Source organism: Rhodococcus sp. 852002-51564_SCH6189132-a, from assembly GCF_001665495.1.
GTDB lineage: Bacteria > Actinomycetota > Actinomycetes > Mycobacteriales > Mycobacteriaceae > Rhodococcus > Rhodococcus pyridinivorans.
This window is the reverse complement of sequence record NZ_LZMJ01000022.1, coordinates 57466-99347: the sequence shown is the minus strand read 5'-3', so window position 1 is coordinate 99347 and position 41882 is coordinate 57466. Positions and strand designations below refer to the sequence as shown.

Annotated in this window: 39 protein-coding genes and 1 pseudogene (1 of these 40 running past the window's edge); 19 read left to right on the top strand and 21 right to left on the bottom strand. The window is 65.8% G+C overall.

Annotated elements, in window-relative coordinates:
- Positions 1–91 precede the first annotated feature (91 nt).
- From A5767_RS04595 to A5767_RS04580, 5 genes are all read right to left on the bottom strand, one after another.
- Positions 92–1012 (bottom strand): SDR family oxidoreductase, encoded by a 921-nt coding sequence (locus tag A5767_RS04595; protein ID WP_064851770.1) that lies wholly within the window; start codon positions 1010–1012, stop codon positions 92–94.
- A gap of 107 nt (positions 1013–1119) precedes the next feature.
- Positions 1120–1272, bottom strand: coding sequence for a hypothetical protein (locus tag A5767_RS23275; RefSeq protein WP_162836411.1), 153 nt, complete (start codon positions 1270–1272; stop codon positions 1120–1122).
- A 244-nt stretch (positions 1273–1516) separates the two neighbouring features.
- A complete protein-coding gene (locus A5767_RS04590; protein WP_064851769.1) occupies positions 1517–2956 on the bottom strand; it encodes a sugar transferase in 1440 nt (479 codons plus the stop codon).
- Between the two features lie 280 nt (positions 2957–3236).
- Positions 3237–5291: a heavy metal translocating P-type ATPase gene (locus tag A5767_RS04585; RefSeq protein WP_064851768.1), complete on the bottom strand. Its 2055-nt coding sequence runs from the start codon at positions 5289–5291 to the stop codon at positions 3237–3239.
- Positions 5292–5339: 48 nt separating this feature from the next.
- Positions 5340–5999 (bottom strand): DUF305 domain-containing protein, encoded by a 660-nt coding sequence (locus A5767_RS04580; RefSeq protein WP_082937600.1) that lies wholly within the window; start codon positions 5997–5999, stop codon positions 5340–5342.
- A 190-nt stretch (positions 6000–6189) separates the two neighbouring features.
- Between A5767_RS04580 and A5767_RS04575 the strand changes: the two genes are divergently transcribed.
- Together A5767_RS04575 and A5767_RS04570 are read left to right on the top strand one after the other, a co-directional pair.
- Positions 6190–6876 carry a response regulator transcription factor gene (locus A5767_RS04575; protein ID WP_064851767.1) on the top strand — a complete coding sequence of 229 codons (687 nt, stop codon included), beginning with the start codon at positions 6190–6192 and terminating at the stop codon, positions 6874–6876.
- Positions 6873–7991 (top strand): sensor histidine kinase, encoded by a 1119-nt coding sequence (locus A5767_RS04570; protein ID WP_064851766.1) that lies wholly within the window; start codon positions 6873–6875, stop codon positions 7989–7991. The genes A5767_RS04575 and A5767_RS04570 overlap by 4 nt, the downstream gene beginning before the upstream one ends.
- On the opposite strand, the gene A5767_RS04565 is transcribed toward A5767_RS04570, so the two are convergent.
- The 3 genes from A5767_RS04565 to A5767_RS04555 form a co-directional block, all read right to left on the bottom strand.
- Complete coding sequence (locus tag A5767_RS04565) at positions 7982–8419, bottom strand: SRPBCC family protein (protein WP_064851765.1); 438 nt, start codon at positions 8417–8419, stop codon at positions 7982–7984. The genes A5767_RS04570 and A5767_RS04565 overlap by 10 nt on opposite strands.
- Positions 8420–8525: 106 nt before the next feature.
- Positions 8526–9584 carry an MBL fold metallo-hydrolase gene (locus A5767_RS04560; protein ID WP_231913118.1) on the bottom strand — a complete coding sequence of 353 codons (1059 nt, stop codon included), beginning with the start codon at positions 9582–9584 and terminating at the stop codon, positions 8526–8528.
- A 170-nt stretch (positions 9585–9754) separates the two neighbouring features.
- Complete coding sequence (locus tag A5767_RS04555) at positions 9755–11284, bottom strand: sugar transferase (protein WP_064851763.1); 1530 nt, start codon at positions 11282–11284, stop codon at positions 9755–9757.
- Between the two features lie 514 nt (positions 11285–11798).
- Between A5767_RS04555 and A5767_RS04550 the strand changes: the two genes are divergently transcribed.
- The 3 genes from A5767_RS04550 to A5767_RS04540 all read left to right on the top strand — a co-directional run bounded on the left by A5767_RS04550 (position 11799) and on the right by A5767_RS04540 (position 16417).
- Positions 11799–12479 (top strand): IclR family transcriptional regulator, encoded by a 681-nt coding sequence (locus A5767_RS04550; RefSeq protein WP_006553075.1) that lies wholly within the window; start codon positions 11799–11801, stop codon positions 12477–12479.
- A gap of 174 nt (positions 12480–12653) precedes the next feature.
- The gene (locus A5767_RS04545) at positions 12654–15014 is read left to right on the top strand and encodes a cytochrome P450/oxidoreductase (RefSeq protein WP_064851779.1); all 2361 of its coding nucleotides are present in this window, start codon (positions 12654–12656) and stop codon (positions 15012–15014) included.
- A 38-nt stretch (positions 15015–15052) separates the two neighbouring features.
- The gene (locus A5767_RS04540) at positions 15053–16417 is read left to right on the top strand and encodes an MFS transporter (RefSeq protein WP_197483197.1); all 1365 of its coding nucleotides are present in this window, start codon (positions 15053–15055) and stop codon (positions 16415–16417) included.
- A 144-nt stretch (positions 16418–16561) separates the two neighbouring features.
- Here A5767_RS04540 and A5767_RS04535 read toward each other — a convergent pair whose 3' ends face one another.
- From A5767_RS04535 to A5767_RS23900, 4 genes are read right to left on the bottom strand one after another with little or no spacing between them, the layout of a single operon-like run.
- The gene (locus A5767_RS04535) at positions 16562–17467 is read right to left on the bottom strand and encodes a dioxygenase family protein (protein WP_006553078.1); all 906 of its coding nucleotides are present in this window, start codon (positions 17465–17467) and stop codon (positions 16562–16564) included.
- 14 nt (positions 17468–17481) lie between these two features.
- Entirely contained in the window at positions 17482–18546 is a 1065-nt protein-coding gene (locus A5767_RS04530) for a maleylacetate reductase (protein ID WP_064851762.1), read from the bottom strand.
- A gap of 14 nt (positions 18547–18560) precedes the next feature.
- Positions 18561–19874, bottom strand: coding sequence for a bifunctional 3-(3-hydroxy-phenyl)propionate/3-hydroxycinnamic acid hydroxylase MhpA (gene mhpA / locus A5767_RS04525; RefSeq protein WP_269454682.1), 1314 nt, complete (start codon positions 19872–19874; stop codon positions 18561–18563).
- Positions 19772–20179, bottom strand: coding sequence for an FAD-dependent monooxygenase (locus tag A5767_RS23900; RefSeq protein ID WP_269454681.1), 408 nt, complete (start codon positions 20177–20179; stop codon positions 19772–19774). Before A5767_RS23900 ends, mhpA begins: the two co-directional genes overlap by 103 nt.
- Positions 20180–20308: 129 nt before the next feature.
- Here A5767_RS23900 and A5767_RS04520 point away from each other — a divergent pair, with 129 nt between their 5' ends.
- The gene (locus A5767_RS04520; RefSeq protein WP_006553081.1) at positions 20309–20953 is read left to right on the top strand and encodes a TetR/AcrR family transcriptional regulator; all 645 of its coding nucleotides are present in this window, start codon (positions 20309–20311) and stop codon (positions 20951–20953) included.
- 10 nt (positions 20954–20963) lie between these two features.
- Here A5767_RS04520 and A5767_RS04515 read toward each other — a convergent pair whose 3' ends face one another.
- Positions 20964–21494: a nuclear transport factor 2 family protein gene (locus A5767_RS04515; protein WP_064851761.1), complete on the bottom strand. Its 531-nt coding sequence runs from the start codon at positions 21492–21494 to the stop codon at positions 20964–20966.
- 345 nt (positions 21495–21839) lie between these two features.
- Between A5767_RS04515 and A5767_RS04510 the strand changes: the two genes are divergently transcribed.
- The 4 genes from A5767_RS04510 (at position 21840) to A5767_RS04495 (ending at position 25629) form a co-directional block, all read left to right on the top strand.
- Complete coding sequence (locus A5767_RS04510; RefSeq protein ID WP_064851760.1) at positions 21840–23012, top strand: acyl-CoA dehydrogenase family protein; 1173 nt, start codon at positions 21840–21842, stop codon at positions 23010–23012.
- 27 nt (positions 23013–23039) lie between these two features.
- Complete coding sequence (gene bphC, locus A5767_RS04505) at positions 23040–23951, top strand: biphenyl-2,3-diol 1,2-dioxygenase (RefSeq protein ID WP_006553084.1); 912 nt, start codon at positions 23040–23042, stop codon at positions 23949–23951.
- Positions 23952–24110: 159 nt separating this feature from the next.
- On the top strand, positions 24111–24776 hold the full coding sequence (locus tag A5767_RS04500) for an IclR family transcriptional regulator (protein ID WP_231913117.1): 666 nt from the start codon (positions 24111–24113) through the stop codon (positions 24774–24776).
- Between the two features lie 70 nt (positions 24777–24846).
- Positions 24847–25629, top strand: coding sequence for an IclR family transcriptional regulator (locus tag A5767_RS04495; protein ID WP_064851759.1), 783 nt, complete (start codon positions 24847–24849; stop codon positions 25627–25629).
- Here A5767_RS04495 and A5767_RS04490 read toward each other — a convergent pair.
- Positions 25611–26399, bottom strand: coding sequence for an SDR family NAD(P)-dependent oxidoreductase (locus A5767_RS04490; protein ID WP_006553087.1), 789 nt, complete (start codon positions 26397–26399; stop codon positions 25611–25613). The two genes, A5767_RS04495 and A5767_RS04490, sit on opposite strands and share 19 nt — an antisense overlap.
- Before the next feature lie 108 nt (positions 26400–26507).
- Here A5767_RS04490 and A5767_RS04485 point away from each other — a divergent pair, with 108 nt between their 5' ends.
- Positions 26508–27095 carry a TetR/AcrR family transcriptional regulator gene (locus A5767_RS04485; RefSeq protein ID WP_019290968.1) on the top strand — a complete coding sequence of 196 codons (588 nt, stop codon included), beginning with the start codon at positions 26508–26510 and terminating at the stop codon, positions 27093–27095.
- A gap of 36 nt (positions 27096–27131) precedes the next feature.
- Here the strand turns inward: A5767_RS04485 and A5767_RS04480 are convergent, their stop codons facing one another.
- The 3 genes from A5767_RS04480 to A5767_RS04465 form a co-directional block, all read right to left on the bottom strand.
- On the bottom strand, positions 27132–28268 hold the full coding sequence (locus tag A5767_RS04480) for a Rieske 2Fe-2S domain-containing protein (protein WP_064851758.1): 1137 nt from the start codon (positions 28266–28268) through the stop codon (positions 27132–27134).
- A 505-nt stretch (positions 28269–28773) separates the two neighbouring features.
- On the bottom strand, positions 28774–30180 hold the full coding sequence (locus A5767_RS04470; protein WP_039958259.1) for a sensor histidine kinase: 1407 nt from the start codon (positions 30178–30180) through the stop codon (positions 28774–28776).
- Positions 30177–30884, bottom strand: coding sequence for a response regulator transcription factor (locus tag A5767_RS04465; RefSeq protein ID WP_006553092.1), 708 nt, complete (start codon positions 30882–30884; stop codon positions 30177–30179). The genes A5767_RS04470 and A5767_RS04465 overlap by 4 nt, the downstream gene beginning before the upstream one ends.
- 133 nt (positions 30885–31017) lie before the next feature.
- Here A5767_RS04465 and A5767_RS04460 point away from each other — a divergent pair, with 133 nt between their 5' ends.
- The 4 genes from A5767_RS04460 to A5767_RS04445 are packed head-to-tail and all read left to right on the top strand — an operon-like array spanning position 31018 to position 34874.
- On the top strand, positions 31018–31860 hold the full coding sequence (locus tag A5767_RS04460) for a polyphosphate polymerase domain-containing protein (RefSeq protein WP_019290963.1): 843 nt from the start codon (positions 31018–31020) through the stop codon (positions 31858–31860).
- Between the two features lie 28 nt (positions 31861–31888).
- Entirely contained in the window at positions 31889–32566 is a 678-nt protein-coding gene (locus A5767_RS04455; RefSeq protein ID WP_064851757.1) for a DUF4956 domain-containing protein, read from the top strand.
- Positions 32566–34035 (top strand): CotH kinase family protein, encoded by a 1470-nt coding sequence (locus A5767_RS04450; protein WP_082937598.1) that lies wholly within the window; start codon positions 32566–32568, stop codon positions 34033–34035. Before A5767_RS04455 ends, A5767_RS04450 begins: the two co-directional genes overlap by 1 nt.
- A 41-nt stretch (positions 34036–34076) precedes the next feature.
- Positions 34077–34874, top strand: coding sequence for an enoyl-CoA hydratase (locus A5767_RS04445; protein ID WP_033096272.1), 798 nt, complete (start codon positions 34077–34079; stop codon positions 34872–34874).
- A 249-nt stretch (positions 34875–35123) separates the two neighbouring features.
- Here the strand turns inward: A5767_RS04445 and A5767_RS04440 are convergent, their stop codons facing one another.
- Entirely contained in the window at positions 35124–35411 is a 288-nt protein-coding gene (locus tag A5767_RS04440) for a hypothetical protein (protein ID WP_064851756.1), read from the bottom strand.
- 44 nt (positions 35412–35455) lie between these two features.
- Positions 35456–35617 (bottom strand): annotated as a pseudogene (locus tag A5767_RS23270) (PaaI family thioesterase); the annotation flags it as partial.
- Positions 35618–36200: 583 nt separating this feature from the next.
- Between A5767_RS23270 and A5767_RS04430 the strand changes: the two are divergent.
- Complete coding sequence (locus A5767_RS04430) at positions 36201–37073, top strand: alpha/beta fold hydrolase (protein ID WP_064851755.1); 873 nt, start codon at positions 36201–36203, stop codon at positions 37071–37073.
- 56 nt (positions 37074–37129) lie between these two features.
- Here A5767_RS04430 and A5767_RS04425 read toward each other — a convergent pair whose 3' ends face one another.
- Positions 37130–37606, bottom strand: a complete 477-nt coding sequence (locus A5767_RS04425; RefSeq protein WP_064851754.1) for a DUF6194 family protein — start codon at positions 37604–37606, stop codon at positions 37130–37132.
- 54 nt (positions 37607–37660) lie between these two features.
- On the opposite strand from A5767_RS04425, the gene A5767_RS04420 reads away from it, so the two are divergent.
- The gene (locus A5767_RS04420) at positions 37661–38446 is read left to right on the top strand and encodes a MerR family transcriptional regulator (RefSeq protein ID WP_064851775.1); all 786 of its coding nucleotides are present in this window, start codon (positions 37661–37663) and stop codon (positions 38444–38446) included.
- On the opposite strand, the gene A5767_RS04415 is transcribed toward A5767_RS04420, so the two are convergent.
- Complete coding sequence (locus A5767_RS04415) at positions 38367–40319, bottom strand: APC family permease (protein WP_064851753.1); 1953 nt, start codon at positions 40317–40319, stop codon at positions 38367–38369. The two genes, A5767_RS04420 and A5767_RS04415, sit on opposite strands and share 80 nt — an antisense overlap.
- Positions 40320–40733: 414 nt before the next feature.
- On the opposite strand from A5767_RS04415, the gene A5767_RS04410 reads away from it, so the two are divergent.
- Positions 40734–41408, top strand: a complete 675-nt coding sequence (locus A5767_RS04410; RefSeq protein ID WP_064851752.1) for a PaaI family thioesterase — start codon at positions 40734–40736, stop codon at positions 41406–41408.
- A 223-nt stretch (positions 41409–41631) separates the two neighbouring features.
- Positions 41632–41882, top strand: the 5' portion of a protein-coding gene (locus A5767_RS04405) for a hypothetical protein (protein ID WP_019290954.1). Its footprint extends 139 nt past the window's final position; only the first 251 of its 390 coding nucleotides appear in the window; it begins with the start codon at positions 41632–41634; its stop codon lies beyond the right edge, outside the window.

Below are 41882 nucleotides of genomic sequence, written 5' to 3'. Positions count from 1 at the left end.
CCCCCCCCCCCCCCCCCCCCCCCCCCCCCCCCCCCCCCCCCCCCCCCCCCCCCCCCCCCCCCCCCCCACGACTCGTTGATTACGGCTCGTTCTACGGCGAGGGCATCCCGCCGTTGACGTGGATCGTCGCACCCACCACGTAGCTCGATTCCGGCGATGCCAGGAACACGTAGGCCGGCGCCAGTTCGGTCGGCTGCCCCGCACGTCCGAGTGGGGTGTTCTGCCCGAACTCGGGCAGCTCTTCCTTCGGTTGGCCGTCCGAAGGCTGCAATGGAGTCCAGATCGGTCCGGGCGCAACCGCGTTCACACGGATGCCCTTCTCCGCCAGCTGGGTCGCCATGTTCTTCGTGAAGTTGTTGATCGCGGCCTTGGTCGACGAGTAGTCGATCAACGCCGGCGACGGCTGGTAAGCCACGATCGACGTGGTGTTGATGATCGTCGAACCCGGCTGCAGGTGCTTCAACGCTGCGCGCGTGGTGCGGAACATCGCGAGGATGTTCACCTGGAAGGTCTGCTCGAGCTGATCGTCGGGAAGATCGTCCAACCCCGCGACCGCAATCTGCTTGCCGGCGTTGTTGACGAGGATGTCCAATCCGCCGAGCTGTTCGACCGCCTGGTCGACGACGTCGGAGCAGAACGAGGCATCCGTCAGATCACCGGGAAGCGTGATCGCCTTACGGCCGCTCTCGCTAATGATGCGAGCGACGTTCTTTGCGTCGGGTTCCTCATCCGGCAGGTACGAGATCGCGACGTCGGCACCCTCCCGCGCGAAGGCGATGGCAGTAGCAGCGCCGATGCCCGAGTCCCCACCGGTGATCAGTGCCTTGCGTCCTTCGAGCCTGCCCGTGCCTCGGTACGAGAACTCGCCGATGTCTGCCTTGGGCACCATGTCGGCGTCGAGACCAGGCTCGGGCTGGTCCTGCTTCGGCGGCGAGATGGACGGATAGCGAGTAGTCGGATCCTGGAACTTCAGTTGATCGGTCTTATTGGTGTGCACGTCTTGCTCAGCCATGAGTACCGTCCTGCGAATCGATGGTTTCCGAGTTGCGTGAAAGCTCGTCGCAAATCGGCTTCCCGTCACGGACCCGTCGCAAACTCGGTCATCTGCGAGGTGAGCGGCTATCCGACGTCACGGATATCGTCCTCACCGTCCTCGTCGAGCGGCGGCGGGAGCTCACGTTCGTCGCGGGCACGAACGACCAGACCGAAGACCACAGCGACGGCGACGGATAGCACCAGCCACGAGACGAGCAGCACAAAAACCCAGTTCACATGTCGAACAACGGTTCGCCGGACCAAAAATGTTACCCGCGAGTAAGAACTCACCCGTAAATTCACCCCGCCTCGGCAATCAAGATGCGCCCCGCCCACTGGGAAAATCCGGAGACGCAGAGACCCCGCCGGAAGGCATGCGAGTAACCTTCCGGCGGGGCTCGACGTCACCGTGCAGGGGACGGCGACAGCCTGAGACACTACCGTGAAGTTGATCTTGGGGCGAGAATCGCTCGATCGAAGGTCAGTACGCGCCTTCGCTGGCGACGACCGCCTTCACGGTCTTCATGATGATCAGAACGTCGGAGACCATGGACCAGTTCTCCACATACGACAGGTCCAGACGCACCGACTCGTCCCACGACAGATCCGACCGGCCACTGACCTGCCAGAGGCCCGTCACACCGGGACGCACCAGCAGACGACGCTTGACCCGCCCGTCATAACTCTCGACCTCGCGACGCAGCGGCGGACGCGGACCCACCACGCTCATCTCGCCGCGCACGACGTTGATGAACTGCGGCAACTCGTCGAGGCTGAACCGGCGCAGGACCCGGCCCACACGGGTGACGCGCGGGTCCTCCTTCATCTTGAAGAGCAGGCCGGCGCCCTCGTTCTGATCGAGCAATTGGTCGACCAGCTTGTCGGCGTTCTGCACCATCGAGCGGAACTTGATCATTCCGAACGGAGTTCCGTCGAGTCCGATGCGCTCGGCCCTGTAGAAGATCGGGCCGCCGTCCTCGAGCTTGATCAGCAGCGCTACGACAGCGAAGACCGGAGCCAGACACAGCAGCGCGGCGAGCGAGAAGGCGAGGTCGAACAGACGTTTCCCACTGCGCTTCGCACCGTGATAGCTCGGCTTCTCCACATGGATCAGTGGCAACCCGGCAACCGGGCGCATCTCGATGCGCGGGCCGGCGACATCGACGACGCCCGTCGCCACCACCAGATCGGCGCGCTCGGGTTCGAGCTGCCACAGCAGGTCGCGGATGCCTTCGTGGCCGAGGGTCTCGGTGGCGGTCACCGCGACGGTGTCGGCACCCGAAGCACGCAACGCTTCGACGACGGTGCTCTCGTCGCCGTGGATCGGGATCTTCCGTCCGTCCACATCGATGCTCTCGCCCGGCACACCGGAATACCGCGGCACGCACACGCCCACCACGCGATAACCCTCACCGCTACGGCGCTGGAATGTGCCGGCCATATGGCGAACTGCGCGGGCGCCACCCACCACCAGCACCGACGTCGTGAACTCGCCCTTCCGGCGCCGACGTGCGACAGCTCGTCGCCAGACCCACCGGAAGAACAGCAGTCCCGCGAGACCCACGGGCAGAGCGATGGCGAGATAGCCGCGCGCAAGCTCCATCCGGAAGATGAGCGCCACGATGGCAACGAGACCGAAAAGATTGAGCGTCGCCGAAACGACGCGCTGATATTCCTCGAAGCCGGCGCCGATCACCCGCCTGGAGCGGGTACGGAACAGGGAAAGGAATGCGATCCACGCCGCGCCGAACGCAACGGAGATCAGCGTGTAACTCAGCGTTCCGACGCCGTCCATGGTGACGAGCGAATCCTGCCCGAACCGCATCACATGCGCGAGCGCAATGGCCAGCACGACGACCAGAGCGTCGGTGACGAACAGAGTGTTGACGTAGGACTTCTGCCATCCCCATCTGGTGGACATCCGAGCACCGGCCGGAGCGCCGGTACTGGTGTCGATAAGCGAAAGGTCATGTGCAGCATCGTCGTTCGTGTGACGAACTGTGGTCATGACGGAAGAACCCTCATAGTGTGTCTCCTCCCCGAGACGCTTCGACGCTCGAGCACCTCCCTGCACTCGGACGTCGACAACCCCGTATATCGATGCCGCGTCCTCCGTAGCGGCTCCGATACGTTATGCGATTGAGATCATCTCACAGAACTGTTGCGTGCGCGCGACAACAAAAGGGAAGTTATCGAGAAACTTATCCGTGAGTAGCGTGCTCGGGGTCGAGGTCGAGGCGCCGGAGCGTCTGGGCGTTGAGCGCAACGACGATCGTCGACGCCGACATGAGCACCGCAGCCACGGCCGGCGAGATCGCGATACCGGCGAAAGCGAGCACCCCGGCGGCCAACGGAACGGCGACGACGTTGTATCCAGTTGCCCAGAGCAGGTTCTGCCACATCTTGCGGTAACTCGCGTGCGAGAGCTTGATGATCGACAGCACCGCTCGCGGATCGTTCGCGGCGAGGACGACACCGGCCGACTCGATCGCGACGTCCGTGCCCGCTCCGATCGCGATACCGACGTCGGCGCGCGCGAGGGCAGGCGCGTCGTTGACCCCGTCGCCGACCATTGCGACGGTGTGCCCGCGCTTCTGCAATTCGGCGACCTTCGCGTCCTTGTGTTCCGGGAGCACTTCCGCGAACACTTCGTCGATGCCGAGATCGGCGGCCACGGCGTCGGCCACCTGCTGGGCATCACCGGTGATCATCGCGACCTTCACGCCCCGCGCGTGCAGGGCGTCGACGGCCTGCCGCGATTCGTCGCGCACGGTGTCCTCGAGCGCCACGGCTCCGAGCACCCGACCGTCGGAGGCAACGTGCAGCACCGATGCACCGCGTCGCACCCACCCGTCGGTGACTGCGGCGACGTCGTCGGGCACCGACAACTGCAGGGACGACAGCATGGACGGTCCGCCGATCGTCACCTCCACACCGTCGACCAGTCCGCGCACGCCGCGGCCGGGCAACGAGCGGAAGTCCGTCACCGCCATCCGCTCGGCCGACGGAACGCGGGCATCGGCGGCAGCCACGATGGCTCGCGCGACCGGGTGCTCACTGTCGGCTTCGACCGCAGCTGCCAGGGCGAGTAGGTGTTCCTCGTCGATTCCCGCCGTCGCGACGACACCGGTGACCTGATGCTTGCCCTGCGTGAGGGTGCCGGTCTTGTCGAACAGCACTGCGTCGACGGTGCGCATGCGTTCGAGTGCCAGACGATCCTTGACGAGCACACCCGCGCGAGCCGCGCGTTCGGTCGAGATTGCGATCACCAGCGGAATCGCCAGACCCAGCGCATGGGGACAGGCGATGACCAGGACGGTCACAGTGCGCACCACGGCTTCGTCGAGATTGCCGAGCAACGTCCACACGACAAAGGTGAGAGCACCCGCGATTGCGGCGAAATAGAAGAGGAACGCCGCGGCGCGATCCGCCAGCGCTTGCGCGCGGGACGAGGACGCCTGGGCATCGGCGACCATGCGCTGGATGCCGGCCAACGCGGTGTCCTCTCCCACCGCCGTGATCCGCACCCGGAGCGCGCTGTCGGTGGCGACGGTGCCCGCGACCACCGTGTCGCCGACGTCGCGGGTGACGGTCTTGGATTCACCGGTGACCATCGACTCGTCGACCTCGGCGGTCCCGTCGATGACGGTGCCGTCGGCGGGCACGCGAGCTCCGGCACGCACGAGCACCACATCGTCGAGGGACACTTCGTGCAACGGCACCTCGACGACACCATCGTCGGTGACCTTCTCTGCGGTGTCCGGCAACATCGCGGCCAGTGCTTCGAGTGCACCGGACGCCGAACCCAGCGCCCGCATCTCGAGCCAGTGACCGAGCAGCATGATGACGATCAGCAGCGCCAATTCCCACCAGAAGTCCAGGTCGAAACCGCCGACCTCGAGAGTCGTGGCCCACGACGCGACGAAGGCCACCGTGATGGCCATCGCGATCAGCAGCATCATCCCCGGTCGGCGGGAACGCAGTTCGGCCCAGCCTCCGGTCAGGAACGGCACGCCGCCATAGAAGAAGATGACGGTGCCCAGCACCGGTGGGATCCACTCGGTACCCGGAACATCCGGGAGGTGGTAGCCGAAGAGCTCGGCGACCATGTGGCTGAAGACCACGACCGGCACCGACAGGATCAGACTGACCCAGAACCGTCGCCGGAACATCTCGCCGTGGGCGCCGTGTCCCGCGTGACGATCGTGACCGGCGTGCTCGTGCTCGTGCGTGTGTTCGTGCACCTGCTGGGACATCGACAGCTCCTGACTCGGCCGACGGGACGAACCTACGACGCGGATCGGCTACAGAGTGGTCAACAACTGACGCATCGTGTCGATTTCCTTCTGCTGCGTGTCGGCGATGGTGCGGGCCAGCTCGACGGTCTCGGGATACTGCCCGTCCTCGATCTCGTCCTGCGCCATCTCGATCGCTCCCTCATGGTGGACGATCATCTGCTCCAGGAACAGGCGGGCAGCGTCGACGCCCTGCGCGTCGGACAGTGCCTGCATGTCCTGCTCGCTCATCATCCCGTCCATGTGCGGCATGTCGTCCATACCCGGCATGTCCGAGACAGGTGGCATGCCGGACATGTGGCCGTTCATTCCAGGAGCGTCGTCCCCGTGCATGGGCATGCCCCATTCCTCGAGCCATGCTTGGAATTGCTCGATTTCGGGTTGTTGCTCTGCCTTGATCTGCTCGGCCAGCGCCCTCACCGGCTCCGGGATGCCGTCCTTTGCCAGCAGCATGTCGCTCATCTCGATGGCCTGCGCATGGTGCGGGATCATCATGCGCGAGAACATCACATCGTCCTGGTCGAACCGCGCGGAGTTCGTCTCGGCGGATGTCGGGGCCGAAGTGGCGGTCGCCGTGGTTGCTTCGTCGCCACCGGAATCACTGCACGCCGACGCTGCAAACGTCACCGCCAGCGCAATCGCACCGGCAGCCAGAGTCTTCTTGTTCATGATGTCCACCCTCGCGGGTGTACTCCCGGGATCCGATGGAGATCGCATGAAGATTTGCTCAAGATCTGCGGGCGCATCGTCAGCACCTCTGCGGGTGACGATGATGGGTCCCATGCCTTCTTCTGCCCGTGTGACGGGACCTTCCGGCGGATCCGCACCCGTCCCGAGCTCGACCGCCCGGATGCGAGCCATGGTCGTCGAGGACGAGGGGTCGTTGGCGAAGCTCGTGGGTTCGTATCTCGAACGCGACGGCTTCGACGTGACGATCACCGGCGACGGATCCGAGGCCGTGACCCTCGCGCGGCAGGTCGACCCCGACATCCTGGTGCTCGACCTCGGCCTACCCGGACTCGACGGTGTCGAGGTGTGCCGGCAGCTGCGAACCTTCTCCGACGCGTACGTCGTGATGCTCACCGCGCGCACCGAGGAAGTCGACACCCTGATCGGTCTGTCCGTCGGGGCAGACGACTACCTGACGAAGCCGTTCAGCCCGCGCGAACTCATGGCCCGCATCCAAGCGATGCTGCGTCGTCCCCGGACCACCGCGCGGGTCGTAGCGTCCGCGAGGCGGGAGGCGCGGACGTTCGGGGAGCTGTCCCTCGACGTCGACGGACGGGAGGTCGCCGTGCGCGGCACGCCGGTCGCACTCACCCGCACCGAGTTCGACGTCCTCGCTGCCCTGGCGCAGGACCCGGGAGTCGTGTTCACCCGTGCTCAGCTCATCGCGGCCGTCTGGGGGCAGAATTGGGTCGGTGACGACCACCTCGTGGATGTGCACATCGGGCATCTGCGCCGCAAACTCGGCGACGACGCGAACCAGGGACGTTTCGTGCGCACCGTCCGCGGCGTCGGCTACCGGATGGGTACAGGACAATGAAGTCCCGCTCCCCCACCGCGACGAGTTTCGGCACCCGCCTGTTCCTCGCGCTCGTGGCCGTCGTCGTCGGATGTGCCGTCAGCGCATGGCTCGTCGCGTCCGCTCTCGCTCCCGGGATCTTCCACGACCATCTCGGACAAGCGGGGATCGATCACGATTCGAGCCAGGCCGCCCACGTCGAAGAAGCCTTCACCTGGGCCATCGTCCTCGCGTGGGGTCTGGCGGTCGCGATCGCAGTGCTGTTGGCCTCGGCGGTCAGTTGGTACATCGCGCGACGGATCCAGCGTTCGCTCGACACGGTGACCACCTCCACCGCGCAGATCGCCGGAGGTCGCTACGACACCCGCGTCCCCAGCCCCGACCTCGGCCACGAATTCGACGAACTGGCAACCAGTTTCAACGAGCTGGCACGACGCCTCGAAGCCACCGAAATCACAAGGCGCAGAATGCTCGCCGACCTCGGACACGAAATGCGCACACCCATCGCCACACTCGATTCCTATCTGGAAGCACTCGAGGACGGCGTCCGCACTCTCGACGACGACACCCGGCAGATTCTGCGAGCCGCCACCCACCGGCTGAACCGCCTGGCACAGGACATCACCGCGGTCTCCCGGGCGGAGGAGCACCTCACCCGCATCCATCGGGTGCCCACTACCACCGGCACCCTCGTCGCCACGGCGGTCGACGCGGTGCGCGAGCAGTACGACGGCAAGGGCGTGACGTTGCAGGCCGAGGTCGTCGAATCTGCGCCGGTGACGGTCGATCCCGACCGGCTCGGACAGGTGCTGGCGAACCTGCTGGACAACGCCCTACGGCACACACCGGCAGGAGGAAACGTCACCGTCGCCACTCGCATCCTGGGCCGCGGCCGAACGGAGATCACCGTGACCGACACGGGCGCCGGCATCGCGCCCGATCACCTCGACCACCTCTTCGACCGGTTCTACCGCGCGGACACCGCCCGCGACCGGAATCACGGCGGCAGCGGCATCGGCCTGACGATCGCGCGGGCACTCGTCGAAGCCCACGATGGTCGCATCCACGCGCACAGTGACGGACCGGGCTGCGGGGCCCGGTTCACTCTGGAACTGCCGACGGCGAGTCAGGCGTAATTGGACAGGACGAACTCGGTCAGCCCCTTCCGGACCGCTTCGACCGCATGCTTCTGGCCGCGCTTGAGCACGAAGCCGGGAACCGGGACCTTCGGTTCGAGCGACATGGTGACGTGCACTCGCGTGCCGCGCTCGGTCGGTTCGAGTGCGTACTCGCCGTCCTGGCTGCGCTGCATGGAGCTCTCGACGAGAGTCCACGACGTCGAACTCTCTGTCCACGAATGCTCGATCGTCTGGGTGTCGGAGAAGCCGAGCAGCGACAGGGTCATGCGGATCCGGAGCGGCCGGCCGTCGTCGTCCCGGGTGAGCACCTCGACGCTCTGGTGCGCCGACGACCACTCGGGAATGCGCTCGACATCCTTCAGGGCGCGCATCACCTGCTCGGGTGTGGCGTCGATGTCGAAACGATCGGAGACGGTGGCCGCCATGTCTGGTCCTCCTCGTCGAAAACGCGGTACATCCACCAGATGACCCCGGATGCCCCACGACGAAACCCCGCCGACAGTATCGGCGGGGTTCGGTCCGTGCTGTCGATCAGTTGTCGACCTGCACCTCGTCGCCGGTGATGAGGAAGGTCATCAGGTCGCTGCCGACGGTCAGCGGACCGTCGTAGTTCTCGCGGGTGCGTTCGACGAGCATCTCATCCGAGATGCCGGGGACGCGGCCCGGGATGCCGTTGACGATGTGGCTGTAGACCGCCATCTTCGGCTGGGTCTGCTCGAAGATGTCGCCGGCCTGCTGCGGGTTCGTGTGGTGCGCGTACACGCTGGGCAGCGCAGACGGATCCTCGAAGTCGGCCACCTCGTGCACCAGCACGTCGACGCTTTCGCCGAACTTCAGAACGTTCTCGGTGGGCACGGTGTCGCCGCTGATGAGTACCGACTTGCCCGCATAGTCGACGCGATAGCCGACCGCCGGCTGGATCGCACCGACCGGATCGTGCTCCACGGTGAACATCGTGACGGTGACGCCGTCCTGGTCGAAGACGACGCCGTCTTCTGCGAACTCGTGCGATTCGATCGGCGTGGTCGCGGGATCGACTTCCTTGTCCGCGACGCGCACGTCGATGTCGTTGCGGTAGGTGCTCTGCATTCCGTCGCCGATGTTCCGGACGCCGACGGGTCCGTAGAGCTGGAAGGCGCCCTCGCGCCCACCGAGTGCCGGGACGTAGCTGCTCATCCAGAGGTCGGACAGACCGTTGATGTGGTCGGAATGGAAGTGGGTGAGGAAGACGGCGTCGACCTGACCGACCGGAACGCCGGCCTGCGTCAGGCGGACTGTGGCTCCGCGCCCCGCATCGAAGACGAGGTTCAGACCGTTGGCCTGGACCAGCGTGGACATGCCGTAGCGCTCGGTACTCGGCACCGGGCTGCCCGTGCCGAGCAGCGTCACGCGCATCTCTCCCTCGGCGGGAGCGTCGGCCGCGGGGTGGGCAGAGTCCGAGGCAGAGCCGTCCGAGACCGTCGTTTCCTGGACCGTGTCCTGAGCAGCGGATTCTCCGGTGCTGCAGCCTGCGAGGACGAGCGCAAGCACACCCGACCCCACTATTGCCGCAGTGCGGAGTCGGCCGAATTCGAATGAGCGTCGTGACACCGGAGGTTCCTTCCGAGGGAATCAGAACTGTACGCACTGCGTACGTCACGAACGCTGTGCGTACATACTGTGCGGGTCATCACAGCGGAAAGTCAAATCACGGTTGGGTGTCGGAGATCGAGAACGGCCCCGGAGTCGAAACCCCGAGGCCGTTCTTTTTCGAGCTTGTGTCAGTAGGCGCCGTCGCTGGCGAGCACGGCTTTGACGGTCTTGCCGATGATCAGCACATCGCTCACCATCGACCAGTTCTCCACATACGACAGATCCAGCCGTACCGACTCGTCCCAGGACAGATCCGAGCGGCCCGAGACCTGCCACAGCCCGGTCACCCCTGGGCGCACCAGCAACCGGCGCTTGACCCGACCGTCATAGGCCTCCACCTCACGCCGCAACGGCGGACGCGGACCCACCACACTCATCTCCCCGCGAATGACATTGAGGAACTGCGGCAACTCGTCGATGCTGAACCGCCGCATCACCTTCCCGATAGGGGTGACCCGCGGGTCGTCCTTCATCTTGAACAACGGGCCGGCGCCCTCGTTCTGCGCCAGCAAGGTGTCGACCATCGTGTCGGCATTGGTCACCATCGACCGGAACTTGATCATCCCGAACGGCGTACCGTCGAGACCGATCCGCTCGGCCTTGTAGAAGACCGGACCCCGATCCTCCAACTTGATGAGCAGCGCGACCACCGCGAACACCGGCGCCAACGCCAGCAACGCCAGGCCCGCAAACGCCAGATCGAAGATCCGCTTCCCCGACCGCTTCGCCCCGTGATAGCTCGGCTTCTCGACATGGATCAGCGGCAGGCCGGCCACCGGACGCATCTCGATACGCGGACCGGCCACATCGACCACACCCGTCGCCACGACCAGGTCGGTGTCGAGCGGCTCGAGCTGCCAGACCAGATCGTGCAAACCGTCGCTGCCCAGGGTTTCGGTGGCGGTGACCACCACTGTGTCCGCCCCCGACAGCTCGAGCGCTTCGACGACGGAGTGCTCGTCGCCGTAGACGGTGATCTCCCGGCCGTCGACATCGATCACATCACCGGGCGCACCCGAATAGCGCGGCACGCAGACACCGACAACGCAATAGCCTTCCCCGTCCTGACGGGAGAAGGTGCGGGCCATGTGCCGCACCGCCCGGGCACCGCCCACAACGAGTACCGACGTCTGGAACTCACCCCGAGCACGCTTGCGCGCGATCACCTTCCGCCACACCCACCGCGACAACAGCAAACCGGCAAGACCCACCGGCAACGCGATAGCAAGAAAGCCACGCGCGATCTGCTGGTTGGTGATGAGCGCGATGATGGCGATGGCGCCGAACACGGCGAGCGTCGCCGAAATGACCCGCTGATACTCGTCGTAACCGGCACCGATCACGCGACGCGACCGCGTACGGAAGACGCTCAGCGCGCCCAGCCAGGCCACGATGAGGACGGCAGATACCACCGTGTAATCGAGCTGACCGCCACCTCCGGCGCGGAGTAGATCCTCGTAGCCGAAGCGGACGGTCTGCGCCAGGATCACGGAGAGGACCACGATGATCGCGTCCGTGAGGCACAGCCTCTTCACGTACACGTTCTGCCACTTCCACCGGTTGACACCGGTGCCGGGCGACGCGTCCGCGGGCGCACGGTCAGGTGCGCGCCGCGGAGCGTCGGACGGGTCGAGCCCTCGATCATCGACCGTCGTCATCCCGCAGTCCTCCCCATGAATGTGTCTCCTCCCCGAGACAAAACTATTTCCCGACGAATCCGGCCCCGGCGCTGGAACCGGACTCGAGCGAGCGTTACCCGAACTATCCCTGAGAAATAACTGAGCGTTACGTGTGAATCGAAGTCTTGTCGCAGATCAGCCGGGAAATCCAGACCCTGTTCGGTAGCCGGTCATGGGATCGTGTCGTGTGTTCGGTTGAATCCCTTGGTCTTCGAGTGCATCTACCTGGTCGTAGTCCGAACGATGGGAATACGGGACGTGATGATAATCACGTTTATGTAACGTTCTTTCCAACCCGGGACCCGATCGATTTCGCGAGATCAACGAGAGCCGGGCGCCGAATAGTGTTACTTCGAGTTTCCGAAACATCAAGCGCCCCCTGCCAGGTGGTGAGGACACCACGCGGCCCGCGCAACCCGACCGCCATGCCGATAGCCGGAGATGTGGCCGGGATAGGCTTCGGTATCGCTAGCGAGAGCCCCGAGGAGAACTGTTGAGCACCCTCCAGACCCTTGATCGCGGTCTACGCGCGCTGGACATCGTGTCGCAGCGACCAGGGGGAATCTCGATCGCGGAACTCTCGGCCGAACTGGAGGTCGCTCGGGCCATCGGCTATCGAATCGTCGCGACTCTCGAAGCACACTCGCTCGTAGCCCGAATGCACGACGGCCGGATCAGATTGGCAGTGGGAGCCGCACTACTCGGTTCGCGCTTCCGTCCCCGCTTGCGCGAGGTGACGCAACCGCTCCTGCGAGACCTGGCTCAGCAGACATCGGCCACTGCTTTCCTGTCGACCCTCGAGGGCGACGAGTGCGTAGTGATCGCGGTGGCCGAACCCGATTCGGGCATCCTCCGAGTGGGCTACCGAGTCGGCACCAGACATCCCGTGTCCAAGGGCGCGGCCGGTATCGCCATCCTTGCCGGTCGCCCCGCATCGGAGTCCGACACCGACGCGATCCGACGCGCACGCGAGGACGGCTTCAGCATCACCGCCGGCGAACTCGAACACGGCGCTGTCGGCGTGGCAGCCGGCGTGCGCTCTCCCGTCGACCATGAGGGCATGGGATTCGAGGCGAGCGTCGGCGTCGTCGCGATCGAAGGTCTCGATACCGACACTGCGGCAACCGCCGTTGTGGCGACCGCCGCACGGATCAACAGCCTGCTCGATACCTGACCAGTACAGCCGCGCTCGAGGACGCCCGCTGAGGGCGTCCTTTTCTTGCCCTCAGCACAGAGATCCAACCCCGGCATTGACGCCGAGTGTGACCACCGTTACCGTCTGAATGTGCGTTCAACGAACACATATGTTCGATAAAAGTAAATTCGCAGTTCGCAGATGGAGAGCATCATGACGAGTCAGTCGATCGGCACCGTCCTCGACACCCCGCAACCCGCCGCGGAGAGCCGCTGCCCCATCGACCACACCGCCTTCACCTCCCCTACCGGCTGCCCCGTCTCCCCGCGCGCCGCATCGTTCGATCCCTTCACCGGGCCGTACCAGGTGGACCCCGCCGCATCTCTGCGTTGGTCCCGGGACGAAGAACCGGTCTTCTACAGTCCCGAACTCGGCTACTGGGTCGTCACGCGCTACGAAGACGTCAAAGCCGTCTTCCGCGACAACGAACGGTTCTCCCCCTCCGTCGCCCTCGAAAAGATCACCCCGACCTCCGACGAAGCGAACGCTGTTCTGGCCCGATACGGCTATGCCATGAACCGCACCCTCGTCAACGAGGACGAACCGGCGCACATGCCGCGACGCCGCGCGCTGATGGAACCCTTCACCCCCGCCGCGCTCGCCCACCACGAACCGATGGTGCGCCGCTTGACCCGCGAATACGTCGATCGTTTCATCGATACCGGCCACGTCGACCTCGTCGACGAGATGCTGTGGGAGGTCCCGCTCACCGTCGCCCTGCACTTCCTCGGCGTGCCCGAGGAAGACATGGACACCCTGCGCGAGTACTCGATCGCGCACACCGTCAACACGTGGGGACGACCTGCTCCCGAGCAACAGGTCGCCGTCGCCGACGCGGTCGGCAAGTTCTGGCAGTTCGCCGGCACCGTCCTCGACAAGATGCGCAAGGATCCCGACGGGCACGGCTGGATGCCTTTCGGCATCCGCGTTCAGCAGGAACAACCGGATGTCGTCACCGACTCCTACCTGCACTCGATGATGATGGCCGGCATCGTCGCCGCGCACGAGACGACGGCCAACGCCTCCGCGAATGCCTTACGGCTACTGCTCGAGCACCGCGACGTATGGGAGGAGATCTGCGCCGACCCGAGCCTGATCCCCAACGCAGTCGAGGAATGCCTGCGTCACTCCGGATCGGTCGCCGCGTGGCGCCGCCTCGTCACTGCCGACACCACGATCAACGGGGTCGAGGTTCCGGCCGGGGCGAAGTTGCTGATCGTCAACTCGTCCGCCAATCACGACGAACGTCACTTCGATCAGGCCGATGACTTCGACATCCGGCGCGACAACGCCAGCGACCATCTCACCTTCGGTTACGGCAGCCATCAGTGCATGGGAAAGAACCTCGCACGCATGGAGATCCAGATCTTCCTCGAAGAGCTGACCCGGCGCCTGCCCCACATGGAACTGGTACCCGATCAGGAATTCACCTACCTGCCCAACACCTCCTTCCGCGGACCCGATCACGTGTGGGTTCGTTGGGATCCGGCGCGCAACCCCGAACGAGCCGATCCGGAACTGCTGTCCCGGCGACAGCCGGTGAAGATCGGCGAACCGTCGAAGAACACGATCGCACGCACGATGGCGGTGTCCGGGCTGGAGAGCATCGCCGACGACATCCTGCTGATCACCCTGCGCGACACCTCCGGGCGGCCGCTCCCGAAATGGTCCGCCGGGTCGCATATCGACGTCGACTGCGGTGCAGTGTCGCGGCAGTACTCACTGTGCGGTGATCCGCACGACCGCACCACTTTCCAGGTGGCCGTCCTCCACGATCGGGAGAGTCGGGGCGGGTCGCGCTGGATCCACACGGAACTTGCCGTCGGCGCCACGCTGCGTGTACGCGGTCCCCGCAACCACTTCAAACTCGACCCCGACGCGAAGCGGTACGTCTTCATCGCCGGCGGCATCGGCATCACCCCGGTGATCGCGATGGCCGACCAGGTCAAGGCCGCCGGCGGCGACTACGAGATCCACTACGCCGGACGCTCGCGTACCTCGATGGCGTTCCTCGACCGGCTCGCCCGCGACCACGGCGAGAGTGTCCGGGTCTATCCCGGCGACGAAGGCGTCCGAATGGATCTTCCTTCGCTCTTCGCCGACCCGGAAGACGGCACACAGGTGTACTCGTGCGGTCCCGAACGTCTGCTCTCCGCACTGAGCGAGGCCACCGCCCATTGGCCCGACGACACCCTGCACGTCGAGCACTTCTCCTCCACGCTCGAAGAACTCGACCCGTCCAAGGAACACGGCTTCGACGTAGTGCTGAAGGATTCCGGCATCACCGTCCCGGTCGCCGCCGATCAGACAGTGCTCCAGGCACTTCGAGCCGCCAACATCGACGCGCAGAGCGATTGCGAGGAAGGCATCTGCGGTGCGTGCGAGGTACCTGTCCTCGACGGCGAGGTCGACCATCGCGACCTGGTCCTCACCAAGGCCGAGCGCGCAGCCGGGAAAACCATGATGACCTGCTGCTCCCGCGCATGCGGCGACAAGCTGACCCTCCAGCTGTGACACACAGCAGCCCCCGAAACTGATCCGAAAGGCACGACATGACCACCATCGAGCAGTCGGGTACGCCGTCGGTTCCACCGGACTCCGGCACACCGACCACCAGAACCCCCTTCAAGCGGGTTCTGGCCGGCAGCATGGCCGGCGCCGTCCTCGAGTGGTACGACTTCGCGATCTACGGCATCCTTGCCGCGACCGTCCTCGGCCCTCTGTTCTTCCCCAGCGGCAACGCCGTAGCGTCCTTGCTGATGGCACTCGCCACACAAGGACTCGGGTTCGTCGCCCGGCCCCTCGGCGGCATCGTCTTCGGTCATCTCGGTGACAAGTTCGGGCGCAAACCCATCCTGGTGGCGACGTTCCTCATGCTCGGCGGTGCCACCGCTGCGATCGGCTTGCTGCCGACCTACGGCCAGATCGGTATCTGGGCCACCGTCGCCCTCGTGGTCCTGCGCATGATCCAGGGCTTTGCCCTCGGTGGCGAGTTCGGTGCCGCAGTCATCCTGGTCAGCGAATACGGCGAACCCAAGCGCCGTGGATTCTGGGCGGCGTGGCCGCAGTCCGGAGCGCCGGCCGGTACCGTCCTGGCCACCGTCACGGTCGGCATCCTTGCGGTCGTCTTCCCCGGGGACGCCTTCGACAACTGGGGCTGGCGCGTCGCCTTCCTCCTCGCCGTGCCCCTGCTGATCATCGGCTTCCTGATCCGACGGGGTGTCGAGGAATCTCCGGTCTACCAGGCCGCACAGGCGAAGGCCGAGTCCGCCGAGGACAAGGCCGTACGCAAGGAATCGTCCAGCATCATCGCGGCCCTGCGTAAGCCGCGCCCGCTGCTCCACGGCCTCGGCATGCGCCTCGGCGAGAACATCGCGTTCTACGTCTACACCATCTTCGTCATCGCCTACGCCACGACCTATTTCGACTACACGCGCGGTGCCATCGTCACCACCGTCGCCTTCGCGTCGGTCTGCCAGTTCCTCGGAATGATCGGCGGCGGATGGTGGTCCGACCGGGTGGGACGCAAGATCGCCATGCTCGTCCCGGCCGTCTCGCTCATCATCTGGGCGCCCATCTTCTTCTCCCTGGTGCACACCGAGAACATGACCGCGTTGGGTGTCGGTGTGTGCGTGGGCGCACTGCTGCACGGCATGCTCGCCGGCCCGGAAGCCGCATGGATCACGGAGCTGTTCCCCACCAAGTACCGCTTCGCCGGTTCGTCGCTGGTGTTCCAGGGCTCGTCGATCATCGCCGGAGCGCCTGCCCCGTTCATCGCGGTGTGGCTGGTCGACCGATTCAGTGCCACCGCAGTCATCGTCTACCTGGTGATCACCATGTCGATCACGGTGATCGCCGTGGCCACCAGTCGCGAAACCAAAGGTGTCGATCTCGACAAGCTCGAAGAACTCTACTGAGCACACCTTGATGTCGAGCCCCACCGACGCCGTCCCCGGCGCCGGTGGGGTTCGGCTTTTGCGAAACAACTTCGCGCGGTGAAACGGGGTTCGCCCGGCGTGTTGCAGGGGCGAACCTCGTTTCACCGCGTCAACCGGTGGGGGTCAGACGCCCTCGGGCGCGAGCACGATGTCGAACCGGGCCTTGGCCCAGGAGCTGTCCCCGAGGTCGCGTCCGTCCGGCGTCGGGGTGCCGGGCGCCTGCTGCGCGAACTCCTTGACGAGCGAGTCCTTCACGCCGAAGACGCTGTCGCCGATCTCGAGCTGCGGGTCGCCGTCGACGAAGATGTGGGTGACCAGGGTCCGCAGCTCGTCGGCGCTCACCATGAAGTGCAGGTGCGCGGCACGCACGGGTGAGCGACCGGTCGCGTCGAGCATCTTCCCCACCGGACCGTCGTGCGGGATGGGATACGGGACGGGTGTCAGTGCCCAGAATCGGTAGGCGCCCTGGTCGTCGGTGAACAGATGCGCGCGACCCGCGACACGCCCGTCGGTGTACTGCACGTCGTAGAAGCCGTCCTCGTCGCACTCCCACACCTCGATGCGAGCATTGGGCACGGGGTTGCCGTCGGTGTCGGTGACGGTGCCCTCGATCCAGCACGGCTGGCCCGACGCGCCGCCGGCCATGTCGCCGCCGAGCGGGATCTCGGGTGCGTCCTCGACGAAGAACGGGCCGAAGACGGTCGCGTCGGTCGCACCCTTGTACGCCTGGTTGTTCACAGCGATGGTCTGCATCGACGCACCGAGAACGTCGGAGAGCAGGACGAATTCCTGACGCTTGTCGTCGGTGATGTGCCCGACGGCGGTGAGGAACTCGATGGCCTTGTTCCACTCGGCTTCGGTCAGGCGCACGTCGCGGATGAAGGCGTGCAGGTGCGTCGTCAGCGATTGCATGATCTGCTTCAGCCGCGGGTCGGGGGTGTTCTCGAAGGACGCCAGCACCCGGCCGATCAGTTCTTCTTCGAGGGCCTGTTGGGCGGGGGTGGTGCGGGTACCGGGTTCGACGGTCATGGCCGCTGTCCTTTCTACGACGGGAAGTTGTCGCCGGCGTGCGCGCTGCGGAGCAGATCGCGCAGGTCGTCGGCGGAGACGGAGCGAGGGTTCGACGGGGGTACGACGGGCAGGACCAGCTCGACCGCTTCGTCGATATTCGACTCGTCGAAGCCGTAGTCCTTCAGCGCGCGCGGAGCATTCAGCTCGGCGCGCAACGCGTTCAGGCCGGCGACGGCGGTATCGGCACCGAAGGCCGCGGCCATCCGGCGTTCGGCATCGGGCGCTGCCGGCGCGTTGAACGCCAGCACGTAGGGCAGCACCGTGGCGTGGGTCTGGGCGTGTGGCAGGTCGTAGGCGCCGCCGAGGACGTGACAGATCTTGTGATGCAAGCCCGAACCGGCGGAGGCGAACGCCACCGCCGAGAGGTAGGCGCCATAGAGGGCCTGTTCGCGCCCCTCGAGATTCGACGGGTCGGCCTGGATCGCCGGCAGTCCTTCGGTGAGCGCCCGGATGCCTTCGGCGCCGAGTGCCCGGTTGATCGGGTCGGCGCGCGGCGCCCACATCGAGTCGACGCAGTGCGCGAGCGCGTTGAGACCCGACGCCACCGACAGTTCTGCCGGCAGCGACAGGGTGAGCTGTGCGTCGTAGACGACGCTGACGGGCAGCACCGCCGTGTCCACGCCGGTGGTCTTCCGCGAGGCCTCCGTCAGACCCCATACGTTTGTTGCCTCGGATCCGGCGTAGGTAGTGGGCACCGCGACGATCGGGATGCCGGACGTGAGTGCGACGGCCTTGGCGAGTCCGGTGGTGGAGCCGCCTCCGACGCTCACGATCAGGTCGATTGCATGTTCTGCGGCCGCCTTTCGTGCAGCCTCGGCGCGCTCGACCGGCACGTGCGCGGCGATACCGTCGTGGAAGACGGCGACGTCGATGTCGCGGCACACCTGCTGCGCCACAGTCTCTTCGGCGGGTGAGGCCACGACCATCACGCGGGTCGCGCCGAGGCGGGACACCTCTCCGGCAACGTTCTCGGCCGCTCGTCCCGCTCCGAACAACACGCGTTGGCCGAGGGTGACGTGGTGGAAATCCATAGCCATGGTCGATCTTCCTTTCACGCGGCCGGGGCGGTCACGTCGACGGTCAGGTGGAGGCCGGCGAGGATCGTGTCGAGCGAGGCCTGCAGCCCGGCAGTATCCGACGCGGTGGCGGCGACATAGAAGTCGGGTCGCAGAATCACGAACTCCGCTCCGATCTCGTCAAGCCATGCGCTGTACGTTCCGTCGACGTCCGTCACGTCGCACTCCGCTTCTCCGATACGCACGCAGCGACCGTCGAGATCGGCCCACCGCCGCGACTGTTCGACGGTCAGCAGGTCGGCCGGTGAATCTCCACGTCCCAGGATGATCCACCCGCGCCCGACCACGTCGTCGAACCGTCCGGACCGGCCGTTCGCCTTCACGATGCCCTGCACCGACAGTTCGCCTGCGTGCGCGGAGCCTTGCTGCCAGATGCCCGGTCCGAGGGAGGCGATGTCGGTGTCGACCGGGGCGCCGTCGGACGAGGCTGCCTCTGCGATCATGCGACGATCTCGCTCCGCCGCCTCCTCGGGGTCGGCGATGCAGATGACCTGCCCGAGACGCATCGAGAAGTCGATGTAGTGACGCACGTGCCCCTTGCGTTCGGTGCCGTACGAGTCGAGAACGGCGTCGTCCGCCCGGCCCGACAGCACCAGGTCGAGGCGCCACGCCAGGGCGACGGAGTCGCGCAGGCCCGCACACATACCCTCGCCCGCGAAGGGCGGCATGAGGTGTGCGGCGTCTCCCGCGATCAGCCCCCTTCCGCGACGCCATGTCTCGGCCCAGCGCGCCTGGAACCGGTAGACGGCAGAGCGTTCGAGCTCCGCATTGTCGGGGTTCACGCCCCACGGCTCGAGCAGTCGCCAAGCAGATTTCTCCGACGCGAGTTCGGTCGGGTCCTCGCCGGGCAGCACCATGTACTCCCAGCGGCGCCGGCCGGGGCCGCCGGGAACGATGGTCGTCGGTCGCACCGGGTCGCACAGCTGCCAGTGAGTGGGACCCAGGTCGGGCAGGTCGCCCTTCGGGATCATGTCGAGGATCAGCCAGTCGAAGAAGAAGCCGCGGTCGGTGAAGTCCAGCTCGAGGGCTTGGCGGACGAAGCTGTTGGCACCGTCGGCTCCCACGACGTACTGCGCGCGGATCTGTTCCTGCACGGACGCACTGGCGATGTCGGTCACCGTGCCGCTGACGGTGATGCCGTTCGCGTCCTGTTCGAGACCCACTGCGGTCCAGCCGCGCCGGATGGTCACCGTGGGCAGTTCGGCCGCGACCTCGCGCAGACGTTTCTCGAGCTCGGGCTGGGAGAACCAGTAGCGCGTGCGCCACCCGAGGCAGCGACGGACTTCCAATCCACCTCGAGCAGGGTCTCGCCGGCGGCGTTGCGCCAGTAGTAGAGATCGTCATGGAACTCGATGGCCGGATCGTCGTCCGAATCGATGCCGAGAACGGCAAGGATGCGGGCGATCTCGTGATCGAACGTCACGGCTCGCGGTTGCTCGTAGGGGGTGGGCCACTTGTCGACGACGGTGACGCGATGCCCTTGCCGGCCGAGAAGGACCGCCAGGAGGGTGCCGACCGGTCCGCAGCCGACGACGGCGACATCGGTGTCGAACTGTCGGACGTCGTCCGCGGGAAGAGTGTGGAGGTTCGTCATGGCGAGTGGCCTTTCGGGTGATCTACGTCATACCGACTGAGACCATGGTGACATAGTCCTCAATATTGAGCAATCCCTCAGTTTTGATTGCATGCTCATATCCCTGTTCGCCTGGCGTACGGTACGGACGTGCCCACCACTTCGAACGAAGCCGCAACGCCTGCCACGTCGCGCCACCAGCGCCGACGCGAGAAGACTCGCGCGCGCCTCATCGAGGCTGCGCGCACGTTGGTCGCCGAACGGGGCGTGGACGCGGTCGGACTGTCCGACATCACCGAAGCCGCCGACCTCGGCGTCGGCACGTTCTACAACTACTTCGCGTCCCGCGAAGAAATCGTCGAAGCCGTCGCCGAAGAATCCATCGAATCACTCGGCGCCCGTATGGATTCGATGACCGAGGACATGCCGGATACGGCGGAGAGGTTCGCGTCGTCGCTGCGGCATCTGGTGCGACACGCGATGAGCGACACACTGTGGGGATGGTTCGTCGTCCGACTCGGCATCGCCCACCCGAAACTCATCGCCATCCTCGGTCCCCGCGCCGCGCGCGACCTGCGCTACGGCGTCGACGCCGGCCGGTTCACCATCACGGATATCGACATCGCGACGGCCTGCGTGTTCGGCTCTCTGCTGTCGACGCTGCACCACGTGGTCTCGGCCGAGGCTCCCGAGAACATCGACGAGATCTACGCACGGGCGATGCTGTGCATGGTGGGGATGGATCCCGCGGAAGCGGAAGAAGTCGCCACGCGCCCGCTGCCGGAACTGCCCTGACGGGCGTCGTTCAGAGACGCTTCAGGAAGCTGAAGAAACCGGGGGTGTGCACCTCACGCAGACGCGTGAGCTTGCGGTAGGAGATCAGCCAGACACCGTCGACCTTGCGGTACTCCTCGTGATAATGCCCCCACCCGTGCAGCGACTCCTCGACGCCGTCGTTGTCCCACCACAGCTCGTCTTCCATCGCCCAGATGCCTCGCGCGGTGGTGGTGGATTCGAGGACGATCTCGGGGCAGTGGCCGTGGTGCGCCGAGGTGATCGACACCGGTCCGTCGAGGAAGTTGCTGATGGCGCGGGCGAGTGCCTCGCGTCCGACGACACGGCCGGGCTGTTCGCCGGTGCGGGGTTGTTTGTCGCTGGGGAGTCCGCCCCACGTCTCGCTCACGACGTCCTCGGTGTGCAGGGTGGGGTACAGCTCCCACTGCTTGGTGTCCATCACCCGCAGCCGGGCCGAGAAGACCTGCTCGATCTCGTGGATGGCGAGAAGCTGTTCGGCCGCAGACAGGTCGCTGGTCGGGCGGTCCGTGGTCTCGGTCATGGCGATCCTTCCGGAGCGGGCGGTCAGCTGCTTGTCTACCGATCGCCGGACGGAATCTCCTGCGACATCCCGTTGATCGGAACAACCGGCATCCTCGCGCGGTGAAACGGGTCCGGCGCGGCGTGTTGCAGGGGCGCGCCTCGTTTCATGGCGTCAACATGAGCGCGGGCCCACTCCGAGTTGCCCAGGATGTTCCGTTCAACGGAAACACCGGTGCGCGCTCACATCACAGCTGGGACTGTTCGACACGCCACACCTGCACAGCGCAAGTCGCTCCGTACCGCGGAGCACCCCTCCACGTAGTCCCGGCTCGTCAGCAGCCGATTCCCAGGAAGAGTCACCGTCATGGGCCAAGTATTGGACAGGATCATGCAGCACGCGGACGAGATCCGCAGTGAAGGCATCGTCGGCGACGAGCAGATGCGACTGTCGGACATCTCGGCGAAGCACCTGCGCGACTCCGGCATCATCCGCATGTTGCAGCCGAAGGAATTCGGCGGCGCGGAAGCCCACCCCCGCGAGTTCGCCGAGACCGTCATGTCCATCGGCGCTCTCGACGGTGCGACCGGCTGGGTGGCCGGCATCGTCGGTGTGCATCCGTGGGAGCTCACCTTCTTCGACACGAAGGCCCAGGAGGAGATCTGGGGCGACGACAACGACATGTGGATGGCGTCGCCGTACGCACCGATGGGTGTCGCTGTGCCGGTCGACGGGGGTTACATCCTCAACGGCCGCTGGTCGTTCTCGTCGGGTACCGACCACTGCGGTTGGGTGATGATCGGTGCTGCCGTCGGCGACAAGGACGGCAACCGCACCGGCCAGGTCCTGCACGTGCTGCTCCCCCGCTCGGACTACGAGATCGACGCGGACAGCTGGAACGTCATCGGCCTGCGCGGCACCGGATCGAAGGATCTGATCGTCAAGGACGCGTTCCTGCCCGAGTACCGCACGATCGATGCGGACATCGTGCTCAGCGGAAACGGCTGGCGACACGCGGGTCGCGACGAGACGCTGTACAAGTTCCCCTTCTCGTACATCTTCCCGCTGGGCATCACCTCGTCGCTGATCGGCATGACCGAGGGCGCGCTGGCCTGCTACATCGCCGCGCAGAAGGAGCGCGTTCAGGTCACCGGTGTCCCGATCAAGGAGGACCCGTACGTCCTGTTCGCGATCAGCGAGGCGGCCGCCGAGATCTCCGCGTCGCGGCTCGCGCTGCTCGAGACCGTCGACCGGTTCTGGGACAAGACCGACCGCGGTGAGGAGATCAGCTTCGAGGAGCGCGCCATCGGCCGACGCACCCAGATCTCGTCGGCGTGGCGTGCGGTGCGGGCGATGGACGAGATCTTCGCGCGCGCCGGTGGCGCGGCGATGCACCTGAAGACACCGATGCAGCGCTTCTGGCGCGACGCGCACGTCGGTCTGACCCACGCCATCCATGTGCCGGGCATGATCTACCACTCCGCAGCTCTCACTCAGCTCGGTGGCGACCCGCAGGGCCCCTACCGCGCAATGATCTGATTCCCTTCCACTTTCGAGGACGACGACATGACTGAACTGAGAGGTCTCGGCTACCTCCGCATCCAGACGCAGGATGTGCCGCGCTGGCGCGCCCTGCTGCTCGACGGGCTCGGCATGGCCGAGGGAACCGGGCCCGAGGCCGACGGCTTCTACGCCCGCATCGACGAGCGTCGCTCGCGCATCCAGGTGCTGCCCGGTGAGTCCGACAAGGCACTGGCCGTGGGCTGGGAGGTGCGTGACGAGTTCGCGCTCCAGCGCGTGCGTGAGGCCGTAGAGAAGTCGGGACGCACCGTCGAGGTGCTCTCGCACAAGGAAGCGACCTACATCGACGCCGAGGGTGCCATCGCGTTCGAAGATCCGGCCGGAACCCGCCTCGAGGTGTTCTTCGGGCCGGTGCTCGACCACAGCCCGGTCGTGACGCGGTTCGGTGGACACTGGGTGACCGGCGGCCTCGGCCTGGGCCACGTCGTGCTGCCGACGGCGAACTTCGCCGAGACGTACGAGTTCTACACGCAGGTGCTCGGTTTCCTGCCGCGCGGCTCGATCCGCCTCGACGAGGACGGTCTCGTGCGCGTCCGCTTCCTCGGCATCAACGAGCGGCACCACAGCCTCGCGCTGTGCCCGGCTCCGCCGAACGAGGAACCCGGCCTGGTGCACTTGATGACCGAGGTCGACACCCTCGACGCGGTCGGTCAGGCCCTCGATCGGGTGAACAAGCTCGACTTCTCGATCTCGTCGACACTCGGCCGGCACACCAACGACAAGATGATCTCGTTCTACGTTCGTGCACCCGGAGGCTGGGACCTCGAGTTCGGCACCGAGGGCATGCTCGTCGACGAGCGTCACTACACGTCCGAGGAGATCACGGCAGATGCGTACTGGGGCCACGACCAGTCGGGATCCGAGCCGTTGAAGGCGTTCCTGCCACCCACTGCCTGACACCCCACGGTCCGTCCGACGAAATGCGCCGCGACTTCCGGTCGCGGTGCATTTTCGTTGTTCCTGAAATTCGTTCTTCCGCGGAGCTCCGAGTGGCGCTACAGTCGTAGATACTCATTGATCGGTCGATCAATCAACGAACATGCCACGGAGAAGACCATGCCCGAAGTCCTCCCCACCCCCTCGTCCGTCATGGATCGCCTCGGCCTGCTGCTCGAACCGTTCCGCGACACGGACGGCCTCACCCTCACCGAGCTGTGCCGACGGACAGGCTTCCCCCGTTCGTCCGCTCATCGGATGCTTCTCCAACTCGTGCGGGTCGGGTGGATGCGTCGCAGCGGCACCACCTATCACCTCGGCCCGAAGATCGTCGAGCTCGGCGCCCTCGCGCAGGCACACGACCGCATCCACAGCGCCGCTCTCCGCTCGATGTACGCGCTGCACCGCGAGACCGGACTGGCCGTCCACCTGACCGTCCTCGACAACGATCAGGTCGTCTACCTGGAGAAAGTGAGTGGCGCGCAGGTCACCGACAGCACGTGGGCGGGCCAGCGGCGCCCTGCCGAGGACACTGTCGCCGGCCTGGCACTGCTGGCCCGACGCGACGGATCCCACCCCGCCCTGACGGGCAGCAACGGGCACTCGATCGTCGGCGGTGTCGTACACGGGGGCGAGTGCTTCCGGCACGCCGTCGCCGCCTTCGCTGCGGGCGACGGCGAGATCGCCGCGCTGTCGCTGGCCGGCCCGGTCGAGGCGAGCAGGGAGGACGCGGTCCGGCGGTTGCGTCGGGCAGCCGACCATCTGGAGACGACTTTGACCGCGTGACGCCACACCCCGTCAACCGATCTGCTGATCAATCGATCAGTCGATGATCTCGATGCATTGCGAGGATCCTATGACACTCGACGACGAGTTCTCCAACGCCTTCATCGCCCGCGTGGCCGGACTGCTGGACGAGTTCCACACCGGCAATCGGCTCACCCTCTCCGAGCTCTCGACTCGCACGGGTCTGCCACGCTCGTCCACCCATCGCTTGCTCACCCAGCTCATCGAGCACGGCTGGGTGAGCAAGCGCGGTAAGACCTACGCTCTCGGACGCACACCCCTCGAATGGGGCGCGTTGGCGCGGAACCACGACCGCCTGCACCGAGCAGCCCATCCCGTCCTGCACGACCTGCATTCGGCGACGGGTCTCGTCGTGCATCTGGCCGTCCTCGACGGGGGCGACGTGCGCTACGTCGACAAGATCGGACGTGGACCCCTCGTGCTCCCTTCGCGCATCGGCGGACGGCAGCCGGCACATCGCACCGCACTCGGAAAAGCCCTTCTGGCCCACACCCGACTACACGCCTCTCCTCCTGCAACAGGATGCACGCACCCCGCTGCTCCGAGGGCCGAGAATCTGCTGCCCCGCAACGAGATCGCACGCATTCGCGAACGGCACGTCGCACACGAGCGCGAGGAATCGGCACCGGGTGTCGCGTGCGTGGCGGCGCCGATCGGAAACGGGCAGATATGCGTGGGAGCACTGTCCGTGACAGGTCACGTCGACACCGTCGACACCGTCGGCCTGGCCACCCCGGTCCGGCTCGCGGCGCGGGCGGTGTGGCGTGCCCTGTCCCCGAGCGATTCTCGGCCACACCTCACCCGATCGGTGGGTCAGCGCACCAGCGCCTGACCTCCGTCCACCGGAAGCGAGTGGCCCGTGATGTAGCGGGCGGCCTCGCTGCACAGGAAGACGACAGCGGGCCCGATATCGGTTTCGGGATCGCCGAGCCGGCCGAGCGGGATCGAACTCGCGTACGCGGCCGCTTCGTCCGGTTCGCGTTCCGCCCACTCCTGCATGGCCACCGAATCGGCGAGCGGCAGAATCGAATTGACACGGATCCCGTCCGCCGCCCACTCACAGGCGGCGGTGCGGGTGAGAACCCGGATCGCTTCCTTCGCAGCGGCGTATCCGCCCGTCCCCGAGGGGTTCCACCGGATACCGGCCGCCGATCCGAGATTGACGATCGAACCACCGCCACGCAGGTACGGATGGCAGGCCCGCATCATCCGCCAGGTCGCGGTGGGCCCGGATTCCATACCTCCGCGGTACACGTCCTCGTCGAGTTCGAGGAGCGTTCCCGGCGCCGGCGACTGCGCGTTGTTCACCAGGATGGACAGTCCGCCGAACTCCTGCACCACGGCGGCGACCGTCTCCTCGACCGCCGCACCATCGGTCACGTCGCACACATACGGCACCGCGCGACCACCACGGTCGGTGATCTCCACGGCGGTCGCACCGATCGTCTCCGCGGTGCGACCCACGACAGCAACAGCGGCGCCGGCGGCGGCGAGCGCGAGTGCAATCCCCCTCCCGATGCCCTGGCCTGCGCCGGTCACGAGAGCTGTGGCGCCTGCCAGCGGCGTAGCGGGAACGATCGGGTCCATCCGGGACACGGCCATGCATACTCCTGAAGACGTGAAGAACATGAACCCATTGATCGGTTGATCAATGGGTGTGGCAGAATGCGGTCCGAAGCAGGCCTGTACGGGCCTTACGAGAGGACGACGGTGGACCCGCAGGAGCGAAAGCGGCAGATACTCGACCGGTCGGCGGAGATCTTCGCCCGCAAGGGGGTCACCGCCACCACCATCCGCGAGATCGCGGACGCGGTCGGTGTCTATTCCGGAGCGCTCTACCACTACTTCCCGTCGAAGGAAGCGATCGTCACCGAGCTCATCCGAGAGTACATCACCGACCTCAACGAACGATGCCGCGAGGTGCTGGCGCGGTCGCTACCGCCCGTCGAGCGACTCGTGGCATTCACACAGATCGCACTGGAGACCTCCGAGGACTACCACGGAGCAACCTCCATCTGGCGACGCGAAGGCGAGTACATGCGTGAGCGCGTCGTCGAGGCCGACATGGTCTCCTCGGCCGACGCCATGCAGGTCGCGTGGCGCGAAGCCATCCGCGACGGCATCGCCGAAGGCGTCTTCCGTACCGACATCGATCCCGAGACGTTCCGGGAACTGATCTACGACGCGGTCTGGCACGCCTCCCGCTGGTACCGGCCCGGTCCGGACCGTACTCTCGCCGCCCTCGCGCGCACCATCGTGTCGGTGTTCGTCGACGGTTTCCGTCGCCGCGAAGCGTGATCCGCCCCGCCGCGTACGGCGGGACGGATCATCGGATCACTCCGCCGAACCGGTGAGGTTCTCCTCGACCTCCTTGTGCCACGACTCGAGCGCACGGGAGGTGTCCACCTCGAACTCGAAACGCTGCGTCATGTCCGGCGTGACGTCCTCGAGGTCGACGTAGAACTGGTTGTACCAGCGACGCAGCTGGTAGACCGGGCCGTCCTCCTCGGTGAGGAGCGGATTCTCGATGCGGGACTTGTGCTTCCAGATCTCGATGTCCTGGGCGAACTGCTCCTCGAGACCGTCGGTGAACATCTTCGCCATCTCGGCGGCCTGCTCCTCGGACATGCCCTCGATCTTCTTGACGATCGTGCCGAACTGCAGCACGAACGAGTTGTTCGTGACCGGGTAGTGGCAGTTGATCAGCTTCGACTCGATGGTCGTGCCCTCGGAGACCGTGTAGATCGTATCGAGCATGAAGGACGGACCGTAGTAGAAGGCGTCCGAGATCGTCTGCGCCTCCGGCAGATCCATCTGCACACCGGTCTTGATGTCGTCGCGCCCGTAGGAGCGCATGTGCTGGCCGGCGATGTGCCCGTCGAAGACGTTCTTGAAGTACTCGGGCATCTGGAAGTGCACGTAGAAGAAGTGCGCCATATCGACGACGTTGTCGACGATCTCGCGGCAGTGCGATCCCTCGACGTGGATGGTCGTCCACGTCCAGTCGCTCCACTGCCCGTCCTCGTAGCCCTCGATCTCGGGGATCGCGAGCTCGGGAGTGGGCTCACTACCCTGCGGGCAGTGCCAGACGAACAGAACGCCGTTGCGCTCCATCGTCGTCCACGCCTTGGTGCGACCGAGCTTCGGCGTGCGACGCGCGTACGGCACGGCCTCACAACGGCCCTGTCCGTTCCAACGCCAGTCGTGGAACGGACAGGCGATGGTGTCGCCCTTGATCTCGCCGCGCGCGAGGTTCCCACCCATGTGCCGGCAGAAGGCGTCGAGCACGTGCAGCTTTCCGGCCGTATCGGCGAAGACCACCAGATCGGTGCCGAACACCTTGACCTGGTGCGGCTTTCCGTCACGGAAATCCTTGGCGAGGCCGATGCAGTGCCATCCGCGCGCGAAGCGGGTGGGGTTGGTACCTGGATCGATGTTGCGGATCTCGATCCGCTCCTGGGGGGCGGTCATGTTTTCTCCTGCGCTGACGAGGGGTGATGGGGCTGACGAGAGTCGAAGGCGAGCGACGATCACCGGGCTGGGGCGACCGTCTCCGTGGAAGCGAGAGGAGCGATCGTAGGATCGATCCGGTTCCCGGTCCGGATCACACCGTCGGCCACCGCCTCGTCCACGGTGCGATCGAGCGCTTCGCACCGCATCACGTAGGCACCCGGACCAGCGGTGGCGATCTCTCGGCACGACTCCCGGGCCTCGTCGGACCATTGGATGCTGGTATGAGCTGGGCTGTACTTCGCGACGAGCACACGAGCGCCGCAGGTATGACAGGCGAGCGACTGCATTGTTGCCGGTTCCCTTCCTCGGATGAGCCGAGACTAGGAACCGCGATGTGTGCGGCGACACAGCTTTTCAGCCCAGCGGGACAAACGGAGTTCTAGCGAACGCCCGGCGACTTCTCGTCGCGCGGTGAAACGGGGTTCACGCGGCGTGTTGCAGGGGCGAACCCCGTTTCAGCGCGTCAGCTGGGGAGTAGCCGTGGGATGCGGACACGGAAGGTCGAGCCGACTCCCTGTTCCGACTCCACCTCCACCTTCCCGCCGTGCGCCGCGACCAGCGCAGCGACGATCGACAGGCCCAGACCACTCCCACCCGACGCGCGGGTGCGGGAGGCGTCGGCGCGGTAGAAGCGTTCGAAGACGCGCTCGCGGTCGTCGGGATCGAGACCGGGGCCGGTGTCGGCGACTTCCAGGATCGCATCGGAGTCCGAGGTACCCACCCGCACTGTGACATCGGCGTCTGGTGGGGTGTGGGTCAGGGCGTTTGTGACGAGATTGCTCAACACCTGACGCAGACGGGCGTCGTCGCCGAGAACCTCGGGAGTGCCTGGGCCGTCGATGATGTCGAGGGTAATGGTCCGTTCGGGTGCGACGGCGCGCGCGTTGTGCACCGCGTCGGCGGCGACCGCGAGCAGATCCACCGGGGAACGGTCGAGCGGACGTTGTTCGTCGAGTCGCGCAAGCATCAGCAGGTCTTCGACGAGCAGGCCCATACGCCGCGCTTCGCGTTCGATGCGGTCCATGAGCATGACGGTGTCGGCACTCGCGCCCTGCCGGTACAACTCGGCGAAACCGCGGATGGTGGTGAGCGGAGTTCGGAGTTCGTGGCTGGCATCGGCGACGAAGCGACGCATCTTCTCCTCCGAGCGTCGCGCCGACTCCTCGGATGCTGCGGTTGCTGCGAAGGCTGATTCGATCCTGCCGAGCATGGCGTTGAAGGTCACCGACAACCGCCCGATCTCGGTTCGGGGATCGCCCTCGGGCACCCGCTCGCTGAGGTCGCCTTCAGCGATCGCGGCGGCGGTGCGCTCGACCTCGTCGAGGGGACGCAGGCTCATCCGCACGACGACACCGCCGCCCACCGCCAGTGCGACCAGCACGACCGCACCGATCACCGTCTGCAGCAGGACGAGGCTGTCCACCGTCTCGTCGGCCTCGGCCAGGCTCATCCCGACCGTGGTCACGACACCCGACGTGTTCTCGGTGCTCATCACCCGCCAGTGCGGACCGTCGTCGCCCACGGATCCGACGGTGACGGGCCTGCCCGTCGGATCCTCAGGCACATCCGGTGCGGTCGACTCGTCGTTGACGACGAACAGCACTTGTCCGTCGGCGTCGACGACCTGCACGTAGAAGGGGCTCGGTGGTCGCCGGGAGGTGGGGGCGTCCAGCGGTGGCGTCGGTGGCGGCTTGTCGGGTCGCGCCCAGGTCCGTGCGGCCTCCTCGAGGTCCCGGTCGACGCGCGACAGCAGAGAGTTCTGCAGAGCCGAGGTGACGGCAACACCCGACGCGAGCAGACCGATGCCGGCCAGGAGCACCAGGGCGGCCACCAGCGTCCAACGGAGTGGCAGCGCCCGCAGCCGGTTCATGTGCGGGGTTCCCGCATCACGTAGCCCACCCCGCGAACGGTGTGGATGAGGGGGACGTCGCCGATGTCCACCTTGCGTCGCAGATACGACACGTACGACTCGACAACCCCGACCTCACCGCCGAAGTCGTAGTTCCACACGTGCTCGAGGATGCGGGGTTTGCTCAGCACCGTCCCGGCGTTGAGCATGAAGTACCGCAGCAGCGTGAACTCGGTCGGCGACAGCGACACGAGCTTGCCGGCCTTGAACACCTCGTGGGTGTCCTCGTCGAGTTCGAGGTCGGCGAAGGTGATGCGGGAGCTGCGTTCGGTCTCGGACACCTTGCCGGCGCGGCGCAGGATCGTGCGCAGCCGGGCGATGACCTCTTCGAGGCTGAACGGTTTGGTGACGTAGTCGTCGGCGCCGAGCGTCAGGCCCGCGACCTTGTCCTCCACCGCGTCTTTCGCGGTCAGGAACAGCACGGGCGCGTCGATGCCGTCGGCGCGCAGGCGGCGCAGCAGGCCCATGCCGTCCATCCCGGGCATCATCACGTCGAGGATCACTGCGTCGGGCCGGAAGCGTCGCGCCTTGTCCAGTCCTTCGGCGCCGTTGCTCGCGGTCTCCACCTCGAAGCCCTGGAACTTCAGGCTCACGGACAGCAGTTCGACGATGCTCGGCTCGTCGTCGACGACGAGCACGCGCGCTTCGGGAATCCGGTCGGTCACGACTTCGATTGTCGCGGGTAGGGCTGGCACCGCGCTCGAGATTTCCTGGCAGGTTCCTGTGAGCTTTCCGATTGTCAGGAAGTTGCCAGGAGAACTCCACGGAACCTCGAGATCACGAGTGTGTGCTGTGGGGGTGAACAACGGCTATCAGCAGACCGCGAGCAGACTGCACGCGTTCAACCGGTACGAGATCAAGTATTTCGTCGACGAGATGAAGGTGCCCGAACTACGGCGCGAGCTCGCCGCCCGGATGGACACCGATCCGTACTCCCCACACGGGGGCTATCCGGTGACGTCGCTGTACTACGACACCCCGGATCTGCGGTTCTACTGGGAGAAGATCGAAGGCTTGAAGTTCCGCCGCAAGGTACGCATGCGGCTGTACGGCGACCCGGCCGCATGCACCGACGACTCTCCCGTGCAGGTCGAGATCAAGCAGCGCGTCAACCGGGTGACGCAGAAGCGTCGCACTGCCCTCCCGTACGGCGTCGCCCTGCGATGGCTGAACGGACGCGAGGACATCGAGTGCGACGACTCGCAGCGGCCGTTCGTCGACGAGGTCTCCGGTCTCGTGGGGAATCTGGATCTGCGACCGATCGTGACCACCGGCTATCTGCGCGAGGCGTTCGTCGGACGCGACGCCGACCTCGGCCTGCGCGTGACGATCGACCACAAGGTGCACGGCCGCGACCGCGACTTCCACTTCGCGTCCGGCGCAGAGAACCGCTTCATCATCCCGCCGAAGCTGGCCGTCGTAGAGCTCAAGGCCAACGAGCGGGTGCCCTACTGGGCGACCGATTTGACGGCCCGGCTGGACATGTCGGTGATCCGGGTGTCGAAGTACTGCCAGTCGGTCGAGGCGTTCGGGCTCGCACCCCGGTCCCGTTTCGGTGCACCGGAACTGGTGTCGCCGGACGGCTCCGACGCGCGGGTACCCACCGATCTTCTGTCCACCGAACCGATTCCGGCTCGCTGACCTTCCCTTCTCCGAAACAAGGACGGATATGAACTTCGATTTCCAAGATCTCAGTGGCACGTTCACGACCTTCGACATCGTGGTGTCGCTGGCGTTGTCGTTCGTGCTGTCGAGCGTCATTGCGTGGGTCTACCGCTACACGCACAAGAACGTCTCCTACAGCCAGTCCTACGTGCAGACGCTGGTGCTGGTCGGCATGGTCATCGCGCTCATCATGCTGGTGGTCGGATCGAACATCGCCCGGGCGTTCGCTCTCGTCGGCGCGCTCTCGGTGGTGCGATTCCGCAACGCCATCAAAGAAACTCGCGATGTCGGGTTCATCTTCCTGGTGATGGCCATCGGCATGACCACCGGTACCCGCTTCTACGTGCTCGCCATCGCGGCGACCGTCGCGATCTGCCTCGTACTGCTGATCATGAACAAGTTCAACTGGTTCACGCTCGATGTGCAGCGTCAGGTGGTCAAGGTGCAGGTGCCGCCGGAGCCGGCCTACACCAGCACCGTCGAGGACATTCTCATCAAGCACTGCAGTGAATACGAGTTGGTGTCCACCGAATCCGTCCGCGCCGGCGCTCTGGTGGAGCTGTACTACACGGCGCAGCTGAAGAAGGGCACGAGCTCGAACGACCTGATCGCGGCACTGAGCGCCGTCAATGCCGGCCAGCGGGTGAGCGTCCTGGCCGGATACGACCAGACCGACCTGTGATGACTGCACCCACCCCGCGGCGCCGTCTGCGGCACCGGATACCGACCTCGCTGCGGCGGCACTGGAAACTGCCGGTGGCGTTCATCGCGTTCGTCGCGATCGTGGCCACGGCCTTCGGAGCGACACGCGTGCGGCCCTACATCACAGGCGACCCGACGATCATCTCCTCGGAGATCACCGAGAACGTCGCCGGCACAGTCGATCTGTTCGACACCTCCGTCACACACGAGTTGTCGCTCGAGGTCGGCGACGTCGAGTACGACGACATGATCTCCGCATACGAGAAGGACGGCGACAAGGAGTGGGTGGTCGCCGATGTGGTCATCGACGGCACCCGCATCGACGACGTGGGTGTGCGCCTGAAGGGCAACTCGACGCTGCGCGGCCTGCAGGGCGAGGGTTTCGATCAGGCGCAAGGCCCGCCCGGGATGGAGGGCACGGTTCAGGTGGATCCGGAGGATCCGACCTCGTTGCCCTTGCTGATCCGTTTCGACGAGTACGTCGACGGTCGCGCGTATCAGGGCATGACAGAACTGTCGGTGCGGCCCGGCTCGCCGGTGATCAACGAGGCGATGGCGTTGTCGCTCACCGCCGAGACCGATCAACCGACCCAGCGGTACGCGTACACGGTGTACTCGGTCAACGACAGCGCCACCGCGACACGACTGGTGCTCGAGCATCCCGATGATCAGTACGCCAACTCGCTGTTCGACTCCCCCGGCTATCTCTACAAGGCCGATGCGTCGTCGCGGTTCGAGTACGTCGGCGACGACCAGTCGGACTACGCCGACCAGTTCGAGGAGATCAATGCCGCCGACTCCGGGACGCTGCAACCCATCATCAGCTTCCTGAAGTGGATGGACTCGGCCGACGACGCAGAGTTCGACGCGCACCTCGCCGACTGGGTCGACGTCGAGTCCTTCGCCCGGTACGTCGCCACACAGAACCTGCTCGTCAACTTCGACGACATGGCCGGACCCGGTCAGAACTACTACCTCTGGTACGACCTCGACACGAAGAAGCTCTCGGTGGTCTCGTGGGATCTGAACATGGCCATGCAGGGTGATACTTCCGCCGGCCCGGACGACTCCATCTCCATGATGGGCGGCATGGGACCGGGCGGTCGCCCGCAGGGCATGGCGGGCGCCGCGCCACCGGAGGGGACGCCTCAGGCCATGCCACCTGGAATGCCTGGAGGTGAGAGTCGCGGACCAGGCGGCGGCAATACCTTGAAGACCCGTTTCCTCGACTCCGACGCCTTCACGGAGATCTACCACCGGGTGTATCAGGAGCTGTCCGAACAGATCTACGGCAACGGTCTGGCACTCGAGGTGCTCGACGCGGTGGCGGCGTCGGTGCCGACCTCCGACGGCCTCACTGCCGAGGCGCTGCAGGAGAGCGTCGACTCGATGCGCTCCTGGATCGGGGAACGTACGCAGGCACAAGTTCAGTGGATTCAGCCCCGCTGAGCGAGGTCGGATCCACCGAAGTTACGGATACTGTCGGGCCCATGACTTCCGAAGAAATCCTGCTCGTCGAGCAGCGCGATTCCGTCCGCATTCTCACCTTCAACCGTCCGGAGGCGCGGAATGCGCTGAGCTCGGCGCTCATCGATGCCCTGCGCACCGAGATCGCTGCAGCGGAGGCGGACGACGAGACGAACGTCGTGGTCCTTACCGGCACCGACCCGGCCTTCTGCGCCGGACTCGACCTGCAGGAACTCGGGGAAGGTGGAGGCAACCTGTCGCTGGTGTCCGGCGCCGACCTCCCCGTCGGTCATCCGTGGAAGCCCATCTCCAAGCCGATCATCGGCGCGGTGAACGGCGCCGCCATCACCGGTGGTCTCGAAATGGCACTCGCGTGCGACTTCCTCATCGCGTCCGAGCGCGCCCGCTTCGCCGACACCCACGCGCGAGTCGGCGTCCTGCCGGGTTGGGGACTCACCCAGCGCCTGCCCGCGGCGGTGGGTCCGGGCTTCGCGCGTCGCATGAGCCTGTCCGGCAACTTCGTGGGTGCCGAGGAGGCGCTGCGTGCGGGTCTGGTGACGCAGGTCGTCGCGCATGACGAACTGCTCGGCACGGCCGTGGAGGTCGCGCGGACGATCGCCGGCAACGACCAATCCGGTATGCGGGCGTTGCTCGCGTCGTACCGCCGGGCCGAGGAGCATGTCGTCGAACCGGCCCTACGGGTGGAGCAGCAGACCTCGGAAGAGTGGATGCGGGAGTTCTCGCCGTCGCGGGTCGCCGAGCGACGGGCTGCGGTGATCGAACGCGGAAAGTCCCAGAACGCCGTGAATCCCAAGTCCTGAAACGCCCATGATCAAAGGGCATTTCGGTCTAATCAGACATTTTTATCACAGAAATATAACAACTAGTGACGGCAGGTAACAGGCTTTGAGGCCTTCGCGAAGTATGGGACGGAAGTGAATCGATCTTGCGGATCCATTCACTTCCCGCGCCCGTTCGCGGGCGTGCCCATCCACAACGACATGGAGGTATTCCTATGCTGCTCGGATCTCTCGCACTGACCCTCGGTGGACTGCTCGCCGCCCTCGGCATCATTCTCTGACAGCCGGACCGATCGACTCCGCGCCCGCACCACCCCCTGCGTGCGGGCGCGGTTCGGTCCATTCGGACGGATCCACTTCCGGAGTCCGGAAAACTGTGTCCTCGTCACACTTTTCGGACATCTTCTTCTCGAGTTCGTCCTTCTCGCGCTGCGCCATCTCGGGGTCGACGTCCTCACCCGGGACGGGTCCGGGATCTGTAGCCGGCGCGCCCTGACCGGGATCGGCCGCGTCGATCTCGTTGGAGCCGGTGTGCTTGATCGGGAGAAACGGTTCCATGCTTGCCATGAATACGAATTCCCGACACCGATGCGCGCAAACAACTACTCCGGCAACGGAACGTTCTGCAGTCGCAGCTGACCGCGAGCGAGGACCTTGCCGGTCGTGGTGTCGGTGATGATCACCAGCCACAGTTGCTGAGTCCTCCCCTGCTGCAACGGTTCTGCCGTGACCGACGCGCGGCATCCCGTCGTCGAACGCAGGAAGTGGCTTCCTCGACGACGAAGCCGCTCGCCTCGACGAATCGGCTCGGCGACTTCTGCCCGTAGTCCTCGATCGTCGGACGAGCCTCGGTAGTTCCGGTCATCGCCCTGCTCCAGTGGGGGGACAAATACTGTGCAGATCCCGACGGCCCGTCACTGCTCATCGAACACCGCGACTGTGGCGCTTCGGTCGAAGCGGTCGTGCAATGCGCCCACGGCCACGGTCCGCCGCGGCCGAGCGAGTCGCAGACCCGGCCGGGTCCGACCGCGCGAAAACTCCCCGAGGGCACGAAAACATAACGAAGTGAATTTTCGGTCCGCGGCAGTGTTTCGCACCGAGGCGGCGGGTACTCCTCGGTCAGCGTCCCGGTGCGGACGCAGTCCGGATAACCGAACGACAGGAGGAACACATATGCACTTCGGATCTCTTGCGCTCCTCGGCGGACTGCCTGCGAAACCGGGCATCGCCCACTGAGCCAGCGCACACCGCGTCCGCATCCGTCATGGGTGCGGACGCGGTCGTATGTGCGATGAATTTCTCGGGCGGCGCGGGTCGGTATGGTCACCGACCCCAGAAGGAGCCGACATGCCCGAATTCGTCACCCACTCGATCGACGTCCCTGGCGCGACTCTCGTCTACGACGTCCGCACCGTCCCCGGCGACGCCACCTCGCTGCTGCTCGCCGGATCCCCGATGGACGCGAGCGGCTTCACGAGCCTCGCCTCCTTCTTCGACGACCGGACGGTGATCACCTACGACCCGCGCGGCACGGGTCGTGGCACGCGCACCGACACGTCGATGCAGTCCACTCCTGCTCTGCACGCCGACGACCTGCACCGGATCCTCGTCGAACTCGATCTCGGTCCCGTCGACGTCTTCGCCAGCAGCGGCGGCGCGGTCAACGCGCTCGAACTCGTCTCGCGCCATCCCGAGCAGGTGCGCACGCTGGTCGCGCACGAACCGCCGATCATGGAACTGTTGCCCGATCGCATCGGGGCCGAAGCGGTGCGCGACGACATCCGCGACACCTATCAGCGCAGCGGCCTCGGACCGGCCATGGCGAAGTTCATCGCCCTGGTCGGCTACGGAGGTGAACTGACCTCCGACTATCTCGACCGGCCCGCTCCGAGCCCGTCCGACTTCGGACTGCCCAGCGAGGACGACGGGACCCGCGACGACGTGCTGCTGGGTCAGAACTGGATGTCGTGCACGGGCTACCACCCCGATCTCGACGCTCTCGCGAACGCGTCCACGCGCATCGTCGTCGCAGGTGGTCGCGAGTCGGTACGCCAGCTGTGCGGCCGCGCCTCGGCAGCGCTCGCCGACCGGCTCGGCACAACTCCGACGCTGTTCCCCGGCGATCACGGTGGCTTCATGGGTGCCTCAGAGGGTATGCCCGGCGATCCTGAAGCTTTCGCCGCCGTGCTCCGCGACGTGCTCCAACCGAGCCGCGTGTAATCCGTCCGATCGTCGAGTTCATGGGCTACACCCAGCCCTGGTATTCGGTGCGCGACCTAGACGAACCCGTGGTCGGAGCGATGGTGCCGCGCGCCGTGGCCGCGTCTTCGTCTACATCCCAGCACTTCGAGCAGACGCGGCGTGGTCCGCTCGCCGGGTTCGACGACCGCGACCCATCCCAGTGAGCCGTAGAGCGGATGAGGGATGAAGACGTCGGCCTCGGCGAAGTCGATCGTCGAGGGGTCGACGGACCGGGGTGGGTAGCCGAGCAACTCGGTGAACAGCTGCGTCCCCGCATGCACGTTCATGCGCCATCGGCCCGGCTCGTCGAGGCGTGAATCCCCATCGTTCGGATAGTTCTTCGTCACGATCGTCGCGTAGGGCTGCCGCTTGTGCGGGATCTCGCCGTCCGGGGCGTAGTAGAAGAAATGGTCGCCCCACGAAATCTCGGGGAGCCCACTCCCATCCTGTGGTGCGAGCTCGAGGACACCGCTGAAGCTTCTGATCTGCGCGAGGATCTGTTCCATGGTCATACTTCGAGTGTCACCTTGAAGTGCTCATGGAGGGTTCGAGCAGTGGAGCACACGATGACGACGGGGCGCCTGGCCGCAGCCACCGGATACTCCGTGCAGCAGGTGCGCGATCTCGAACGCCTCGGAGTGATTCCTTCCGCCGTACGAATGCCCAACAGCTATCGCAGATTCGGTCCCGAACACGTCACGGCCCTGCGCGCGTACCGCGCACTGGCTGTCGCGGTGGGTCCCGTCGAGGCGCGCAGGGTCATGCACGATGTGCAGGTCCTCCCCTACGACGAGGCACTCGCCCGTGTCGTCGAACTCCACAGTGGGCTCGCGCGGGCACGCGCCGAGAGTCTCACCGCGCTCCGCGCACTCGACACCATCGTCGACGAGGCCGCCCACGACGCGCCTCCACTACCCGGCGACGCCATGAGCATCACCGAGCTGGCGAACGCCATCGGAGTGCGATCGTCCACCCTGAGGTTCTGGGAGAAGGAGGGATTGGTCGCGCCCGAACGGATCGACCGTAACGCTGCGCGGAGCTACTCCCCCGCCGCGGCGCGGGACGCGCGGATCGTTGCCGCACTACGCGCGGTTGGCTACCGCATCCCGGCGGTCCGGGCGGTGATGGCAGCGATCGGAACCGACAATGACACCGATACTGCAAGGGACGCACTCCACGAGCGCCTGCACACCATCGCAGTGCAGTCCGAAATGTTGCTGCGAGCCGGTGCAGACATCGCGAACCTGATCGAGAACCGGACTCCGCGCTCGTCTAACTCGAATCCGAAGAGTGCAACCGCCACGGCACACTCGTCACCATCACCCCGGGCTGGAACAGCAGACGACTCTTGAGTCGCAGCGCGCTCTGATTGTGGAGCAGATTCTCCCACCAGTGCCCCACGACGTATTCGGGGATGAAGACGGTGACCACGTCGCGCGGCGAGTTGCCGCGCACCCGCCTGACGTAGTCGAGTACCGGTCGCGTGATCTCCCGGTACGGCGACTCCAGCACCTTCAACGGAATCGTGATGTCGCTGGCTTCCCATTCGCGCACGAGAGCGCGGGTGTCCTCCTCGTCGACGTCGACGGTGATCGCTTCGAGGGTGTCGGGGTGGGCGGCCGAGGCGTACGCGAGCGCGCGACGTGTCGGGTGGTGCAGCTTGGCCACGAGCACGATCGAATACGTGCGGCTGGGCAGCAGACCGTCCCATTTGCCGGCGTCGAGTTCGGCCGCCACACGTCGGTAGTGGTGGTTGACGGCCCGCATCGTCACGAAGACGATCACCATGGCGAGGATCGCGATCCACGCGCCGGCGAGGAATTTCGTGATGAGCACGATGATCAGGACGGTCCCCGTCATCGCCAGACCCACACCGTTGACGACGCGCGAACGCTGCATTCTCCGGCGGTGACGCGAGTCGGTTTCGGTGGCCAACAGCCGCGTCCAGTGACGAACCATTCCGGTCTGGCTCAACGTGAAGGAGACGAACACTCCGACGATGTAGAGCTGGATGAGATGGGTGACCTCGGCGTCGAACACCCATACCAGCACGATCGCTCCGAGAGCCAGGAAGACGATGCCGTTGCTGAACGCGAGCCGATCGCCCCGGGTGCGCAGCTGGGTCGGCAGGTGTTTGTCCTGCGCGAGTACCGACGCGAGAACCGGGAACCCGTTGAATGCCGTATTCGCGGCGAGGACGAGGATCAACGCGGTCACGGCGGTGACGAGGTAGAAACCGAGCGGGAAACCGGTGAAGACCGTCTCGGCGACCTGCGCGACCAGCGTCTTCTGATGGTATCCCTCCGGCGCCCCGAGCACTTGCGTCGCGGGGTCGGCGGCGACGACGACGCCCAGCCGCTCGGCGAGGACGATGATGCCCATCAGCAGCGTGATCGCGATGGCACCCAGCATCAGCAGCGTGGTGGCGGCGTTGTGCGATTTCGGTTTCCGGAAGGCCGGCACCCCGTTGCTGATGGCCTCCACTCCCGTCAGGGCCGCGCATCCCGACGAGAACGCGCGGGCGAGAAGAAACGCGAAGGCCAGTCCGGCCAGGTGTGATTGTTCTGCAGCCAGTTCGTAGTGCGACGACTCGGCGCGCAGCGGGGCGTCGAACACGACGAGGCGCACGAAACCCCAGACGAGCATCACCCCGATGCAGAACATGAATGCGTAGGTGGGGATGGCGAAAGCTGTGCCCGCTTCGCGGAGTCCCCGCAGATTGACCGCGGTGAGGAGAGTGATCGCGACGATCGCGAACAGCACCTTGTGGTGTTCGACGAAGGGGATCGCCGACCCGATGTTCTGGGCCGCCGACGAGATCGACACGGCGACGGTCAGCACGTAGTCGACGATGAGCGCGCTGCCCACCGTCAGGCCGGCCATCGCCCCGAGGTTCTTCGTCGCTACCTCGTAGTCGCCACCCCCGGACGGGTAGGCATGCACGTTCTGCCGATAGCTCGCGACCACGACGACCAGGACGACGGCGACGGCGAGACCGATCCAGCCGGAGAACGCGTAGGCGGACAGGCCCGCCACCGACAGCACGAGGAAGATCTCCTCCGGTGCATAGGCGACGGACGACAGGGCGTCGGACGCGAAGACCGGCAGGGCTACGCGTTTCGGCAACAGAGTGTGGCCGAGGGTGTCGCTGCGCAGCGGCCTTCCCAGCAACATCCGTTTGGTGATGCTGTCACGGCCCTTGTGGATGGTTACGGCCACGACCATCGACTCCTGTCCGGCGCATACCCGCGCACGCAGAAGCGAACGGTACGCTTGTATTACCACGCTCGCCACGGGTGCAGACAGGGCGAATTCACCCCGTCGATCACCCGTCGGCAACGTTGGCAGATGAAAGAATCGTGGGTAGCGTGGAGTCGTTGTTGCTCCTCGCAACAAAGCGTGCCGCGTCTCCTCCCCTTTGACACGGCACGGACGGACCCCGTCGGCCCCTCCCCTCGTTGAGCCGACGGGGTTCTCTCATTGATTCCCGCCCGTATGGCGGTTCACACGTTTTCGTACAGAACGGTCCGTTTTACGGATTTTGCGGTGATCCCGTGCAGCGGCAGCAGAACTTGACTCCTTCACCGTGCGCGCGGTCGACTGCTGTCCTTCACCACGCTCACGATCCGGAGAACCCCGATGACCGATTCCATCCTCGAGCTCTACGTCAACGACGGACTGTCCGACGAGGAAATCGATCAGCAGAGGGCCACCTACGGTCCGCTCACCGAGGACGTGCGCGAGCTGATCCAGCTCGCACTGCAGACCCGTGTGGATGCCGACGACGTCGAGCGGGCCCGGGAACATCTCGCGGCCGCGCGCGAGATCCTCGAACGCGACCGGGAGGACGGCCCGTACGGCACCCGGTTCAACGATTCGGGCCGATTCCGTAACTGGGGAAACGCCGCAATAGGCCTGCGCAACGCGATCGCCCCGATCGGCGACATCCACGAGGACGACGACGGACGCGTGTGGACGGACACCCACCTCGGTCCCGTCTACGAGGGGCCGGCCGGGCACGTGCACGGCGGGGTCTCCGCACTGCTGCTCGACCAGATCCTCGGCGACGCCGCGCGCATCTCGGGATATCCAGGGATGACGGGCACGCTCGCCATCCGCTACCGCAAGCGCACTCCCCTCGGCGCTCTGCGCGTGGAGGCGAAACTCGACCGCGTCGAGGGACGTAAGGCGTTCGTCGTGGGGCACATCGCCGACTCGGAGGGGATCTGCGTGGAAGCGGAAGGCATCTTCATCGCTCCGGTGTGGATGGTTCAGCAGCGTGACTCGTTCGCGGAGATACCGAGACCCGAATAGGCTCACAACGCCCATGGTCGACCATCAGGGTTGTGAGCCTCACCTGTGCGTTGTGAACCTCCGGACGCCGGAGCCGACGATCAGGTGCTTGCTCTGACGACCGTCACCCTGCAACGCCTGAGCTGATACTCCTGTTGCGAGGGTCACGACTTGCGACTCGGTGAGCCCGGCTCCTCCGCCAGTACAGTTGATCGATATCCGGCAGGAGCGAGAGGAGTCGACCGTGCAGAACGCCGTGTTCTACTCGCTCGTCGCGATGTGTTCGTTGTTCGCCGCGTCGACGTGGTGCCTCTCGCGCCCCCACCTGCTGTCGAGCTCGGCCGCGTTCGTGGCCTCCGGGCTCTGGGTGCTGATGAACGGACCTCTCGAGGGCCGTGTGCTGTACTCGGTGACGCCGAACCACGGACTGACCGAGGCCGACCTGCTCTCGGGAGTGGGCGTGTGCATCGCAGCCTGGGGTTTCTGGACGACGCG

Coding starts and splice junctions, on each gene's coding strand:
- A5767_RS04595 (WP_064851770.1), bottom strand. CDS start 1,012: ATGGCTGAGCAAGACGTGCACACCAATAAGACCGATCAACTGAAGTTC.
- A5767_RS04590 (WP_064851769.1), bottom strand. CDS start 2,956: ATGTCCACCAGATGGGGATGGCAGAAGTCCTACGTCAACACTCTGTTC.
- A5767_RS04585 (WP_064851768.1), bottom strand. CDS start 5,291: ATGTCCCAGCAGGTGCACGAACACACGCACGAGCACGAGCACGCCGGT.
- A5767_RS04580 (WP_082937600.1), bottom strand. CDS start 5,999: ATGAACAAGAAGACTCTGGCTGCCGGTGCGATTGCGCTGGCGGTGACG.
- A5767_RS04575 (WP_064851767.1), top strand. CDS start 6,190: ATGGTCGTCGAGGACGAGGGGTCGTTGGCGAAGCTCGTGGGTTCGTAT.
- A5767_RS04570 (WP_064851766.1), top strand. CDS start 6,873: ATGAAGTCCCGCTCCCCCACCGCGACGAGTTTCGGCACCCGCCTGTTC.
- A5767_RS04565 (WP_064851765.1), bottom strand. CDS start 8,419: ATGGCGGCCACCGTCTCCGATCGTTTCGACATCGACGCCACACCCGAG.
- A5767_RS04555 (WP_064851763.1), bottom strand. CDS start 11,284: ATGACGACGGTCGATGATCGAGGGCTCGACCCGTCCGACGCTCCGCGG.
- A5767_RS04545 (WP_064851779.1), top strand. CDS start 12,654: ATGACGAGTCAGTCGATCGGCACCGTCCTCGACACCCCGCAACCCGCC.
- A5767_RS04540 (WP_197483197.1), top strand. CDS start 15,053: ATGACCACCATCGAGCAGTCGGGTACGCCGTCGGTTCCACCGGACTCC.
- A5767_RS04535 (WP_006553078.1), bottom strand. CDS start 17,467: ATGACCGTCGAACCCGGTACCCGCACCACCCCCGCCCAACAGGCCCTC.
- A5767_RS04530 (WP_064851762.1), bottom strand. CDS start 18,546: ATGGCTATGGATTTCCACCACGTCACCCTCGGCCAACGCGTGTTGTTC.
- A5767_RS23900 (WP_269454681.1), bottom strand. CDS start 20,179: ATGACGAACCTCCACACTCTTCCCGCGGACGACGTCCGACAGTTCGAC.
- A5767_RS04515 (WP_064851761.1), bottom strand. CDS start 21,494: ATGACCGAGACCACGGACCGCCCGACCAGCGACCTGTCTGCGGCCGAA.
- A5767_RS04510 (WP_064851760.1), top strand. CDS start 21,840: ATGGGCCAAGTATTGGACAGGATCATGCAGCACGCGGACGAGATCCGC.
- bphC (WP_006553084.1), top strand. CDS start 23,040: ATGACTGAACTGAGAGGTCTCGGCTACCTCCGCATCCAGACGCAGGAT.
- A5767_RS04500 (WP_231913117.1), top strand. CDS start 24,111: ATGCCCGAAGTCCTCCCCACCCCCTCGTCCGTCATGGATCGCCTCGGC.
- A5767_RS04495 (WP_064851759.1), top strand. CDS start 24,847: ATGACACTCGACGACGAGTTCTCCAACGCCTTCATCGCCCGCGTGGCC.
- A5767_RS04490 (WP_006553087.1), bottom strand. CDS start 26,399: ATGGCCGTGTCCCGGATGGACCCGATCGTTCCCGCTACGCCGCTGGCA.
- A5767_RS04480 (WP_064851758.1), bottom strand. CDS start 28,268: ATGACCGCCCCCCAGGAGCGGATCGAGATCCGCAACATCGATCCAGGT.
- A5767_RS04470 (WP_039958259.1), bottom strand. CDS start 30,180: ATGAACCGGCTGCGGGCGCTGCCACTCCGTTGGACGCTGGTGGCCGCC.
- A5767_RS04455 (WP_064851757.1), top strand. CDS start 31,889: ATGAACTTCGATTTCCAAGATCTCAGTGGCACGTTCACGACCTTCGAC.
- A5767_RS04450 (WP_082937598.1), top strand. CDS start 32,566: ATGACTGCACCCACCCCGCGGCGCCGTCTGCGGCACCGGATACCGACC.
- A5767_RS04445 (WP_033096272.1), top strand. CDS start 34,077: ATGACTTCCGAAGAAATCCTGCTCGTCGAGCAGCGCGATTCCGTCCGC.
- A5767_RS04440 (WP_064851756.1), bottom strand. CDS start 35,411: ATGGAACCGTTTCTCCCGATCAAGCACACCGGCTCCAACGAGATCGAC.
- A5767_RS04430 (WP_064851755.1), top strand. CDS start 36,201: ATGCCCGAATTCGTCACCCACTCGATCGACGTCCCTGGCGCGACTCTC.
- A5767_RS04425 (WP_064851754.1), bottom strand. CDS start 37,606: ATGACCATGGAACAGATCCTCGCGCAGATCAGAAGCTTCAGCGGTGTC.
- A5767_RS04420 (WP_064851775.1), top strand. CDS start 37,661: ATGACGACGGGGCGCCTGGCCGCAGCCACCGGATACTCCGTGCAGCAG.
- A5767_RS04415 (WP_064851753.1), bottom strand. CDS start 40,319: ATGGTCGTGGCCGTAACCATCCACAAGGGCCGTGACAGCATCACCAAA.
- A5767_RS04410 (WP_064851752.1), top strand. CDS start 40,734: ATGACCGATTCCATCCTCGAGCTCTACGTCAACGACGGACTGTCCGAC.